At 44.1% G+C, this 57,671-nt stretch carries 55 protein-coding genes (2 of these 55 cut by a window edge); 23 read left to right on the top strand and 32 right to left on the bottom strand.

The genetic code is table 11. The features are described from left to right. From KN811_RS19935 to KN811_RS19925, 3 genes are all read left to right on the top strand, one after another. Nucleotides 1-139, top strand: partial view of a FeoA family protein gene (locus KN811_RS19935; protein WP_187964074.1) — the 3' portion only. 107 nt of this gene lie to the left of the window's left edge; the window shows 139 of its 246 coding nt (coding positions 108-246); its start codon lies off the left edge, out of view; its stop codon occupies nucleotides 137-139. Further along, entirely contained in the window at nucleotides 136-2,235 is a 2,100-nt protein-coding gene (gene feoB, locus KN811_RS19930; RefSeq protein ID WP_187964073.1) for a ferrous iron transport protein B, read from the top strand. Before KN811_RS19935 ends, feoB begins: the two co-directional genes overlap by 4 nt. A 93-nt stretch (nucleotides 2,236-2,328) precedes the next feature. Next, nucleotides 2,329-2,460: a FeoB-associated Cys-rich membrane protein gene (locus tag KN811_RS19925; RefSeq protein WP_187964072.1), complete on the top strand. Its 132-nt coding sequence runs from the start codon at nucleotides 2,329-2,331 to the stop codon at nucleotides 2,458-2,460. A gap of 40 nt (nucleotides 2,461-2,500) precedes the next feature. On the opposite strand, the gene KN811_RS19920 is transcribed toward KN811_RS19925, so the two are convergent. Both KN811_RS19920 and KN811_RS19915 read right to left on the bottom strand, forming a co-directional pair. Then, the gene (locus KN811_RS19920; protein WP_187964071.1) at nucleotides 2,501-3,325 is read right to left on the bottom strand and encodes a ZIP family metal transporter; all 825 of its coding nucleotides are present in this window, start codon (nucleotides 3,323-3,325) and stop codon (nucleotides 2,501-2,503) included. A gap of 4 nt (nucleotides 3,326-3,329) precedes the next feature. Continuing rightward, nucleotides 3,330-3,983: a metal-dependent transcriptional regulator gene (locus KN811_RS19915; RefSeq protein ID WP_187964070.1), complete on the bottom strand. Its 654-nt coding sequence runs from the start codon at nucleotides 3,981-3,983 to the stop codon at nucleotides 3,330-3,332. A 174-nt stretch (nucleotides 3,984-4,157) separates the two neighbouring features. Here KN811_RS19915 and KN811_RS19910 point away from each other — a divergent pair, with 174 nt between their 5' ends. The 3 genes from KN811_RS19910 (at nucleotide 4,158) to KN811_RS19900 (ending at nucleotide 8,107) form a co-directional block, all read left to right on the top strand. Beyond that, nucleotides 4,158-6,494, top strand: coding sequence for a TonB-dependent receptor (locus KN811_RS19910; protein ID WP_187964069.1), 2,337 nt, complete (start codon nucleotides 4,158-4,160; stop codon nucleotides 6,492-6,494). A gap of 89 nt (nucleotides 6,495-6,583) precedes the next feature. Next, on the top strand, nucleotides 6,584-6,952 hold the full coding sequence (locus KN811_RS19905) for a DUF805 domain-containing protein (protein WP_187964068.1): 369 nt from the start codon (nucleotides 6,584-6,586) through the stop codon (nucleotides 6,950-6,952). A gap of 87 nt (nucleotides 6,953-7,039) precedes the next feature. Beyond that, nucleotides 7,040-8,107, top strand: coding sequence for a winged helix DNA-binding domain-containing protein (locus tag KN811_RS19900; protein ID WP_187964067.1), 1,068 nt, complete (start codon nucleotides 7,040-7,042; stop codon nucleotides 8,105-8,107). A gap of 62 nt (nucleotides 8,108-8,169) precedes the next feature. Here KN811_RS19900 and KN811_RS19895 read toward each other — a convergent pair whose 3' ends face one another. Then, complete coding sequence (locus tag KN811_RS19895; protein ID WP_187964066.1) at nucleotides 8,170-9,144, bottom strand: polyprenyl synthetase family protein; 975 nt, start codon at nucleotides 9,142-9,144, stop codon at nucleotides 8,170-8,172. Nucleotides 9,145-9,430: 286 nt separating this feature from the next. On the opposite strand from KN811_RS19895, the gene KN811_RS19890 reads away from it, so the two are divergent. The 4 genes from KN811_RS19890 (at nucleotide 9,431) to KN811_RS19875 (ending at nucleotide 16,266) form a co-directional block, all read left to right on the top strand. Then, the gene (locus tag KN811_RS19890) at nucleotides 9,431-10,090 is read left to right on the top strand and encodes a TetR/AcrR family transcriptional regulator (RefSeq protein ID WP_187964065.1); all 660 of its coding nucleotides are present in this window, start codon (nucleotides 9,431-9,433) and stop codon (nucleotides 10,088-10,090) included. 39 nt (nucleotides 10,091-10,129) lie between these two features. Continuing rightward, nucleotides 10,130-11,467, top strand: a complete 1,338-nt coding sequence (locus tag KN811_RS19885; protein WP_187964064.1) for a TolC family protein — start codon at nucleotides 10,130-10,132, stop codon at nucleotides 11,465-11,467. A gap of 36 nt (nucleotides 11,468-11,503) precedes the next feature. Further along, nucleotides 11,504-12,670, top strand: coding sequence for an efflux RND transporter periplasmic adaptor subunit (locus KN811_RS19880; RefSeq protein WP_187964063.1), 1,167 nt, complete (start codon nucleotides 11,504-11,506; stop codon nucleotides 12,668-12,670). A gap of 92 nt (nucleotides 12,671-12,762) precedes the next feature. Continuing rightward, complete coding sequence (locus KN811_RS19875; RefSeq protein WP_187964062.1) at nucleotides 12,763-16,266, top strand: efflux RND transporter permease subunit; 3,504 nt, start codon at nucleotides 12,763-12,765, stop codon at nucleotides 16,264-16,266. Between the two features lie 280 nt (nucleotides 16,267-16,546). On the opposite strand, the gene KN811_RS19870 is transcribed toward KN811_RS19875, so the two are convergent. From KN811_RS19870 to KN811_RS19860, 3 genes are all read right to left on the bottom strand, one after another. Next, nucleotides 16,547-16,903 (bottom strand): toxin-antitoxin system YwqK family antitoxin, encoded by a 357-nt coding sequence (locus KN811_RS19870; protein ID WP_187964061.1) that lies wholly within the window; start codon nucleotides 16,901-16,903, stop codon nucleotides 16,547-16,549. 210 nt (nucleotides 16,904-17,113) lie between these two features. Continuing rightward, a complete protein-coding gene (locus KN811_RS19865; RefSeq protein WP_187964060.1) occupies nucleotides 17,114-18,451 on the bottom strand; it encodes a RagB/SusD family nutrient uptake outer membrane protein in 1,338 nt (445 codons plus the stop codon). Between the two features lie 17 nt (nucleotides 18,452-18,468). Further along, on the bottom strand, nucleotides 18,469-21,447 hold the full coding sequence (locus tag KN811_RS19860) for a SusC/RagA family TonB-linked outer membrane protein (RefSeq protein WP_187964059.1): 2,979 nt from the start codon (nucleotides 21,445-21,447) through the stop codon (nucleotides 18,469-18,471). Between the two features lie 284 nt (nucleotides 21,448-21,731). Between KN811_RS19860 and aspS the strand changes: the two genes are divergently transcribed. Together aspS and KN811_RS19850 are read left to right on the top strand one after the other, a co-directional pair. Beyond that, complete coding sequence (gene aspS / locus KN811_RS19855; protein WP_187964058.1) at nucleotides 21,732-23,480, top strand: aspartate--tRNA ligase; 1,749 nt, start codon at nucleotides 21,732-21,734, stop codon at nucleotides 23,478-23,480. A gap of 462 nt (nucleotides 23,481-23,942) precedes the next feature. Next, entirely contained in the window at nucleotides 23,943-25,739 is a 1,797-nt protein-coding gene (locus tag KN811_RS19850) for a chloride channel protein (RefSeq protein ID WP_187964057.1), read from the top strand. Nucleotides 25,740-25,901: 162 nt separating this feature from the next. Here KN811_RS19850 and KN811_RS19845 read toward each other — a convergent pair whose 3' ends face one another. Continuing rightward, entirely contained in the window at nucleotides 25,902-26,255 is a 354-nt protein-coding gene (locus tag KN811_RS19845) for a TfoX/Sxy family protein (RefSeq protein WP_187964056.1), read from the bottom strand. Nucleotides 26,256-26,384: 129 nt separating this feature from the next. Here KN811_RS19845 and KN811_RS19840 point away from each other — a divergent pair, with 129 nt between their 5' ends. From KN811_RS19840 to KN811_RS19830, 3 genes are all read left to right on the top strand, one after another. Then, the gene (locus tag KN811_RS19840) at nucleotides 26,385-26,621 is read left to right on the top strand and encodes a hypothetical protein (RefSeq protein WP_187964055.1); all 237 of its coding nucleotides are present in this window, start codon (nucleotides 26,385-26,387) and stop codon (nucleotides 26,619-26,621) included. Between the two features lie 84 nt (nucleotides 26,622-26,705). Next, nucleotides 26,706-26,900 (top strand): cold-shock protein, encoded by a 195-nt coding sequence (locus KN811_RS19835; protein WP_187964054.1) that lies wholly within the window; start codon nucleotides 26,706-26,708, stop codon nucleotides 26,898-26,900. Nucleotides 26,901-27,243: 343 nt separating this feature from the next. Continuing rightward, nucleotides 27,244-30,564, top strand: a complete 3,321-nt coding sequence (locus KN811_RS19830) for a PAS domain-containing protein (RefSeq protein ID WP_187964053.1) — start codon at nucleotides 27,244-27,246, stop codon at nucleotides 30,562-30,564. Between the two features lie 230 nt (nucleotides 30,565-30,794). On the opposite strand, the gene KN811_RS19825 is transcribed toward KN811_RS19830, so the two are convergent. Further along, nucleotides 30,795-31,238, bottom strand: a complete 444-nt coding sequence (locus tag KN811_RS19825) for a nucleoside deaminase (protein WP_187964052.1) — start codon at nucleotides 31,236-31,238, stop codon at nucleotides 30,795-30,797. A 41-nt stretch (nucleotides 31,239-31,279) separates the two neighbouring features. On the opposite strand from KN811_RS19825, the gene KN811_RS19820 reads away from it, so the two are divergent. From KN811_RS19820 to KN811_RS19810, 3 genes are all read left to right on the top strand, one after another. After that, nucleotides 31,280-33,061, top strand: a complete 1,782-nt coding sequence (locus KN811_RS19820) for a 1-deoxy-D-xylulose-5-phosphate synthase (RefSeq protein ID WP_187964051.1) — start codon at nucleotides 31,280-31,282, stop codon at nucleotides 33,059-33,061. Between the two features lie 308 nt (nucleotides 33,062-33,369). Continuing rightward, nucleotides 33,370-34,416, top strand: coding sequence for a DUF3078 domain-containing protein (locus tag KN811_RS19815; protein ID WP_187964050.1), 1,047 nt, complete (start codon nucleotides 33,370-33,372; stop codon nucleotides 34,414-34,416). A 184-nt stretch (nucleotides 34,417-34,600) separates the two neighbouring features. Beyond that, a complete protein-coding gene (locus KN811_RS19810) occupies nucleotides 34,601-35,032 on the top strand; it encodes a GNAT family N-acetyltransferase (RefSeq protein ID WP_187964049.1) in 432 nt (143 codons plus the stop codon). Between the two features lie 131 nt (nucleotides 35,033-35,163). Here KN811_RS19810 and KN811_RS19805 read toward each other — a convergent pair whose 3' ends face one another. Together KN811_RS19805 and KN811_RS19800 are read right to left on the bottom strand one after the other, a co-directional pair. Then, nucleotides 35,164-35,742 (bottom strand): helix-turn-helix domain-containing protein, encoded by a 579-nt coding sequence (locus tag KN811_RS19805; RefSeq protein WP_187964048.1) that lies wholly within the window; start codon nucleotides 35,740-35,742, stop codon nucleotides 35,164-35,166. 612 nt (nucleotides 35,743-36,354) lie between these two features. Then, complete coding sequence (locus KN811_RS19800; protein WP_187964047.1) at nucleotides 36,355-36,840, bottom strand: DUF3237 domain-containing protein; 486 nt, start codon at nucleotides 36,838-36,840, stop codon at nucleotides 36,355-36,357. Nucleotides 36,841-37,343: 503 nt separating this feature from the next. Between KN811_RS19800 and KN811_RS19795 the strand changes: the two genes are divergently transcribed. Further along, nucleotides 37,344-38,150 (top strand): penicillin-binding transpeptidase domain-containing protein, encoded by an 807-nt coding sequence (locus tag KN811_RS19795; RefSeq protein WP_187964046.1) that lies wholly within the window; start codon nucleotides 37,344-37,346, stop codon nucleotides 38,148-38,150. Between the two features lie 225 nt (nucleotides 38,151-38,375). Here the strand turns inward: KN811_RS19795 and KN811_RS19790 are convergent, their stop codons facing one another. Continuing rightward, nucleotides 38,376-38,645 (bottom strand): transcriptional regulator, encoded by a 270-nt coding sequence (locus tag KN811_RS19790; protein WP_187964045.1) that lies wholly within the window; start codon nucleotides 38,643-38,645, stop codon nucleotides 38,376-38,378. Nucleotides 38,646-38,708: 63 nt separating this feature from the next. Further along, complete coding sequence (locus KN811_RS19785) at nucleotides 38,709-38,963, bottom strand: helix-turn-helix domain-containing protein (protein WP_187964044.1); 255 nt, start codon at nucleotides 38,961-38,963, stop codon at nucleotides 38,709-38,711. Between the two features lie 481 nt (nucleotides 38,964-39,444). Here KN811_RS19785 and KN811_RS19780 point away from each other — a divergent pair, with 481 nt between their 5' ends. Both KN811_RS19780 and KN811_RS19775 read left to right on the top strand, forming a co-directional pair. Beyond that, nucleotides 39,445-39,756, top strand: a complete 312-nt coding sequence (locus KN811_RS19780) for a hypothetical protein (protein WP_187964043.1) — start codon at nucleotides 39,445-39,447, stop codon at nucleotides 39,754-39,756. 5 nt (nucleotides 39,757-39,761) lie between these two features. Next, nucleotides 39,762-40,898 carry a HEPN domain-containing protein gene (locus KN811_RS19775; protein ID WP_187964042.1) on the top strand — a complete coding sequence of 379 codons (1,137 nt, stop codon included), beginning with the start codon at nucleotides 39,762-39,764 and terminating at the stop codon, nucleotides 40,896-40,898. Nucleotides 40,899-41,339: 441 nt separating this feature from the next. Here KN811_RS19775 and KN811_RS19770 read toward each other — a convergent pair whose 3' ends face one another. The 17 genes from KN811_RS19770 to KN811_RS19690 all read right to left on the bottom strand — a co-directional run bounded on the left by KN811_RS19770 (nucleotide 41,340) and on the right by KN811_RS19690 (nucleotide 54,404). Continuing rightward, nucleotides 41,340-42,050, bottom strand: a complete 711-nt coding sequence (locus KN811_RS19770) for a hypothetical protein (protein WP_187964041.1) — start codon at nucleotides 42,048-42,050, stop codon at nucleotides 41,340-41,342. Between the two features lie 209 nt (nucleotides 42,051-42,259). Beyond that, complete coding sequence (locus KN811_RS19765) at nucleotides 42,260-42,760, bottom strand: DUF4440 domain-containing protein (RefSeq protein ID WP_187964040.1); 501 nt, start codon at nucleotides 42,758-42,760, stop codon at nucleotides 42,260-42,262. Nucleotides 42,761-42,790: 30 nt separating this feature from the next. Continuing rightward, the gene (locus KN811_RS19760; protein WP_187964039.1) at nucleotides 42,791-44,308 is read right to left on the bottom strand and encodes a dienelactone hydrolase family protein; all 1,518 of its coding nucleotides are present in this window, start codon (nucleotides 44,306-44,308) and stop codon (nucleotides 42,791-42,793) included. 680 nt (nucleotides 44,309-44,988) lie between these two features. After that, nucleotides 44,989-45,408 (bottom strand): NAD(+)--rifampin ADP-ribosyltransferase, encoded by a 420-nt coding sequence (gene arr, locus KN811_RS19755; RefSeq protein ID WP_187964038.1) that lies wholly within the window; start codon nucleotides 45,406-45,408, stop codon nucleotides 44,989-44,991. A gap of 59 nt (nucleotides 45,409-45,467) precedes the next feature. Next, nucleotides 45,468-45,833 carry a DUF2200 domain-containing protein gene (locus KN811_RS19750; RefSeq protein WP_187964037.1) on the bottom strand — a complete coding sequence of 122 codons (366 nt, stop codon included), beginning with the start codon at nucleotides 45,831-45,833 and terminating at the stop codon, nucleotides 45,468-45,470. Nucleotides 45,834-45,879: 46 nt separating this feature from the next. Then, nucleotides 45,880-46,509 (bottom strand): dioxygenase family protein, encoded by a 630-nt coding sequence (locus KN811_RS19745; RefSeq protein WP_187964036.1) that lies wholly within the window; start codon nucleotides 46,507-46,509, stop codon nucleotides 45,880-45,882. 237 nt (nucleotides 46,510-46,746) lie between these two features. Then, a complete protein-coding gene (locus KN811_RS19740; protein WP_345725264.1) occupies nucleotides 46,747-47,244 on the bottom strand; it encodes a MepB family protein in 498 nt (165 codons plus the stop codon). 111 nt (nucleotides 47,245-47,355) lie between these two features. After that, nucleotides 47,356-48,090 (bottom strand): class I SAM-dependent methyltransferase, encoded by a 735-nt coding sequence (locus KN811_RS19735; RefSeq protein WP_187964035.1) that lies wholly within the window; start codon nucleotides 48,088-48,090, stop codon nucleotides 47,356-47,358. Between the two features lie 89 nt (nucleotides 48,091-48,179). Further along, complete coding sequence (locus tag KN811_RS19730) at nucleotides 48,180-48,776, bottom strand: GrpB family protein (protein WP_187964034.1); 597 nt, start codon at nucleotides 48,774-48,776, stop codon at nucleotides 48,180-48,182. 119 nt (nucleotides 48,777-48,895) lie between these two features. Next, nucleotides 48,896-49,450 carry an outer membrane beta-barrel protein gene (locus KN811_RS19725; RefSeq protein ID WP_187964033.1) on the bottom strand — a complete coding sequence of 185 codons (555 nt, stop codon included), beginning with the start codon at nucleotides 49,448-49,450 and terminating at the stop codon, nucleotides 48,896-48,898. A 92-nt stretch (nucleotides 49,451-49,542) separates the two neighbouring features. Beyond that, entirely contained in the window at nucleotides 49,543-50,106 is a 564-nt protein-coding gene (locus KN811_RS19720) for a hypothetical protein (RefSeq protein ID WP_187964032.1), read from the bottom strand. Between the two features lie 182 nt (nucleotides 50,107-50,288). Further along, a complete protein-coding gene (locus KN811_RS19715; protein ID WP_187964031.1) occupies nucleotides 50,289-51,245 on the bottom strand; it encodes an alpha/beta fold hydrolase in 957 nt (318 codons plus the stop codon). Nucleotides 51,246-51,333: 88 nt separating this feature from the next. After that, a complete protein-coding gene (locus KN811_RS19710) occupies nucleotides 51,334-52,179 on the bottom strand; it encodes a dienelactone hydrolase family protein (protein WP_187964030.1) in 846 nt (281 codons plus the stop codon). Nucleotides 52,180-52,372: 193 nt separating this feature from the next. Beyond that, entirely contained in the window at nucleotides 52,373-52,774 is a 402-nt protein-coding gene (locus tag KN811_RS19705; RefSeq protein ID WP_187964029.1) for a TonB-dependent receptor plug domain-containing protein, read from the bottom strand. 89 nt (nucleotides 52,775-52,863) lie between these two features. Next, nucleotides 52,864-53,388, bottom strand: a complete 525-nt coding sequence (locus KN811_RS19700) for a GNAT family N-acetyltransferase (protein WP_187964028.1) — start codon at nucleotides 53,386-53,388, stop codon at nucleotides 52,864-52,866. Between the two features lie 123 nt (nucleotides 53,389-53,511). Beyond that, nucleotides 53,512-54,177 carry a DUF2461 domain-containing protein gene (locus tag KN811_RS19695; protein ID WP_187964027.1) on the bottom strand — a complete coding sequence of 222 codons (666 nt, stop codon included), beginning with the start codon at nucleotides 54,175-54,177 and terminating at the stop codon, nucleotides 53,512-53,514. Nucleotides 54,178-54,233: 56 nt separating this feature from the next. Continuing rightward, the gene (locus KN811_RS19690) at nucleotides 54,234-54,404 is read right to left on the bottom strand and encodes a hypothetical protein (RefSeq protein ID WP_216334970.1); all 171 of its coding nucleotides are present in this window, start codon (nucleotides 54,402-54,404) and stop codon (nucleotides 54,234-54,236) included. Nucleotides 54,405-54,645: 241 nt separating this feature from the next. Here KN811_RS19690 and KN811_RS19685 point away from each other — a divergent pair, with 241 nt between their 5' ends. Next, nucleotides 54,646-55,203 (top strand): GNAT family N-acetyltransferase, encoded by a 558-nt coding sequence (locus KN811_RS19685; protein WP_187964026.1) that lies wholly within the window; start codon nucleotides 54,646-54,648, stop codon nucleotides 55,201-55,203. Nucleotides 55,204-55,322: 119 nt separating this feature from the next. On the opposite strand, the gene KN811_RS19680 is transcribed toward KN811_RS19685, so the two are convergent. The 3 genes from KN811_RS19680 to KN811_RS19670 form a co-directional block, all read right to left on the bottom strand. Continuing rightward, complete coding sequence (locus tag KN811_RS19680) at nucleotides 55,323-56,075, bottom strand: DJ-1/PfpI family protein (RefSeq protein ID WP_187964025.1); 753 nt, start codon at nucleotides 56,073-56,075, stop codon at nucleotides 55,323-55,325. A 12-nt stretch (nucleotides 56,076-56,087) separates the two neighbouring features. After that, a complete protein-coding gene (locus KN811_RS19675) occupies nucleotides 56,088-56,528 on the bottom strand; it encodes a carboxymuconolactone decarboxylase family protein (protein ID WP_187964024.1) in 441 nt (146 codons plus the stop codon). A gap of 66 nt (nucleotides 56,529-56,594) precedes the next feature. After that, nucleotides 56,595-57,170 carry a Crp/Fnr family transcriptional regulator gene (locus KN811_RS19670; RefSeq protein ID WP_187964023.1) on the bottom strand — a complete coding sequence of 192 codons (576 nt, stop codon included), beginning with the start codon at nucleotides 57,168-57,170 and terminating at the stop codon, nucleotides 56,595-56,597. A 234-nt stretch (nucleotides 57,171-57,404) separates the two neighbouring features. Between KN811_RS19670 and KN811_RS19665 the strand changes: the two genes are divergently transcribed. Further along, on the top strand, nucleotides 57,405-57,671 hold the 5' portion of the coding sequence (locus KN811_RS19665; protein WP_187964022.1) for a hypothetical protein. Its footprint extends 201 nt past the window's final position; 267 of the gene's 468 nt are visible here — the first part of the coding sequence; it begins with the start codon at nucleotides 57,405-57,407; its stop codon lies off the right edge, out of view.

Raw genomic sequence — 57,671 nt, 5'->3', positions numbered from 1 at the left:
CAATGAAGTAGAACTGTTACAGGTGGCACCGTTCAGGGACCCCTTATATCTCAATATCAACGGTTCTTTCTTTTCCATACGACGGGAAACCGCCCTGCTTATCGAAATCGAAAAACTAAACGAAACCCGGGCGTTATGAGCAAACAGATCAAAGTAGCACTCATAGGAAACCCAAATACCGGTAAGACTTCGGTTTTTAACCAGCTTACCGGCCTCAACCAGAAAGTAGGGAATTACCCGGGGATCACTGTGGAGAAAAAAGAAGGGGTTTGCAAACTTCCAAGAGGAATCAAGGCACATATCCTGGACCTTCCCGGTACTTACAGCCTCAATGCCACTTCACTTGATGAAAATGTTGTTATAGAGTTACTGCTCAACAAAAGCCACAAGGATTTTCCCGATGTGGCCGTTGTTATCAGCGATGTGGAAAACCTGAAGCGCAACCTGCTGCTCTTTACCCAGATCAAAGACCTGAAGATCCCTGCCATCCTGGCCATAAACATGGCTGACCGCATGGACCGGAAAGGCATTTCGCTCGACATTGAACTGCTCGAAAAAAAACTGAACACCAAGATAGCCCTGGTAAGCTCGCGCAAGGGTACCGGGATCGACACGATCAAGGAACTGATACTCGAATACCGGAAACTACCTACCGAGCCCTGCGTCAATGCTTCGGTTATAGACAAGGATTATTTTGAAAACCTCCAGAATGCCTTTCCCGATCAGGAACTGTACAAATTATGGCTGGTCATTACACAGGATGTGAATTTCGTACAGCTCAACCGGCATACGATCCCTGATACGTCGTCCTTTAATACAAAGTCCCGGTCCGAACTCAAACGCTTACAGCAAAAAGAAGCGATCTGCCGCTACCAGTTCATAAACGGCACGCTCAAAGAAGGATATAAAGTAGATGCCGGGGCCGCCAAGGGCTTAAGGGCTTCCCTGGACAGGGTACTCACTCACAAAGTTTGGGGCTATGTCATCTTTTTTGCCATATTGCTGCTCATCTTCCAGACCATATTTAACTGGAGCCAATACCCCATGGATTATATTGACGAATTATTTGCTTCTTTCAGCGAATGGGCCAAAGCCACACTACCTGCCGGGGTATTTACAAACCTTATCTCAGAAGGCCTTATACCCGGTATAGGGGGGATCGTTATCTTTATTCCACAGATCGCCTTCCTGTTCCTCTTTATTTCGCTCCTGGAAGAATCCGGGTACATGAGCCGGGTGGTCTTTCTTATGGACAAGGGGATGCGCCGCTTCGGGCTTAGCGGTAAGAGCGTGGTTCCCCTGATCTCCGGGACGGCCTGCGCCATACCTGCCGTTATGGCCACACGTAATATCGAAAACTGGAAGGAACGCCTTATTACCATACTGGTAACCCCTTTTATGACCTGTTCCGCAAGGTTGCCCGTTTACCTTATTATCATTGCCCTGGTGATCCCGGACAAGCGTTTCATGGGATTGAATTACCAGGGACTGATGCTCATGGCGCTTTACCTGATCGGCTTTATCACCGCCGTAGGATCGGCTTACCTATTGCACAAGGTCATGAAAACCCGGACCAAGTCGTTTTTTATGGTGGAGATGCCCAATTATAAGGTCCCGCTCCTGAAAAACGTAGCCCTGACCGTACTGGAAAAGACCAAGAGCTTTGTTTTCGGTGCCGGGAAGATCATCCTGGCCATATCGATAATCCTCTGGTTCCTGGCTTCCAACGGACCTTCCGACAAATATGCCAACGCCGAAGAGATCGTAACAGAAAAACACCGGGGCCAGGACATCAGCGAAGAAGACCTGAACACCGAGATCGCTTCCTATCAGCTGGAAAATTCGTATATTGGTATTATCGGAAAAGCCATAGAGCCGGCTATTCAACCCCTGGGCTATGATTGGAAAATAGGCATTGCCCTGGTAAGTTCCTTTGCCGCCCGTGAAGTATTCGTAGGTACACTGGCCACGATATACAGCGTGGGAAGCGAAGAAGAGAGCACCATAAAGAATCGTATGGCAGCGGAGATCAACCCCGTAACCGGGGGCAAACTGTTTAACCTGGCCTCCGGAGTATCCCTCTTGTTGTTCTATGCCTTTGCCATGCAGTGTATGAGTACCCTGGCCATTGTAAAAAGAGAGACCAATAGTTGGAAATGGCCCATGGCACAACTGATCCTTATGAGCGGTTTCGCCTATATTGTAGCCCTTATAGCCTACCAGGTTTTAAAATAAAATTGGTATAGGCACCATGCATGGTACCCCCTATTGTAGAGACGCACGGCCGTGCGTCTCAAACGAGACAGCAGACCTAACATTATAACAGATATGCCGGATATTCAGACCATATTAGTTTACGCAGCCCTGGCCATAGCCGTCGGTTTCCTGGTAAAGAAATTTTTCCTGCCGAAGAAGAAAACCAAAAAGGCCTGTAGTAACCAGGACTGCGGTTGCCACTGAACCTACACGATCAATAAGGCAGGGGTGCAATGCTGTGTCCCTATCCCAGGGCCACGTCCAGTGACATCATAATAATAAACCCGCCTATAAAGCCCAGGGTGGCAATATCTGTATACTTGTCCAGCTGGGTCTCCGGGATCACTTCTTCCACCACCACATATATCATGGCCCCGGCCGCAAAAGACAAGGCATAAGGCAGGGCAGGAGTAAAAAAAGTAACGGCAAGCGCTCCCACTACCCCTGCTATGGGCTCTACGATGGCAGAAAGCTGTCCGTACCAGAAACTCCGTCTACGGCTCATCCCCTGCCGGCGCAGCGGCATGGCCACTGCAATACCCTCAGGAAAATTCTGTATCCCTATCCCCAGGGCCAGGATCACGGCCCCGGCAATGGAGGCTTCCGGGATCCCTGCGGCAACACCGCCGAAGAGCACACCTACGGCCAGCCCTTCAGGAATATTGTGCAGGGTAATGGCCAGGACGAGCAGGGTGGTCCGGTGCCATCCGGTATGCACCCCTTCGGCCCTGCTCTCCTTGAAATTGATATGCAGGTGCGGAAGCAACCTGTCCAGGCCGAAAAGAAATACCGCTCCGAGTGCGAAACCAACCGCAGATGGCATAACCTTGGCAAAACCTTCTCCATCGCTCATGGCAATGGCCGGGGCCAGCAGACTCCAGAAACTGGCAGCTACCATAACCCCGCCGGTAAAACCCAGCATACCGTCCAGCACACTTCGTTTCATCCCTTTAAAAAGAAATACCAGCGCTGCTCCCGCGGCAGTGAGCAACCAGGTGAATGTAGTAGCCAATAAAGCCCCTACAACAGGGTCTATTGACTCAAAATAAGCAATGATCTTGTCAAACATATATTCAGGTCTTTGTTACATAGAGATTAGTAGCTGTGAGCGACGACACATTGAGCTCGGAATCGTTGATGCGAATCAGCACGGAGTTATCGAAAGGCTCCCTGGAAAGAACAGTTAATTCGTCCCCCAGTGAAATCCGGAGCTTGTCCAGGTATTGAAGAAATTCCTTGGAAGAATTCTTGACCCCGACACATACCCCTTTCTCCCCCTTTTTCAGGGAGGACAGCAAGACTTTGGACGAAGGCTGTATCTTCCCGTGCTTGTCCGGAATAGGGTCGCCATGCGGGTCTACGGTAGGATAATCCAGGAAAGTATCGAGTTCCTCGACCAGCTTGTCCGACTTTATGTGTTCGAGCTGTTCGGCAACGTCGTGCACCTCGTCCCATGAAAAATTGAGTTTTTCCACCAGGAAAACCTCCCACAGGCGATGCTTACGAATAACATTCACGGCATACAGCCTTCCTTCTTCCGTGAGCTTTACTCCCTGGTACTTTTTATATTTCACCAGTTTCTTTTCCGACAGCTTCTTTACCATATCCGTAACCGAAGAGGCCTTGGTCTCCATGGCATCGGCAATGGCATTTGTAGACACCTCATCCCTGGCATCCTTACTCAGGTGATATATGGCTTTCAGATAGTTCTCTTCCGACAGTGTCATAAAATTTTATTTACGCAAAAATACATTTTTATTTCGAAAAATAAATTTTTAGCTTTGCCTAAATTTTAATTTAAACAAAAGTAAAAAATAGCTATATTAAAAAATGCGACGTAGTTGCATATAAAATATTACCATTTATATTTGCAACAATATTGCATTTAAAAATCCATCACTATGAAAATCAACTACATTTTTATTCTTCTGTTAGGTATACATTTGTGTCCGGCAGCCGTGCACAACGAAGTCATCCGCGGAAAAGTCACCTATCAGGGAACTCCGGTAGATTATGTCGGCGTTTTTATCGAAGGCACTCAAAAGGGAACCACCACGGACAACAACGGGCACTATGAATTACGGGCCGACCCCGGAAAGCACACTCTTGTGATCCGGGCCCTTGGCTATAAGACCATCCGGAAAGAAATTGTTTTAAACGAGCACCAATCACTCACCGTAAATTTTCAACTTCAGGAAGATGTACTGGGATTGGACCAGGTGGTCGTATCGGCATCCCGTAACCGTCAGAACCGGAAGGAAGCCCCCGTGATCGTAAGTGTCACCAACGATAAGGTATTACAGGCCACCCAGTCTGTCTCCCTCTCGGAAGGGCTCAATTTCCAGCCCGGGCTGCGTATGGAGACCAATTGCCAGAACTGCGGTTATTCCCAGGTGCGGATCAACGGGCTCAACGGGGCTTATTCGCAGATACTCATCAACAGTAAACCCACTTTCAGCGCCCTGAACGGGGTATACGGCCTCGACCAGATCCCGGCCAATATCATAGACCGGATAGAGGTAGTCCGGGGAGGCGGATCGGCCCTGTACGGTTCCAATGCCATTGCAGGCACCATAAATATCATTACCAGGGAACCTCTGGAAAACAGTTTCCAGATAGGCAGTAACCTGGCTTTCATTGAGGGGAAGTCTCCCGACAGGGCTGTGACCATCAACGGCACCCTGCTTTCAGACAGCAACAAAGCCGGTATCACCCTGTACGGCCTGTATCGCGACCGCGACCCTCACGATCATGATGGTGATGGTTTTACCGAGATCACCACCATGCAAAACAAGACCTTTGGTTTCAACAGCTTTTACAAAACCTCGGAAAGGAGTAAATTATCCTTCGATTTTTATACCATACACGAATTCAGGCGCGGGGGCAATAACCTTTCCCTTCAGCCTTTTGAATCCGATATTACGGAACAGATCGAATCTGACGTGATCAGTGGCGGGCTTACCTACGAGGCCTTTTCCGCAAACCTCAAAGACAAATTTTCGGTATACGCCACCACCCAACAGTCCAAAAACAACAACTTTTATGGTGGCCGGGGAGAAACGCATGAAGAAAGTATCAGGGGTTTTGGGCATTCCAAAGACGTCACCTGGGTATTCGGCTCCCAATACAGCCGGCATATGGAGGCCTTCCTTGGCGGAGAGGGCACTTTTACCGGGGGACTGGAATACAAGTACGACATGGCCCGGGATGCCAAACCGGGATTCAATGCTTTTATAGACCAGACCGTCAGGGTGTATGGCCTGTATGCCCAGCAGGAATGGCAGATCAGTCCCAAACTGAAACTCCTGGGCGGATTGCGGGCCGATTTTCACAACCTTACGGAAGAGGACGTCCATCTCAATCCCCGTGCCAACATCCTTTACAGCATTTCGGACAACCTGCAATTAAGGGCCAGCTATGCCAAAGGATTCCGCGCCCAACAGTATTTTACGGAAGACCTGCATTCCACCCTGGCCGCAGGTGAAGTGTCTTTTGTGCGTTTTTCACCGGACCTCAAACCCGAGACCTCCCATAGTTTCCTCGTCTCCGCAGACTGGAGCAGATCTACCCTCACCAGTGACGCCGGGGTCACCATCGAAGGGTTTTATACCCGCCTTAACGATCCCTTTATCCTGGAGCAGGCCACACCGGAAGAACTGGAACAGCTCGACATCGACACCTCTGACGGACAGTTTATCTATATAAAAAAGAACAGTAGCGGAGCCGATGTTTACGGGGTCAATCTCGAAGTCAAATACGCGCCGGATGAAAAATGGGTCATGCAAATGGGCGGAACCGCCCAGTATTCGGTCTACGACGACCCCGTACGCTGGACGGAAGACGAAAGCGCCATGACCAGCAAGGCCAGGCGTTTCTTTAAGTCGCCCAACCTCTACGGTAATTTTATACTGACCTATGCCCCGGCAAAAAAATGGCAGAACAACATTTCCGGGGTGTATACAGGTTCCATGTATGTACCACACATAGCCGGGTATGTCGAAAATGACAGGCTGGAAAAGACCGGAAACTTTTTTGAGCTCAACTTCAAAACAGGCTACACCTTTGACCTCGACAATGATTTTCAGCTTCAGCTCAACGCCGGGATACAAAACCTGTTTAACAGCTACCAGGACGATTTTGACCGAGGCCCGGACCGGGATGCCAACTATATTTACGGCCCTTCCCGGCCCAGGACCTTTTTCGTAGGATTAAAAATAGGTACAGGATTGCTGCCGTAATAAGCGGAATTTATTTTCGGGGGAAAAACAATTAATAAATGAAAAGTTTTATATTTAATCCCTGACAGCAGCAATTTATAATTTATATCATGTTTAAAAATCCTTTTTCATTTGATGGCAGGATTCGTCGTACAGAATACGGAATCAGCTATATTATTTATTTTGCGGGAGCCGTGATCATTAACGTTATTTCGGCTCTCCTTGCTACTAATATAGATCCTGGCCTGGCAGGTATAATGCCATTGGCCCTGTCACTTCCGTTACTTTATTTTTTTATAGCACAAACAGCCAAAAGATGTCACGACAGAGGGCATAGCGGATGGTATCAGCTAATCCCCTTTTACAACTTATATCTATTATTTGCAGAAAGTAAATACGGCCCAAATGAATATGGCCCGAATCCGAAAGAGGAAGGTAACCACCAGGAAATTGAAAAAATAGGAGTAGAAGAAGAATAGAAATACGACATCTTTTAAATCTGTTTTTGATTTTCACCCCGTCTATGATATAAAAATCCTGCTTATAAAAACAAACAAATATCCCCGATGGACATCCCTGCTTCACGATTGTTCAGCCAGCACATCACCCAAAACAGCCGCAACAGTGTAAAAGACCTGGTAAGCTATATGGGAGCCATGCAGGCCCAGGACCCCAATATGATAAAATGGGCCGTCGGCGTGCGGCTTCCCGGGATAACGGAAAAAACAGTGGAAGAAGCCATAAACCGGGGAGACGTTGTCCGTACCCACCTGCTCCGCCCCACATGGCACCTGGTGGCAGCGGACGACCTGCGGTGGATACTGAGGCTTACCACCCCGCACATCAAAAGTTCCATGAGATCCCGGCTCAAGCAGTTAGGGCTTACAGAAGATATTCTGGCCAGGAGCAACCGTATCATCAGGAAGGCACTGGGCGACGGAAACCACCTCACCCGGCCGGAATTGACCGCGGAACTTCAGCAGGCCGGTATCCCAACCGACGAAAACCGCTCCTCCCACCTGCTCATGCGTGCCGAACTGGACGAACTCATATGCAGCGGCCCTTTAAAGGGAAAACAAACCACCTACGCCCTGCTGGACGAACGCGTCCCCTCTACAACTGTTCCGGACCGGGAAGAATCTCTCGCCATGCTGGCCTCCCGGTACTTTACCAGTCATGCCCCTGCCACCCTTCAGGATTTTATCTGGTGGTCCGGCCTCCCCGTTACCGATGCCAAACGGGCTGTGGAAATAATAAAACCCGATTTTGTCGTTGAAAAATCAGGGGAACAGGAATACTTGCTTCCGGACGCATTTTCTTTTAAGAAGAACCATTCCGAACCTGTCCATGCCTTACCTGCTTTTGACGAATTTCTCATCAGCTATAAAGACAGAACAGCCTCGCTTCCTTCTGAACACCACCACAAGGCCGTATCCAACAATGGTATCTTCTGGCCGGTCATTGCGGTAGAGGGTAAAATTGTTGGCAACTGGAAACGCACGGTAAAAAAGGACCGGGTGCATATAGAAACCCATTATTTCGAAAGCGTAAAAAAAGATGTCCGGTCAGAGGTAAAGAAAGCCTTTATCCGCTTCGCCCGGTTTCTGGACAAAGAGCCCGGAGGGGAATTTTGAAGGGAGGAGGAGATGTTGCAGATTGCAGGTTACAGGTTGCAAGTTGAAGGTTGCAGGTTTTGTCAGACTTCGCGGTCTATGAGTTTTTTTCCGAATTCCAGCAGCAGTTGTTTTTTCTCAGGGTCTACGGACAGCGATTCAATACCCGCAAAGGCCTTTTCGGTATACCGCGTGATCTCCTCGCGGATAAGCCCGGCAGCACCGCTGGATACGAAAAGGGCTTTTACTGTCTCTATCTTTTTCTCCGTATCGGCGGGTGTGGTGTTGTACAGATCGCGTAATAGCCCGGCTTCACCCCCGTTCAGGTTTTCCAGGGCTTTGAGATACAGAAAGGTCTTTTTATTTTCAATAATGTCCCCCCCTATCTTTTTCCCGAAGGTTTCCGCATCACCAAAACTATCGAGGTAATCGTCCTGTAACTGGAAAGCGATCCCGAGGTTTAGCCCGAAGTCGTAAATGGCTGCGGCCTCTTCGTCCCCGGCACCGGCTATAAATGCCCCCATTTTCATTGCCGATCCTACCAGCACGGCAGTCTTATATGCTATCATTTTGAGGTATTCCGGAAGGGTGACGTCATTTCTCGTCTCGAAATCCATGTCGTACTGCTGTCCTTCGCATACTTCCCTGGCCGTTTTATTAAAAAGCCGGATCAATTTTGCCTGAAGCTCTGCATCATAGCTTTCAAAAAAAGTATAACTCAGGACCAGCATCACATCGCCGGACAATATTCCGGTATTCACATCCCATTTCTCGTGTACAGAAGGCATTCCCCTGCGCAAAGGGGCATCGTCCATAATATCGTCGTGAAGCAGGGTAAAATTGTGAAAGACCTCCACAGCCATGGCCGCACCGAGGGCCTTCCTGTAATCCCCGCCAAAAATATCGGTGGTCAGCAGGGTAAGCACCGGCCTCAGGCGTTTCCCCCCAAGGTGCAGGATATATTGTACCGGGGCGTAGAGCCTTTCCGGTTCTTTTTTAAAGGAATGGGCCTTCAGGTATTCCAGGAACTCCTCCTGATATCGGGATATGGTAAGCATACATACAATTTTGGGCTAAAATACACCAGCCTTTGCAAAGAACAAAGCACAAAGTATAAAGTATTAAGTACAAAGTATTAAGTATCGGATGTTAAATCAGAAGTTGACCGTGTGGCGACATTTTTAATTTTACTTAGTGGATAAAAAATGGTTCCCTGCTGACACAGGGTTGTCACTCACCCCCTGTTTCTTTGTCAAAACCCGGGCCTGGGAAGGATTAAATCTTTGTAAACTTTGGAAACTTTTATTGTTTTTAAAGTTTCTTTGGCTATATTTGTCCCTAATTATGAAGGAACAAATCATAGAAAAAGCCACTGAAATGTTCTTAAACATAGGCTTTAAGAGCGTTACCATGGACGACATTTCTGCGGAAATGGGCATATCCAAAAAGACCGTATATCAATTTTTCAAGAATAAATCCGACCTGGTTGAACATTGTTGCAACCATATCCTGAACATCATATCCACGGATATCGAAGAAGTAGAAAGCTGGAACCTCAACCCTATCGAGGAAATGTACGAAGCGCGGAAGATCGTTCTGAGAAGGCTGAAAAACGAAAAAACGTCACCCGCTTACCAGCTCGAAAAGTATTATCCGAAAATATTCGAATCCCTGCGGAAAGAAAGGTTCAAAAAAATGGACGGCTGTGTGATAAGCAATCTGAAAAAAGGTATGGACCAGGGCTATTACAGGAAGGGCCTGGATATAAACATCATATCCAAGATATACCACAACGGGCTTACGGGCCTTAAAGAAAAAGAGATGTACTGGCCCCAGCAATATACCGTGCCCTATCTTATGAATGTTTTTCTCGAATATCACATCCGGGCCATCGCTACTCCCAAAGGGATAGAGACCCTGGATGAAATACTGGTGAAAGACCGCAATAAAAGTTCCGTTCAACCTTCGCATTCCATAAAGGCAAAAGAAGAAAACAACCATTAACAGTATTTTTTCAACACACTAAACCAGATATTAGTTCTTATGAAAAATGTCCTCCCTATTATAATCCTCCTGTTTTCCGTCGGATTGGCGGCGCAGGAAAAACTCAACCTTTCGCTGGATGAAGCCATTGAGTTTGCCCTGGAAAACAACAGAACTGTCCGCAATGCAGAAAACGACATCGAGATCGCCAAAAAGCAGAAATGGGAAACCACGGCCACAGGCCTTCCCCAGATCGATGTAGCAGTAGACTATACGAATAACCTGAAACAACAGGTCTCCCTGATCCCCGCGGAAATTTTCGGGGGTGAACCGGGGACCTTCGAAGAGGTGGTTTTCGGCACCAAGCACAATGTCACTGCCATGGCCACGTTGAAGCAGAAAATATTTGATGGTTCTTACCTGGTTGGCCTGCAATCGGCCAAGGTATACCTGGAAATATCAAAAAACGACAAGAAGAAAACCAATCTCGATGTAAAAAAGGCAGTTATTGATGCATATGGCAACGTTCTCCTCGCGGAAGAAAACATCCGCATCCTGGAAAAGAACAAGGAGATCCTGGAGAAAAACGTATATGAAACCCAGAAAACCTACGAAAACGGGCTTGCCGAGGAAGAGAGTGTAGAACAACTGCAGATCACCCTTGCCGGTGTGGAAAGCGACCTCAGCAACAACATGAGGCTCCGGGACATCGCTTATAAGATGCTCAATATCACCATAGGCGCTGACATCGATACCGAGATCACCCTCACCGATCATCTGGATGACCTGGCTATCGAAAACACCATACCCGGCCTGGCAGAACAACCGCTCCTTATAGAGAACAATATCAATTATAAGATCGCAAGCAATAACCAGAGAGCCCAGGAGCTGTTGCTCAAAAACGAAAAGAGCAAGGCCCTGCCCACACTGGAAGGGTATATAAACGGGGGGTACCTCGCTTTCGGCGACAATTTCAACTTCCTGAAGCGCGAGCAGGAATGGTTTGGCAACTCTGCCATAGGCCTCTCTCTCAATGTCCCTATATTCAGTTCACTCGGGAGAAGCGCAGCCACGCAACGAATGAAAATAGAGCTCGAAAAGGCCAAGAACGACCTCAAAGAGACCGAACAGCAACTGCAACTGGAACTGCAACGGGCCCGAAGCGATTACCAGTTTGTCCTGGAGCAATACCAGAACAAGAAAAAGAGCCTGGAACTGGCCGAGCGTATTGAACGAAAAAACCAGGTGAAATTCTCCGAAGGAATGGTCACCAGTTTTGACCTGAGACAGGCCCAGGAACAATTGTACACGGCCCAACAGGAATATTTACAATCCATGTTAGATATTATAAATACAAAAACCGACCTGGAAATTGTATTACACAACGCCAACGAATAACAAATGCACAGACAAAAACACTATAAAAATACGGTCATGAAAAAATTATATATCACTGTTTTCGGTATCGCCCTTTTGACATCCTGCGGAGGCGGAGGCGGCAAAAAGTCAGTAGAGAACATTATAGAAAGCGGCTCCCTGGAAGCAATGAAAACCAAAAGAGGGGAACTGGTTATGCAACGGGACGAACTTTCGGGCAAGTTGACACAACTGGACGAAGCCATAGCAAAACTCGACACCCTGCACAAGCTGGCCCTGGTTTCCGCGACAGAGGCCAAGGACACGCTTTTCAATCACTATATCGAATTGCAGGGTAATGTCAGCACAAAGCAAAACATCCTCATCAATGCCGAATATAACGGTATACTTACCCAGGTTTACGTAAAAGAAGGACAGGCCGTAAGAAAAGGGCAGTTACTGGCCAAAATAGACGACGGAGGCCTTTCGCAGCAACTGGCCCAACTGGAGATCCAGGCCAACCTGGCCAAGACCACCTATGAACGTCAAAAGCGCTTATGGGACCAGAATATCGGTTCTGAAATGCAATTCCTGGACGCCAGGACATCTTATGAATCCCAGGAAAAAGCTATTGCCCAGTTAAAAGACCAGATTGCAAAAACCACGGTCACCGCACCTTTTTCCGGAACCATAGACGACGTTATTACCGACCAGGGTACTGCGGTGACCCCTGGAAATCCGCTGATGCGTATTGTAAGCCTCAATAATATGTATATAGAAGCCGAAGTACCCGAGAAATACCTGGCAAGTATTAAAAAAGGAACAGACGTAGAGATAGATTTTCCGGTGCTGGGAAAAACCGTAGATGCCAAAGTAAGGCAGGTGGGCAATTATATAAATCCGAACAACCGCTCTTTTAAAATCGAAGTTGACGTTCCCAATGATTCCGGAAATATAAAGCCCAACCTCACCGCCAAGCTCAGGGTAAACGATTATACCAGCGAACATGCCATACTCATTCCGCAAAGCATTATTTCCGAAAATGCCAACGGGGAACAATATGTCTATATTGCCGAAAAAAACGGTAAAAAAGACCAGGCCATAGCCAAAAGGGTAATCATACAAACCGGTAAACCCCAGGGAGATATCATGGAGGTTCTGGAAGGTATATCGGCCGGAGACCATCTCATCAACGAAGGGGCCAGAAGTGTGGAAGAAGGACAGGTGGTAAAGATCATAAAGTAAAGCACAACACCGGAGCATAAACCTCACTTCGTGAGTACAAATATCCAAACAGTAATCCTGCCTGTACATACAGGTATAAATTTCTAAACCAAATGGATAATAAAAAAATAGACAAAGAATTTGCTCCCTCCTCATGGGCGATCAACAACAGGACCATTATATATGTTGTTATTGCCATTCTATTCTTCATGGGGCTTTCGGCATATTACACCATGCCCAGGGAGAGTTTTCCGGAGATCAAGGAGACCAAGATATACATCAGTTCCGTGTATCCCGGAAATACCGCGGAAGATATAGAAAAACTGATCACCGACCCTCTGGAAAAAGAACTCAGGAATGTAAGTAATGTAGTGGAGGTCACTTCTACATCACAGGAAGACTACTCCATAATTACGGTAGAATTTGACGAGGATATCACCGTAGATGCCGCCAAACAGAAAGTAAAAGATGAAGTAGATTCAGAAAAAGCCAATGAAGACTGGCCTACCTTTAACGGTGCAAAAGTAGAACCAAACGTCTTTGACCTGAACTTCTCGGAAGAGGTCCCCATACTGAACGTAAACATAAAAGGAGATTACCGGGTAGAAAAATTAAAAGACTTTGCCGAGTACCTGGAAGATGAAATAGAAACACTTCCCGAGATCAAGCAGGTCGATATCCGGGGAGCACAGGACAAGGAAGTAGAAGTAGCTGTTGACATATACAAGATGACAGCAGCAAAAGTGAGCTTTGACGATGTTATAAATGCCATTAACGGCGGAAATGCCACCATATCCGGAGGAAACCTCATAGCCAGCGGACAACGCAGAACAATACGGGTACTCGGGGAAATAGAAGACCCCCGGGAATTACTGAATTTCGTGGTAAAATCCGAAGACGGAGCAATCTATTTAAAAGATATCGCCGAAGTCTCTTTCAAGGAAGAGGATAAAACCACCTATGCCAGGGAATTCGGGGAAAACGTGGTGATGCTCGACGTCAAAAAACGCGCAGGAAAAAATCTGATCGACGCCACCAAAGGCCTTTATAAAATCGTGGAAGATACCCAGGAAAATTACCTACCGAAAAATGTGACCCTGTCCATTACCAACGACCAGTCTACCCAAACCCTTAACCAGGTGGACGACCTGGTGAACAATATTATTTTCGGGGTAATCCTGGTGGTCGGTGTTTTGATGTTCTTTCTCGGTTTCAGGAATGCATTGTTTGTAGGTTTTGCCATTCCCATGTCCATGCTCATCTCCTTTTTAATAGCACAAACCGTAGGCTTTACCATGAACACCATGGTGCTCTTTGCCCTCGTTATGGGACTGGGGATGCTGGTAGACAACGGAATTGTACTGGTAGAGAACGTATACCGCCTCATGGAAGAAGAGGGCTTGAACAGAATAGAAGCAGCCAAAAAAGGTATCGGTGAGATCGCCCTCCCGATTATCGTCTCTACGGCAACCACCGTAGCGGCTTTTATCCCGCTGGGGATGTGGCCGGGGGTCATGGGTGAATTTATGATCTATTTCCCCATGACACTGTCTATCGTACTTGGTTCTTCCCTGTTCGTGGCCATCTTTATGAACTCCATGCTGGTTTCCAATTTTATGGAGATCAAAAACCGGGTACTTTCCAGGAAAGAGCTCATTCGCCTGTCCATTGTACTGGGTGGTCTGGGAATACTGTTGATCTTTGTAAAAGGCCCAATGAGAGGTATAGGCACCCTGATGATCGTCGCAGCCGCCATGTTCTGGATATACAAGTATTTTATCAAAAAACTGGCCAATCGTTTTCAACGGATATTTCTGACCTGGCTGGAAGATAAATACAAGACATTTTTATCTTTTGCCCTGAGAAGATGGCATCCGTATGCCTTTGTGGGTGGTACCATTCTTATGCTGTTCTTTTCCTTTGTCCTCGTAGGCATAGCGGGGCCCAAAGTGGAGTTTTTCCCGGACAACAAGCCCAACCAGATCATTGTATACATAGAGTATCCGCAGGGGACCGACATTGACAAGACCAATGCCATGACCAAAAAGATAGAACAGGACGTATACAGTGTGCTGAACGCTCCCAAGTTTATAGACAACGGGTACAATTACATGGTAGAATCTGCAGTGTCCCAGGTCGGCGAAGGGGCCGGGAACCCGGAAACCGACGGAGGTTCTTCGGCAGAAATGCCACACAAGGGGAAGATCACTGTGACCCTGAGAGAATTTAAATACCGCCGGGGACAGGACAGTGAAGAATTGCGGAAGGATGTCCAGGCGAAACTCGCAGGGAAATATCCCGGGGTCAGTATTTCTGTGGAAAAAGACGCCGTGGGCCCGCCTGCAGGATATCCTATCAATATTGAAATAAAAGGTGAAGATTATGCCGAGCTTGTCCATACGGCTGAACGTATGCGCGATTTTATCAATGAAAAAAGTATCAGTGGAATAGAAGAACTAAAGATCGATGTAAACCGTAACAAACCGACAATGGAAGTTACAGTCGACAGGGAAAAGGCAGGAGAACTCGGGGTTTCCGCCGGACAGGTAGGTACCCAGATGCGAAGGGCATTGTTTGGTGAAAAAGCCGGCGTTTACAAAAAAGCCGGGGAAGACTATGATATCAATGTGCGTTTCAACGAAGAGAACAGGTATAATACCAGCGCCCTATTCAACCAAAAAGTGACTTTCAGGGATGCAGCCTCAGGACAGTTGAAAGAAATTCCCATAGCTGCTGTGGTCACCCAGAGGAATACGGCTTCCTTTAGCGCCATCAAGCACAGGAATTTAAAACGGTTGGTAACAGTTTACTCGGCAGTACTGCCGGGATATAATGCCAATGAGATCGTAACCCAGTTAAAATCGGAACTGAAAAATTTTAAGATCACTGACAGGGATACCTCTTTCGTATTTACCGGGGAGATGGAAGAACAGGAAAAGAACATGACATTCCTCATGGGAGCACTGTTCTCCGGGCTCGGGCTCATTATGCTATTGCTTATATTCCAGTTCGGTTCCATCTCCAAACCGACCATTATTATGCTGGCCATTTTCCTGAGCTTTATCGGAGTATTGTTCGGCCTGGTGATCTTTAACATGACCTTTGTAATCATCATGACCATGATGGGTATCATTTCCCTGGCGGGGATCGTGGTAAACAATGGGGTTGTACTGCTGGATTATAACCAGATCCTCATTGACAGGAAAAAACACGAACTGAACTTGCCCGAAAACAGCATGCTTCAGAAAAAAGACCTGGTAGAAACTATCGTCAACGCCGGGAAAGCGCGTTTACGACCGGTAATACTAACTGCTATTACCACCGTATTAGGGCTTATCCCCCTGGCCATAGGGCTGAACATAGACTTCTTTTCCCTGTTTGCCAACTGGGACCCGAAAATATACCTGGGCGGGGATAACGTGATCTTCTGGGGGCCACTGGCATGGACCGTGATCTTCGGGCTGACCTTCGCTACCTTCCTCACCCTGATCATTGTTCCGGTAACCTTTTACCTCGTTAGCCTGCTGAAAATGCGATTGCTTGGTAAAAACAAGAACAAGGATCAAAAAGGAGACAACGATATTGCAGAGAGCGATCCGGATCCTGTACTATCGTAATCTAACATGAATAATGGATAAGAAAAAAGGCTCCCCTCTTCAGACGAAGAGGGGTGTCCCGCAAGCGGGACGGGGAGTTTGACCAAGCCCAAATCATAGGTATATCCCCAACTTTTGTATTTTCCCCATGGCTTGGGTCTTCAAACCCTCCGATCCCGATTGAAATCGGGACCACCTCCCTTTGTCTCAAGGGAGGAGCCTGTTAGAAATCTCAAATAAAGAGCAACAAAAAACCGGGACTCTGAGTGAATCCCGGTTTTTTTATTTCTTTGCTCTGGAATTACTTATTCACCACAATAGACCTGCCGTTACTCCATTTCGTAACACTTGCTATTCTACTGTTTTCAAAGTTGACTTCACTTAAGCCTTCCTGGTTCCAGAAAAACCACTTCCCTACTTTTTTTCCTTCTTCATATTTTCCGGAAGCGATCTTTTTTCCCTCAACATCATAGCCTTTCCATTCGCCATGCGGCTTTCCGTTTTTGTAGAAGCCGGTTTGCGCAATCTCCCCGTTATCGTGGAAATACGTGGCTTTTACAAGGTCTCCGTCCTTTTCCAGTACGGGTTTTACATTCGGCTCCTGGGCAAACAGGAATCCGGAGAACAAAAGCGCTGCTATTAATGTTATATTTCTCATATCAATGTTTTTTTATGTGGATTTTTTGCTTTTCTCTTATAACAAAGATAGCGAAAAATTTTACATTAAAAAAACATTTACATAACATTAAATTAACATTAAACCCAAAACAAACTCATTACCAGTAATTTACAAACAATAGATTCGCCAGAACAGTGGATAACAGTTCGATAATTCTCCGGGGGTAATTCCCTGGGTTACATACCTACATTATTCCACATTCTCGTTCAAAGGTATCGGAAACTGCTCCCACACATCATCTTCTGCCCGGTCTGTGGGCAATTCGCCCAGCCTGTTATACCTTCTCATATCAATCCAGCGATGTCCTTCTCCGTAAAGGGAATAGCGGCGTTGCATCAAAATTTCGTCGAGCAGTTCTGCGGCCCCCATACCTCCCGAATAATCGGGCAGGCCTGCTGCATTTCTAACTACATTAATAGCATTTATCGCTTCTGCCGGATTGGCTTCATAATTAGCCTCTGCATAGAGCAAAACCAGTTCTTCATTTCTGATTATGGGGATTGAAGAGACATTGGAAGTATATACAAAAAAGTCATAATCGCCTGTAAGGTTGTCGAGTGTTAAAGACTCCTCTCTTTCCGTTACTTTGGAAAGCCTTTCATCTCCTGCTTCCGCATCTTCCAGAAAAGTAGGATGGGCAATTCTCGCATTGGAAGCCGGTGAATTTTGTGCAAAGAACATGGGATTGAACACATCATTCCCATCTGCGGAAAACACGTAATAGGCTCCCGCCTGCAAGTCCCCGTTCACATCGAGAAAAGAATCCCCTAACAAGGCAGAAACAGCGGGCATGTCCCCCCTGTATGCGGCTACTCTTGCGGCTATTGCCTTATTAAATTTTATAAAATCAGCGGGAGACAAATGATCCCCGCCTTCTGGTATTAAGCCTTCAAAGCCAGTAGAAGGTACAAAAGCAAAATCATCTCCGGCTGCGTCCAATTCAGTAGCAGCCGATGCCAGAATTTCCTGGATCGTATTCAGGCTTTCTTCATAGCCCACAACAGGCCCGAGGTTATCCGGGTCGCTCGTTTCTATTCGAATACCGTTCTGGTAGGTCAGATTGAGATTGAGCAAAAGCTCATAGGCCCGAATGGTATTGGCAAATCCCCTTATGCCATTTTTTTCTTCCTCCGTAATATCCGATTTTGTAATATCCACGGCTTCAAGTACGATCAGGGCATTTTTAACCACTCTGTATCTCGCAGCCCACGGGTTTGTAATATAAAAAGTATTATTATCCAATACCGCGGTTCCTTTACCCAACAGATCGGAAGTAAAACGGGGATCTGATGTGGCAAATCGATAATATTCTCTCCCTATAACACCGCAATTATCCAGGTAACCGCCTATGTTATTACGCATTCCTGCCTGCATTCCTCCAACGAGGTCCTGTATATCTCCCAGGGTTGGATCTTCCAGAAGGTTATCCAGGTCAGGACTGTTCAAATTCGGGTATTCTTCCACATCGCAGCCCGTAAGGCTAACTGCGGCAAGGATCAGAACAAATAATTTATATATGGATTTCATGATCTCGGATTTTTAGGTTAAAAGTCAACAGACAGATTAAACATATAGCGCTTGGAAGACGGGAATGGGGTAACATCTACCCCGGCAGACAGACCATTTCCCCCGAAGTTAGACACTTCCGGGTCATAACTGTTATAATCGAAAAAGGTCAACAGGTTGGTGCCTGTAAAGCCCAGCCTGATATTAGCTATATAGCCGTCGAACCATCGCTCCACGAGTTCCCCGGGAAAGTTATAGTACAATCCTACCTCCCTCAACTTTAAATAAGAGGCATCTTCCACAAAAACATCGGCAGATGTCCCTACCTGACCGGCCCGGTATTCCCCGTTGGGCAATGTCCCCGTAGGGTCCAGTCCGAAATCGTCATAATCATGGCTGGTTTTGCTCAGGTCGGTAAGCAGGCTGGTGAGGTTAATATTGTCTCCTCCTTTTTTCCAGTGGAACAAAAAGGAAAGTTCCAGGTCTTTATACTGAAGGTTGTTATTGAAGGTCATCTGGAAATCCGGTTCTCCATCCCCGAATTTAACCAGGCCGTCCGGGCTGATCCCTACGATCTGGGTTGCGCTTTTGCCTTCTTCTATCCTGTAAGTTCCCAAGGAAGCACCAAATGCTCCCAGGTTGAATGCAGGTACATTGAGCTCCGTGATCTCGGACTTGTTCTTAAAAAAGGTTACATTGCTGTTCCACGTAAAATCTTCGCCGTCAAAAGGCAGGGCATTCAGGGTGATCTCCACCCCTGTATTTTTAAGGTTTCCGGCATTCTTCCATTCCGTCGTAAATCCGGAAGAAGGCTCCCTGTTGGTCTGTACCAGCAGGTCATCTACCTTTTTATTGTACCATGTAAATTCAAAGTTTAAGCGGTTGTCGAACAATCCGAGGTCCAGCCCCAGCTCCAGTTCTTTCTGTCTTTCGGGTTCTATATCCGGGTTTCCGAGCACCCCGTCGAGGAGTATCCCCACAACACTCTGGTCTGCAACCCCACGTATAAAGGTACTGTTAAAGGAAGTAAAAGGAGAACCGAACGCCGGAAAGTTCCCGGCCTCGCCATAAGCGGCCCTTAATTTAAACTGGTTTACTTTTCCCAGGTTCCAGAAGTCGAACTCATGCAGGTTGGCTGCGAGCGATGCCTTGGGGTAATAATACAATTTGTTGGCATCCCCGTTATTGGAAGATTTATCTCCCCGGAGTCCGATGGTCCCGATCAGTTTATCCTGAAAATTAACCTCTTCCTGAACAAAAAACCCGGAATCTTCCTGTTTTAGCCTGAATTGGTCTATCCGTTGTCCGCCCGCCTGGTCCACATTGGTTTCCGAAGCGATCATATTAAAAGCGGAGATCAGGTAGGAATTCCTGTCAAACACTTCCCGGGTGATCCCGGCCTGGGTTCTGAAATTAATATTGCTATCGGTATTAAAATTATGTACCAGGAATGCCGAATAGTTGATGTTCTTGTTTTCTGTCGATCCCTGTATGGATTGTCCGTTAAGCCCCCCGTTACTCCTTTTTTCAAATTGCAGCTCTTTCGGAAATATGGCCCTGGTATTGAGGTTATAACCATCCAGTCCCCCACGAAGTATCAACTGTAAATCGGATTTCAGGCTTTTATAAATATCTATGGTCGCGGATCCTCCGATAATAAAACGGTTAACCTTTTCATTATTGGTCATCAGGGCAATGGTCTGCAAGGGGTTAGAACCTCCATAGATGTTGTCGGGATAGTTCCCTTCGGCATCCGGTTGCAGTTTGGCCCAGGGAGGCAGTGAAGTAAGCGTTACCCCGATCGTTGACCCGGTATTATCGTTATTGAAAAAACCGCGATCGGCAGAAGAATATATATAATTTGAGTTCAGGCTTAATTTTATCCGGTCAGACACCCGGTGGTCCAGGTTAAGACGTAACGACACTCTTTCATAACCGGTGTTTTTTACGATCCCTTTTTCATTCTTATGGCTCATACCGGCATAGAACGTGGTCTTCTCTCCCCCTCCGCTGGCACTAAAACCAGTGCTGCTTATAAAACCTTTGTTGTCAAATATTTCCTTTTCGTAATCTACCAGCGTCCCGGCGTCGCGCGCTTCTGCATAAGCCACGTCAGCGCCCTCCCCGAATGCATCGAGCGCACGTTCTTCATTCCAGTCCCGTAACCCGAGCAAATTAATTACACTGTTAAAACCAAAGGATTGCGATAAGTTGAATTGGGTTTTTCCCTGCTTACCTCTTTTGGTGCTTATGATCACAACACCAGCAGCAGCCCTCGATCCATATATGGCGGCGGCAGAGGCTCCTTTTAATATTTCTATATTCTTAATGTCGTTCGGATCCAGATCGGCAATACGGTTGGACGGGTTATCCTGATTGGATGAAGATCCTTGTCCGGCAGCTCCTGAAACATCATTTAATCCGCCGGAAATAGAAGAATTATCTACATAAACACCGTCCACAATATACAAGGGTTGGGAATTTCCGAAAATAGAGGTCACCCCTCTCAGTTTAACGGACAATCCTCCGCCGGGGGCACCGGAGTTGGCACTGACCAGAGCACCGGTAAACTTACCTGCAAGAGCACCGTCCAGGGTTTGGGGCTGTGCCACACCTACAAGTTCTTCGGCAGAAATGGAAGAGACCGCATTTGCCGAGTTACTCCTCTTAATGGTGGTTGCCAATCCTGTTACCACCACTTCTTCCAGACCGGTGACATCCTGTTCCATCACAACATTCACAGCACCTCCGCCGGAAATACTCTGCTCTATGGTCTTATACCCTAAACTGGAAAAAACCAGGGTAGCAGGAAATTCACTGACACTGATCTGAAAGTTCCCGTCAAAATCAGTTACCGTTCCGGTAGTTGTTCCTTTGATCACCACGTTTACACCGGGCAGGGGCAGGTCGGTGCTGGCTTCTTTTACTGTTCCGTTTACTTCTTCCTGGGCCATGACTCCAATTGGGGCGGATAACATGAACCAGAGGAAAAATAATTTCCTTAATGTTGGTTTCATAATATGTTTTTTAAAGTTTTGTCATAACCAAATTAGGAAAAATTTAACACCAAAATATCAAATAGATAAATTTTATGATAATTAATTAAATTAATCGTATTTAAGACATCTATTCTTAGTTCTTCAAAAATCACAGGGTCCTGCCTGCCCGAAACCATATATCTTCTTACATTTGCATCCCGGATTCCGGATATCGGGAAAACCGACAGTAAAATTGTCATGAAGTGATGTTTCACCCGTTTGTCCGGAAACAGCATACAGAGCTATTAATTAACTAACAGACAATGTACAGAAGTCATACTTGCGGAGAACTGAGGATTTCTCATGTAAACAGTGAAGTGACCCTGGCCGGCTGGGTACAAAAGACACGCGACAAGGGATTTATGATATGGATCGACCTGCGCGACCGTTACGGCATTACCCAGCTTATCTTTGACGAGGAAAGAACGCCGAAAGACGTTTTTGAAAAAGCAAAGACCCTCGGCAGGGAATTTGTGATCCAGGTGAGCGGAACGGTGATCGAAAGAGAATCCAGGAACAAAAATATCCCTACCGGCGATATCGAAATACTGGTTAGCGGCCTCAAGGTGCTGAACTCAGCTGCACTTCCCCCGTTTACCATAGAAGACAATACCGATGGCGGCGAGGATATCCGGATGAAATACCGTTACCTGGACATCCGGAGAAATCCGGTGAAGGACAAGCTCATTTTCCGTCACCAGGTGGCCATGCAGGTGAGGAATTACCTTTCGCAACAGGGCTTTATCGAGGTGGAAACTCCTTACCTGATCAAATCCACCCCCGAAGGTGCCCGCGACTTTGTGGTCCCGTCCCGTATGAACGAAGGGCAGTTCTACGCCCTTCCGCAATCGCCGCAAACGTTTAAGCAATTGCTTATGGTAGGTGGTATGGACCGGTATTTCCAGATCGTCAAATGTTTCCGGGACGAAGACCTCAGGACCGACAGGCAGCCCGAATTTACCCAGATCGACTGTGAAATGACCTTTGTGGAACAGGAAGACATCCTGCAGGTCTTTGAAAACCTGACCAAACACCTGCTCAAGGAGATCAAGGGCGTGGATACTGACCGTTTTCCCAGAATATCCTATGCCGAGGCCATGCAAAAGTATGGTAATGATAAACCAGATATCCGCTTCGGTATGGAATTTGGCGAACTTAACGACCTGGCCAAAGGAAAAGGCTTTAATGTCTTTGATGCCCAGGAACTGATTGTCGGTATCGCCGTTCCCGGTGCTGCCGAATACACCCGTAAACAGATCGATGCCCTTATCGACTGGGTTAAACGCCCGCAGATCGGGGCCAACGGACTGGTCTGGGCCAAGTACAATGCAGACGGGTCCTTTAAATCGTCCGTAGGCAAATTCTATTCAGAGGAAGATCTGGCACAATGGGCGGAAGCCACCGGAGCCAAACCGGGCGACCTTATCCTCGTGATGGCCGGGGACACCGGCAAGACCAGGACACAGTTGAGCGCACTTCGTATGGAAATGGCCGAACGACTTGGCCTGAGAAAAGCCGATGAATTTGCCCCGCTTTGGGTCGTGGATTTCCCCCTGCTCGAATGGGACGAGGAAACCGAACGCTACCACGCCATGCACCACCCGTTCACTTCGCCCAAACCGGAAGATATTGCCCTGCTCGATACTGAGCCCGGTAAAGTGAGGGCCAATGCCTATGACCTGGTGCTCAACGGAAACGAAATAGGCGGTGGTTCTGTCCGTATCCATGATTCCGGCTTACAAAGCAGGATGTTTGAATTGCTCGGCTTTACCCGGGAACAGGCCGAAGCCCAGTTTGGCTTCCTGATGAATGCTTTCCGGTACGGCGCGCCTCCCCATGCAGGCATAGCCTTCGGATTTGACCGCCTGGTAGCCATTCTCGGCGGACAGGAGATCATTCGCGATTTCATCGCTTTCCCGAAAAACAATGCCGGCCGCGATGTGATGATCAACGCTCCTGCTCCCATAGACAAAGAGCAACTGGAAGAGCTGAAGTTAGAAGTACGAAGTTAGAGGTATGAAGTTAGAAGGCTGGTAATCGGTAAACTACCCCGGGAATTCATCGTCATGTATTTGAAGTTTAATATTTTATATTATATTTGCACTTATTTAGAATAAATTTAAAGTAGTAAATGCAGCGATATACGGGAGATGCAGCCGGGACGCACTTGAGCAATACACATTGTGCCTTACTATGCGACATGATGTGCAAAAAGAAAAAGAAGTGTTGCAAAAAATATAAAAAGAAGGGCAAGACACATTGCAAAAAATGCCCTAAGTTATAGTCCTAAAAGCAAATCCCGTTCGGAGTCATATCCAACGGGATTTTTCATTGGTTTTAAAAAACATAAAAAACTTGGGATAACCATATTAATGTTTTTAATTTTGCGCTTTATTATACCACTATTGAACTCAATGATCAGAAAATGAGCAGAATATTAATCCAGAAGTTCTATCTTGGTGAAAAAAGGTAATATGCCAAAACAGGAAAGATCATTACTCACCAGGTTTCTAATATGGCGTGCCAAGCATATTTCCCAGCGCCAGTTTATATTTATACTCAGTGTACTCGTGGGTTTTACTTCAGGTATGGGCGCTGTGATCCTGAAAAACTTTACCCACTTTATCCAGCACCTCCTGGAAGGTAATCTGGTGCAATACTATCATCAGGCCTTTTATTTTATTTTTCCGATCATCGGCCTTACGATCACTTACCTCATTATGAAATATGTGATCCGGCACCGGGTAAGCCACGGCATCCCTTCCACACTCTACGCCATTTCCAAAAGAAAGGGGATCATCCGGCAGTTTCAGATGGTGGGGTCTATTTTCACTGCTCCCATCACTGTCGGTTTCGGAGGGTCTGTCGGACTGGAGGGCCCTACGGTAGCTACGGGGGCTGCCATAAGTTCCAATATTGCGAGGCTGTTTCACATGAACCAGGCCAACCGTACACTGCTCATCGGGTGTGCGGCGGCAGGAGCCCTGTCGTCTATTTTCAAAGCACCTATTGCCGCTATTATTTTTGCCATCGAGGTATTTAGCCTGGACCTTACCCTGGCTTCCATGCTTCCGCTTCTGCTGGCTTCCATATCGGCCATTATCACCTCTTATTTTTTCTTCGGGTCGGACAGCCTGCTGCCCTTCCAGATCGTAGACAGCTTTTCTATTAACGACGTTCCTTTCTTTATTATCCTCGGAGCCGTATCGGGATTGGTCTCTATCTATTTTGCCACGGTCTACCACCGTACACACCGCTTTTTTGACAACATTAAATCTCCCATACACCGGTTATTGATCGGTGGCCTGGGCATCGGGGTACTGCTGTTTTTTATCCCGCCATTATACGGTGAGGGTTTTGATGTGATCAACAACCTTATCAAGGGCAATCCTGAAAAAGCCCTGGTCAACAATTTTTTCAACCTGGATGTAGACAATGTCTGGATAGTCATTCTTCTCCTTGCCGGACTGGTGTTCTTTAAGGTCATTGCCAGCTGTCTTACCTTTGGAGCCGGAGGTGTGGGAGGTATCTTTGCCCCTACCCTTTTTATGGGCAGTATTATGGGGAACTGCCTGGCCAAGATCATCAATGTGCTCGGACTGGGCAACACAGCGGTTTCTGAAAGTAATTTTACCCTTGTAGGTATGGCAGGCCTTATGGCCGGGGTGCTTCACGCCCCGCTCACGGCGATCTTCCTCATTGCGGAACTCACCGGGGGATATGAACTCTTTATCCCGCTGATGGTCACAGCAGCCATCTCCTTTGCCATTACCAAGTATTTTATATCACATTCCGTTTATACTATGGAACTGGCCAGGAAAGGCCAACTCATCACCCATAATAAAGACCAGGCTATCCTGACCCTCATGGACATGAACAGGGTTATTGAGAAGAATTTTATCCCTGTGTATCCCGACATGACCCTCGGTGACATTGTGCACAATGCCGTGGTGAAGTCGAGCCGGAACATTTTCCCGGTGCTGAATAAAAAGGACAATTCCCTCGCCGGAGTGATCTTACTCGATGATATCCGGCCCATTATGTTCGACCAGTCGTTATATAAAGAGATCTCCGCTTCTGACGTTATGCACGATCCTCCCGCATTGATCGACCTGGAAAAAGACCAGATGACCAAGGTTATGCAGAAATTCCAGGACAGCGGGGCATGGAATCTTCCCGTTGTTCAAAACAACGCATATGTAGGTTTTATATCCAAGTCCAAACTCCTCACGGCATACCGCCGCAAGCTGATATCCTTTACTGCCCGGTGAGGTACAAGGTTCAAAGTTCAAGGTTTGGTCCCTGAGCAGAGCTGAAGGGAAGGTTCAAGGTTTAAAGTTCAAAGTTTAAGGTTTTGAGTTGATTAGTCCGGGTGTTGAGATTATTTATCAGGTCCAAACTTCTCATGGCATACCGCTGCAAGCTGATATCCTTTACTTTTTCTTTCGTTTCTTCGAAGATCTTGCCCTGTCGTTAAAATCAAGGCAAAGGTTTATCCAGAACTCAAAATCCTTTTTGTGCTCAAATCCAATGGGTTCGACATAGCAATACCCCTTATATTCTTTTCCTTTCATGATCATCGGTAAAAAACCTGTTTTCCCGGCTATGTCCTGCGTAATACCGGGATCAAAACGGCACATTAAATTGTCGTCACTTACGTTGACACACATTTTGCCGTTGATCATAAATGCCAGGCCTCCGAACATTTTCTTTTCCTCGACCTCCATTTCCGGGAACCGGGCTAAATACTCCCTTACATTGTCTGCAAGTTGTTTGTTATAAGCCATAATAAGTAGTTTTATAAATTGTTGACAATTACATTCTCCCGGTTTGTCTTCTTAGTAAATTCTCTATAATAAATTTCAGGTATTCCTAATACTTGCATTAAGGCCATATTAAATTGTAACTTTGCTATCATGAAAATCCTTATCCGCATATTGTTTTTTGCCATTCTTGCAGCCCTTGGCACCGGTTATTATTTTATATGGGCCGAACAGCCGCAAACGGGTCATCTCATCATTGGGGCTACCGTTGTTGTTATGGCATTTGTGCTTATGCCGCTGTTTTTAATACATCGTTATAAGGGTAAGAATTTACGCAACTTTACGCTGTTTAAAGAGCAAAAAGAAGATAAAAATGCCGAAAATCAATAATTTTTTTGAGAAAAAACAATTATTTAACCTTTCGTGTTTATATAAATCCTACATTTGTTACTCAAATTTTATTTCTTATTTATAATGACAGGAACAGTTAAATTTTTTAATGAATCAAAGGGTTACGGATTCATTACCAACGACGAAACAGGCAAAGACATCTTCGTACACGTAACCGAATTAAGAGGTGTTGAGCTGAAAGACGGCGACAAAGTAGAATATGTTGAACAAGAAGGAAGAAAAGGCATGGTTGCTGCCGAAGTGCAGGTAATCGGATAATATATATTTTATTTTGATTGACTTTAGGGCGTTTACTCCGGGAGTAGACGCCTTTTTTTTCTCCCCCCTACCTGTCTTTATTCCAAGATCCTAAAATAACATAATTTCCCCAGGTATCAAATTCGTAATATTATTTAAAATATACTTATATTACCAGTATATATCAATACAGTATTACCGGTGAATATGAATTGCATTTCATTACCCCCTCAATACTACCCCTCCTGAAATATTCACCTTAAACCGAGGTCTACTTTATATTTTTTTAATACCAGGCAATACCTTTGCGCGCATTTTTCTTTCTGGGTGGCAAAGTGTTTTGACAGAAAAGGAGCGGGAGTCTATGAATACAGAAAACACACTACACAATTACAAACAGGTACAGGAAGTATTACAGGTGGCCCCTGTAGGTGCGGTTCAATGCGATATGAACGGGGATTGCTTTTTCGTAAACAAGGCCTGGGAAAAAATATCCGGCCTCAGCTTTGAGGAATCCCTGGGCAAAAAATGGCTGAGAATTGTCCTGGAAGAAGATATCCCGGCCATAAGCCAGGTAATACAACAGGCTGTTAACGAAGTAAAAGAAGTGACCTTTTTTTACCGGATACGGCATCCCAAAGGAGGCATCCGCTACTTAAAGACCACCGCCAAACCTGTTTTTGACGATACCGGAAAAGGACAATATTTTACCGGGTATATCCAGGATGTCACCGAAAAAACGCTCTCTACCGCACAGATCAGGAGTCAGAACAGGCTGTTCGGTATTCTGAAAGATATACAGGATCGTTTTTACCTCAGTGAAAGCCCTTATGAACTGTTTAACACCCTCCTCCAGAATATCATAGAGATCACAGAAAGCGAATTCGGATTTATAGGAGAAATACTCCCGGACAAACAAACCGGGCAACCTTACCTGAAAACCCTGGCCATATCCAATATTGCGTGGGATGAAAAAAGCAGAAAAATATATGAGGACACGAAAACAGACGGTGTGGTCTTTACCAATCTCAATACGCTTTTCGGACAGGTTATGCAGACCGGAGAAACCTATATTTCCAATACCCCTGCTACCGATAAAAAAAGAGGGGGCACCCCGAAGGGCCATCCAAAACTGCGGTCGTTCATAGGGCTCCCGGCCAAAACCAATAGTGAACTTGTAGGCATGATCGGCATTGCCAACCGCAAAAACGGGTATGATACCTCCTTTGCCGAGTTCCTGAGCCCCCTGCTGTCTACTTTTGCCAGCCTGGTGGCATTTCACCGGCTCACCGGGGCCAAGCAACTGGCAGATACCCGCAAAGAAGAACTCAATAACCACCTGCAATCGCTCATCACTTCTTTAGAAGACATTGTCCTGGAGATAGACGGCAATATGGTATTCCGCAACGTCTGGGTCAAGGACGAAAAAATGCTCTTTATGCCCCGGGAAAAATTTCTTGGAAAGCCCCTGCCCGAAGTCTTCGGTTCGCAAGCCCCCTTTTTTGTAAAACACATCGGGAAAGTCATTAAAACAGGAAAGCCCTCGGCATTTGAATACAAACATATAAACCCGGCCATAGATAAATGGTATAAAGCCAAGGTAACCCCGGTAAACAAGGCCAAACAGCCCGGGGCATACAAAATGGCCATCATTATACAGGATATCACGCAACGAACCAAGTATATCGAAGCCCTGAAAACCGAAAAGGAAAAGCTCGAACGCACCAACCTGCTGTTCGATTTCAGCCAGGAACTGAGCAAAATAGGCGGCTGGGAGATCAATATCAAAACCGGGAAAATGTTCTGGACCAAGCAAACCCATATTATCCTGGAAATTTCCCCGGAAGAACTGGAAAAAATCTCCCACAAACAACTCCTTGACCTCTTTGAAAAAAGAGGGGCAGGCCTCCTTAAAAAGAAGAGCCGTGAGGCTGTGGCCAAAAAAAATCCTTACGATGTTGTTAGCCCGATAAGTACTCCGGAAGGACATACCAAATGGATACGGTCTATCGGTATTCCCATTGTCCGCAACAACAAGGTAGTTACCTTGAGGGGCGCCATACTGGACATTACCCAGCAAAAGGAAACAGAACTGGCCCTGCAACAGACCAAGGAAAAACTGGAAAGGAGCAACCTGCTCCTGGATGCCAGTCAGGAACTGAGCAAAACGGGAGGCTGGGAAAACAATATCAAAACCGGGGAAATTTTCTGGACCAAACAACATTACAACATTATGGGCTTCTCTCCCGAAGCGATAAAGCAGATGTCGTACAAAGACCTCTTTGACTCCGTATTGAAAGAAGACCGGCATATCATAGAAGGTGCTTTTAAAAATTCGATCCGGAAAAAGACCACTTACGATGCTACTTTCCGTATCGTCACTCCTTCGGGGGAAGAAAAGTGGGTCCGTTCTATTGGGTTTCCCGTACTCAAAGACGGGCAGACCTATATGCTCCGGGGTTCTATCATGGACATTACTCAGAAGAAAGAGGACGAAATGGCCCTCATACAGGCCAGGGACGCCGCAGAAAACGCCGCCAGGGCCAAGACCGATTTTCTTTCCGTGATGAGCCATGAGATACGAACACCACTCAACGGCATTATAGGCATTACCAACCTGTTAAAGCTCAACCACACCCCCGGGCAGAAAGAATATATAGACAACCTCATGTTCTCCGCAGACCACCTTTTGCAGCTTATCAATGACATTCTCGACCTCAACAAGATCGAAAGCGATAAACTGGAGCTGGTATATACCGAAGTGGACCTGCCGGAGCTTATTCTTCACATCAGGAACCAGTTCAAGTCCCTCGCAGATGCCAAGGACCTTACACTCAGGTGCCATATCGATAAGAACATCCCTCAAAAGATCATCGGGGATACCGTGAGACTGAGCCAGATCCTGAACAACCTGGTGAGCAATGCCATAAAATTTACCGAAAAAGGAGGAGTCACCATCTCCCTGAAGCAATTGTCGGCAACACCTATGCAGTCTGTCATTCATTTTTCGGTTAAGGATACCGGACTGGGCATTCCCCAAAAACTGCAACAGGCCATCTTCGAAAGTTTTAAACAAATACAACAGGCGGCATACCGCAAACACTCGGGAACAGGATTGGGACTTACCATCACCAAGAAGCTGATAGAACTGCACGACAGCCAGATCCACGTAAAGAGCAGACCCGGCAAAGGCACAGAATTCTATTTTGACCTTACCCTGAATCTCCCCACAGACAAAAACCGCAAAAAACTATCTTCTAAAACACTGTCTGCCTATGAGAACAAACTCTCCGGCATACACCTGCTGTTTGTCGAAGACAACCATGTAAACGCCCTGGTAGCCCGGAAACAACTGGAATACTTTGGCATAACCCCGGATTATGCCCGGAACGGGGACGAAGCCATAGAGCTCCTGCGCAAAAATTATTACCATATGGCGCTCATAGACCTGCATATGCCCAAAATGGACGGTTACGGCCTCTCGGAGATCATACACCGGGAATATCCGGACATAAATATCGTGATCTTCACGGCAGATATTATGACCGATGTACGGCAACGCCTGGCCCGGATGGGAATCTATGATATTCTGAACAAACCCTTTGTTCCGGCAGAAATGTTATCGGTATTGTTAAAAGTAGCCCATGAAAAGAATATCCTGCTCAATGAAGGGATCGAAGGATGATGTGTGGTTTATGATGTTTTTCAGGCTTTGTGTAACCTCCACCTAAAGAACAAAAGCAATCATCACTGCGAGAATTAACGTTTAGGCAACCGCATAAATTGATAATGACGCTCGCTGTCACCCCGAGCCTTCGGCACTTCGACTTTAGTTTATCCTGAGTTTATCGAAGGGCTCAGTGCGGGCAAGCTCAGGATAAACTAAAGTCGAGGGGTTTCGGGCCAGGAGTAATTTCAATCCCGTTTTTGTTTAAAAAATCTTTTTAACAGGGCGGAGGCTTCGGCTTCCATAACGCCTTCTTTTAATTCTGTTTTGGGATGGATGGATGTTCCCATGGTGCGAAAGCCGCGGTGCGGGTCGGGAGCGGCAAAGACCACGCGCGATATCTGGCTCCAGTACAGGGCCCCGGCACACATCTGGCAGGGTTCGAGGGTTACATATAGCGTACAGCCTTTCAGGTATTTCCCGCCCAGGAAATTAGCCGCAGAAGTGATGGCCTGCATCTCGGCATGGGCAGTGACATCGGTCAGGGTTTCCGTAAGGTTATGGGCCTTGGCTATGATACGGTTGTCAATAACGATCACCGCGCCTACGGGCACTTCTCCTCTTTCGTAAGCGGCTTCGGCTTCCTGAAGCGCTTTTTTCATAAAATAATCATCATCAAAAGTAGCTGTCATACCCGCAAAAATACAAACGCATCTCGTACTTTTGTGTCGTTATGTCAAAAAAACTGTTAGACCATATCACCTCTCCGGCCGACCTTCGCCGGCTCTCTGCGGAACAACTGCCGCAACTGGCCGGGGAACTGCGCGACTTTATCATCGATATCGTCTCTGTCAAAGAAGGCCACCTGGGAGCCAGCCTGGGGGTGGTAGAACTCACCATTGCACTGCATTATGTCTTTAACACACCCGAAGATCAACTGGTCTGGGATGTGGGCCATCAGGCTTACGGACACAAGATCCTGACAGGCCGGAAGGAGGTTTTCCATACCAACCGCCGGCTGGGTGGGCTCAGTGGCTTTCCCAAACGGAAGGAAAGCATTTACGATACCTTTGGCACGGGACATTCGTCCACTTCCATATCGGCAGCGCTGGGCATGGCCATGGCTTCCCGTTTAAAAGGGGAAACAGAAAAACAACACGTTGCCGTTATCGGCGATGCTTCCATAGCCAGCGGTATGGCCTTCGAAGGGCTCAACCACGCCGGGGTTACAGATGCCAACCTACTCATCGTACTCAACGACAATGCCATTGGTATAGACCCGAGCGTCGGTGCAGTAAAGGAATACCTCACCCAGGTAAAGACCAACCGCAAACTGGCCCGGAACAACATTATCAAAGCACTGAACTTTGATTATACCGGCCCCATAGACGGGCACGACCTCCCTGCCCTGCTCGGGGAACTCTCGCGCTTAAAGAAAATACAGGGGCCTAAATTCCTCCATATCATCACCACCAAGGGAAAAGGGCTGAAAAAGGCCGAAGAGGACCAGGTACGGTATCATGCCCCGGGGAAATTCAACAAAACTACGGGAGAAATCATCCCGAAGCCGGTTTCGGAAAAAGACCCGCCAAAATACCAGGATGTTTTTGGGCATACCATCGTGGAACTGGCCGAAAAAAACGAAAGAATCGTAGGCATTACCCCGGCCATGCCAACGGGAAGTTCCCTGAAATTTATGATGAAGGCCATCCCCGACCGGGCTTTTGATGTTGGTATTGCCGAACAGCACGCCGTAACACTGGCTGCCGGAATGGCCACACAGGGACTCATTTCCTTTTGTAACATATATTCTACTTTTTTACAGCGGGCCTATGACCAGGTGATCCACGATGTGGCCCTGCAAGACCTCCCGGTGATCTTCTGCCTGGACCGTGCAGGGATCGTAGGCCAGGACGGGGCTACACATCACGGGGTTTTTGACCTGGCCTACCTGAGATGCATCCCCAATATGATCGTCTATGCCCCGGCTGATGAAACAGACCTGAGAAACATAATGTATACGGCCCAGCTCGGGCTTTCCCACCCTATTGCTATCCGTTATCCCAGGGGAAAAGGAATAACGCCCCACTGGCGGCAGCCATTTACTAAAATGACCATCGGCAGGGGAAAAATGGTAAAACCCGGTTCGGATATTGCTATATTGAGCATTGGCAGCATCGCAAAAAACGTTACTCTTGCCATTGATAATCTCACTAATAACCAGAAAGTTAAAACCGCTCATTACGATATGCAATTCGTAAAACCGCTGGACGAATCCCTGCTGCATAAAATATTTGGGCAATACAGGGCGTTAATTACCCTGGAAGATGGGTGCGTCTCCGGGGGCTTCGGAAGTGCGGTTGTGGAATTTGCAGCCCGCAACGGATACAAAAAAGATATTTTAACCCTGGGAATACCAGACACATTTATAGAACAGGGCACCGTAAATGAGCTGCACGACGTAGCAGAAATAAGCCCTGAACGTATTGCAGCACGTATTTTGGAATTTTTATAGCGCGTACATTTTTATATATTAGCCCCACAATAAACATATAGGATTCAACATTCTAAGACCAAAACGCAACCCGTACAAACGATGTTGCAAAACATTTAAATGAATAATATTAACCAGCCTGGCGTTATGCTAACAATAAAAAGGCGTCCGGTTCCTGCTTTTATAACGGGCAGGTATACTCGGGGCAAGGTAAAAAATCCTGTTGGGGCGAGCATAGTCGAAACCCTTTATCGGTATACCTGCCTGTTTTTTGTAACCGGCACAGCACAGGGTAACCCTAAACCACATATAAAACGACCATTTATATCATGAGAAAGATCATCTCCTTCATTGCAGCTGTTTTTTGTATATATGGCCTGAAAGCACAGGAACTTTTAACCCCTATAAACACTTCGTCATACGGAACGCATTCGCTTCCGGTGTTTATCCCCAAGGATACTTCGCAATCCAGGCTTATCAGCCTGCAGAATATTGTTCCGCCACCGCCGACGCCCATTTCATACTGGGAAAAGAAGAACGAATTGGGCATTGTAATGAGCCAGGTGGCTTTTTCGAACTGGAATGCCGGGGGTAACAATGCCATTTCGGGGATCTCTTCGGGAAACTTCGTCAGGAAATACAAACGGGGCAATGTAAGCTGGAACAATGAACTGCTCTTTCGATACGGACTCAACGCACAGGAAGACCAGAAGCTGCGAAAGTCGGACGATGCGGTACAGTTAAACAGTACGTTCGGTTACCGTACGCACCCTAAATCGGACTGGTATTATTCGGCAAAATTCACCTTTCAGACACAGTTTACCAACGGTTATAAATACCCGGACCGGGACAATCCCATATCGAAGTTCATGGCACCTGGTTACCTCTTCTTCGGTTTGGGTACGGAATATTCACCTACGACAGAGAAATTCACAGCCTATTTTTCTCCCGCAACCATGAAGGCTACCTATGTACTGGACCAGGACCTGGCCAACCAGGGGGCTTTTGGTGTGGATAAAGCCTTATACGATGCTGAAGGCAACCTTATCAAAGAAGGGAAACAGACCCGTACCGAGGTGGGTATACTCGTCACCAGCTTATGGGAAAAAGACGTTTATAAAAACATGAGTTTCACCAACCGGGTATCGCTATACACCGATTACCTCAACGACTTTGGCAATGTGGATGTAGACTGGGAACTGAACTTTAACCTCGTGGTCAATGAATATGTAAAAGCCAATGTAGGGGCCCATATAAAGTATGATAATGATGTAAAGACCAGGGAAGTTCAGATCAGTGAAAACGAAACCATCGGCCTCGAGCCTAAATTACAGCTCAAACAGATTCTGGGCGTAGGGGTTAGTTATGTATTTTAGCCATGCTACAAGTCCGGAAACCCGGGGTAACGGCAAGTCTTGGAAGAAGGATGCTATAAGTCCGGAGACTTGCCGCGGGAGTGACGGGGAGTGTGTGATGGGGCTGTAAGGGTAGCACTCGTTGCAAACGAGCGCCAGGGCACTTTGGGTTATATTTTGACATTGTTAACACTGAATTTTTTATATGAAAGCCACAGGTTTTTATATCAGGGAAATACCGGGCCATTTTACCTGGCCGTTACGCCAAAAGGTGATGTACCCGGGGCAGTCTGTGGAAAGCGTTATCCTGGAAGATGATGCCAGGGGTACACATTTCGGATTGTATTCGGCAGATGATGAATTGCGATCGGTGATCTCGCTTTTCTACCGGGAAGACGGACGCTACCAGTTTCGGAAGTTTGCCACAGACACCACACAACAAGGCAAAGGCTACGGTTCGGCCCTCCTCTCCTACACTATTGATTTCTGCCGGAAAGAAAAAGGCCGGACGCTTTGGTGCAATGCCCGCAAGAGTGCTTCTTCTTTTTATAAACGATATCACTTTACGGAAACGAATACTACCTTCTTTAAAAAAGGACATGATTATGTGATCATGGAATTGCCGTTGTATCTATAATTATGTCTTCCCTTCGGGATGTATAAAAGCCCGAAAGGGTGATATATAGCCCCCAATGCTCCACAACCCCGAAACTCTGCTGAAACCAGCATGCACTATACCAGGTGTTGTATGACGTGATTTTTTAATCTTCAACTTAGAAATCTAATTGCTGGTATATATTTTACGCTTTTAATTTTATTAACCAGGATAGTATTTCTAATTATCATAATAAGATTGTATAGATATAATCCACCAATTATTAAAAGAACAGAAAGCATTGACAACGGAATAATTTGCAAATGAAAAATCATGTTCGCTATAAAAAACACATATAAAGCAAATAACACAATTGTCCATGTTATCTGAAAATTAAGAATCGATTTACCAACTGAATCAACATATTTCGTTTTGTCCTTTTTTAAGATCCATATGGCTAATGGTATTATAATCCCTAATAACGGAAAAGCTAAAAACCCTAATTGAGATAAACTTAATATTTTCACTACATTTTTATCTTCTTGAACCTGCCAGTCTATTAAATCATCGGGCGTTGCTTGTAGTGCAATAGAAAGTCTTTTTAAAGTATCGCCTCGTGGAACAGATTCTCCATGTTCAATTCGTTGAATGGTCCTAAGACTTAATCCCGTTTTATCTGCAAGTTCCTCTTGAGATAATCCTTTTTTAATTCTTAAATCTTTTACTCTTTTCTGTAATCCTGAATCTTCCATTTTTTATAAATTTTAAATTATTGAGTAAAAGTATGTTGTCTCAAACGTCGGTGTAACGTCAATCTTATGACTTTTATATGTCAACTTTGTCTTAGTAATTAAAAATATGTATTTAGTGTCAAAATTTTGCAGTCTTTCGTTATGCAACACCACTTGTTTGTATACTGAACCCTTATCTTTATATACTTCCAACCTGGATGGTTATACTAAATTTTTAATCATTTTTCTGTCTTTTAGCTTTTAGCAAAAACACAAAATTCTTAATGATACCAATTTACCGCCATTTTATTAATTTTTAAATAAATAGTTTTACGAAAGCAGATAAAAGCTCCCCTCTTCAGACGAAGGACTGTGCTGAGCTTGTCGAAGTAGGGGTGTCTCGCCATGTGGGACGGGGAATTTGACCAGGCCCGGGTCTTAGGTTAGTCCCTAAACTTTAATGCTTTCCCGTGGCTTGGGCTTTCAAACCCTCCGACCAAACTGAAGTTTGCCCACCTCCCTTCATCTGAAGGGAGGAGGTGTCACAAGTCCGGAGACTTGCCACGGGGGTGGCGGGGAGTGTGTGATGGGGCTGAAAGGGCGGCACTCGTTACAAACGAGCGCCAGGGGGGCTTATTTTATTGCAAATACATCATAAGATACTCCATTACTAAAATTCCCAACTCCAACGGTAATCAGGTAATTTAACCACTCATATTTTTTCGAACTTGTTTCAAAAACCGGAGTAGTTCTCCAGTAAGTTGTACCATTAGGGTTGTTGTAAAGGATTCCGGAATAGGTGTTATAGATTAATTGCCCGTCTTCCGTTTCAAGAAGCAGCCTAACATCTAATTTGGTGGTAGTAGAGTCTAAACGTACCATCCAATCGGCTCCGGAAGCTCGAACCTTACCTTTGAGTTTCGGTCCTTCAAAAGTTCCCCCGGTTATAGGATGGATAATTCGTTCACCTATCGGAACTTTACCAATATCAATAGAAGGGTCTAATGTCAGATTAAGTTTGAAAAGAAATTCAGATTCCAACTTTTGAGCATTTGCAGTGTTAGCAGTCAACAACACTATCGCTATTGCAATCAGGGAAGTAATTCTTCTTGTTTTCATACTATTTTTTTGATTTGAGGTTTGTGTTTAAAGCCTTGCAACCAACACACAAATATACACAATTGACCATCTCTATTAATAAAACACCTCAATCGCAAAAAGCAGTAGTGTTTACTTAGGATTAGAAAGTTCTGGCCAATTCATTATTTTGTATATCAAAACTTGTGCATGGCTAACGCTTTTACCTCAGGTATTTGTTTCGGCTGCGCTCTAACGAGGGCCAGGCCAGGAGGTGTATATTTTGGCAGTGTTCTGAATGTTTGGATTGGAGGGCAATGAGGAAGGGTTTTCTCGTGGGGGTGCATAAGTCCGGAGACTTGTCACGGGGGTGGCTGGAAGGGTGTCATGGGGCTGAAGGGGTGGCGCTCGTTTGCAACGAGCGCCAGGGGCAAATCATAAAGAAGGCGCAAACGTATCCAGGTTTCCAATAAAGTATTTAGTATGTAGAAAACTTTATGAAGGGTTTATACCCCGATTTACTATCTTTGGGTTATTTCAAAAAAATGAAAAAGGCGACATTCATATCGGCTATTCTTATTTTTAGTTTTATAAAACTATTTGGCCAACAAGATATAACAAAACCATTCAAAGATTGTGGAATAAAAGGCAGCATTACACTCTACGACTACAATGCTAAAAAATGGATAACAAGTGATATTGACGACAGCCAATTTCCGACATTACCTGCTTCGACATTTAAAGTAATCAATACCTTAATTGCCCTTGAGTCGGGCGTTATTTCTGATGAGAATGAAATCATTGACTGGCCGGGCACGACCGACACTATTAAATATGGTTATCGCCCGGAAATCTATCACGATATAAGCATAAAAGAAGCCTTTAAGGTTTCGGCAGGGTGGGCCTATATAGAACTTGCAAAAAAGATTGGGAAAGAAAAATACAAAGAATATTTGACCCAATGTAATTACGGTAATGTAGACCTATCTATAAACGATGATGATTTCTGGAATTTTGGAAATTTTGCTATTTCGCCTGCAAACCAAATAAAAATATTGATAGGTGTCTATGAAGAAACCCTGCCATTTGAGAAGAAATACTTCAGGATTTTAAAAAACATAATGATAGAGGAGCAAACGGAAAATTATACCCTAAGAGCCAAGACCGGTTGGACAAGAGATGGCGGCAAGGATACGGGCTGGTGGGTTGGCTATGTGGAACGGGATGACAATGTTTATTTTTTTGCAACACGATTAATAAAAAACAGGGATGAACCCAATCCTGATTTTAATAAGTGTAGAAAGAAAATTACAAAGGATGTTTTAAGACAGTTAAATGTTCTTGGAAAATAAGAAATCTACCTTAATTATAGTCCAATAATAATTCGTTAAAAGGAATTGAAAGGGTGGTGGCGCGCCAGGGGCGTTCCATTTTTCTCACTGGTGCTCGTTTTGAGCAAAGCGGAAACGAGTACCTTACGTAAAAAGCGTTTGTAACGCGCTTAAAAAGGCATTACAAATGCCAAATAAATTGGAACTCGGTGCAACCGAGCACCAGATGGGGTCAGGGGCTAGCTTTTATTTTTTGCTTTTGTTAACCCTAATTGGAGGGTGTTTTTCTTCCAATTCTTTGAAAAACTCAGAAAGATTGATATTTCTTTCTTTACAAATCCTATATAGTGTTTCTACTGGGATACGGTATTCCTTTTCTCCTTTTAGTTTCCTCACTGTGCTTTCTTCTACATTGTGTTTGTTTCCAAATGCCACTTGGGACTTTCCTTCCTTGAGCCAAGGGGCTAACCAATTTACGGTTATATACTTACAGATAATTTTATTAATACTGTCCATCTAACAAAGAAAATAATCGGGGTTAGTAAAGTATCTCCATTAACTGTTTGATTAACTGTTTGATTATCTGTATTCCATTAAATCTCTAAGAGAAACATCCAAAACCTGGGTCAACGCCAACAAAGTATCAAAAGAAGGGTTAGTTTCTCCTCTTTCTATTTCCCCGATAGTTTTTTTGGATAAATATTCGCTTCTATCACTTAATTCTTGTTGAGAGATACTTCTGTTTTTATACTCGGTACTTTTAATTTTTTTCCTTAATTCGAGAACATGTTTACCAAATTTCTTCCTCTCTTTTATAAAATTGATAGTTTTCATAGTCTAAAGATCACGGTTAAAAGGAAAAATATTGGTAACCCATAGGGGACTATTTATAAAAAATGCTTATATTTGTTTTGCGTTACATATATTTGCGAGTCTTCAAATAGCAAAATATTAGAAGCCTTCGCTTAGAGTCTTAGATAGAAAACTGGCACTTTTCAATTACAACAAGGCAATAAGTGAAATGGCCTACGACCCGGGCGTGGGCTCACTTATCGTTGTAAGGGTATGCCAGTACCTCTATCTGATATGTTGAGTTCCACGCCTATTTTATTTCTGTGTAACTCTTCAATACTTTAAGCAACACCTTCTACACTTCTGGAGTCTTCGCCTGTTAAAGCATAACGGGGCGGTTTTGCCCTGTTATTTTGGGGTAGTCTGGAAAGGAAAAGGGACGCCTTTTCCTTTCTTTTAAATTATGCTCCCCTTCCCTTCTACTACCCCTGCACCTTTTCATTAACCTTAAAAATATTTATCTATGAAAAGAGTAGCCATTAAAAAAATACTCAACAGCCAGGAACCCATAGCCATTGTGCGGTACTTTGAATGGGCTATTTTCTCTAAAAACCACACTAATGTCAGGTATTCACTCCTGCGCTTAAACAGTGCATGTAAGGATATCGACGAAATAGACATCCCTTATGATGCGGTTTCCTTTGTAGTGTCAAAACTAAACCGTTTTGAACAGGTATTTCGCTGGGATGACGGGGGGGTTTGGGAACGTATGGCTTTCCGGGAAAAGGCAAAAAGGCTTGTACCGGGGCGGAAAATAGATCAATTAACCCGTTAATGACCATGAAATTATCCATACCGCAAATCATCGATAAGATTGTAAATCTTTTAGAAGTGCAATATATCTATCGCTCTACGGTAGAGGTAAAAGGAGAAGAAAAACCGCTTTTACTTATACTCTGGCAGGAAAGCAGTTCCGGGCTGCCGGATGACCTGGCCCCATTGGTGCACCAAGTGTTCCGGGAACATAGCGGTGTTTTGTTCCGCACTTATGCGCTGTCGTTTGCAGAACGGCAACTTCGGGAAGGCAACCTCTTTTTTATCGATGCCTGTAAACCGGAAAACCTTAAATATTGCATTCCCGGCCAACATCTTCCTACACTTACCGAAGGGATGGACATGGGTAAAGCCCTTGAAGCAGCCCAAGACCGTTTCCAAAAGGAATACAGCAAAGCCGCTGGCTTTAAGGAAGGGGCTTTGTTTTATATGGAGCAACAAAACCATGTACAAGCGGCCTTTATGCTACATCAATCGATAGAATTGGCTTACCGTCTTACGGAATTATTGGCCATCGGCAAGGAAAAGGTTTGTCACAGCATTGCCAGTCACCAAAAGTACATCAGGGCATTTATCCCGGAACTGGGTGCATTGTTCCACCCGGAAGAAGAAACAGTGCTTTTACAACTATTGGACGATGCTTATAAGGGCGTACGTTATGGAACGGATTATTACATTAGGCCGGAACAGATTGATAAGATATACGCAAAATCGGAAACACAACTGACTATGGTTAAAGAACTGTTCCGCACCAAGTGGGACGCATGTAAAAAAGAGGCCGTTGAAAAGAAAAAAGAGAACTCGTCTATTGCTCTCCAAGACAACCATAAAATCAGGAAAAAGATAGAAACGCTGGCTAAAAGCAAGTATTATAAATCACGTCCGGATTCTGATAAACTTTTTTATAAAGCAGATTTTCTGGTCAGTGGCCCAGCAAATGTGCTTTATGATATAGCGGGGATTATGAAGGTGTGTATTATTGCCCTGGGATATATAGACGGTAGCTTTTCTAGCCTTATTCCTCAACCCCATATGAATATACAGGCGGCGTTAGAGCATGCTTTACAACTAATGCCTTTTGAGGAAATGGAATGTATGGAAGCGATTTTGGAAGAATATATAGGGGCTTCCAATGATTGTTAGTTATGGATAGGGGTCTTCTTCATAAAGATTCTGCGAACACCGATTACCTTAAAGCAAGGAATTGGCTTCGGTTGCCTTCTACTTGCTTTTTGTTTGGGATGATGGCCGGGGCTGTTATCATGGCGGTTTTGGCCGTAATCTTTATTTGTTGATCTTTCCTTGTTTTTGGTTTTCTGTGAACCAGTTCCCGGCCTTCTGTTTTTGTGAGGGTCGGGATTTTTCTTGCTGGTTTTTATTCGTTTTCTATTTTAAAACTTACCCGATTCAGTATGTTAAAACTTCATATCCATAATTACAACCAGGAGTTTTGCAAATCAATGCCGTAAACTTTTTCCCTCTGTTAAGGGATTTTTGATTTTCAGTTATTAAAGTCGCTGGGTATGGGTGATGAGGGCTGTAAGGGTAAGGGTGGCACTCGTTGCAAACGAGCGCCAGGGGAGATTAATTACCAACTTCATTTTTGAAATCAATCTTTCCGGAGGGGATGGTTCCAGAACCATTTGGTGATATGCTCATGCTGTAATAAAGGTCTTGTTCTTTTAAAATAAGTGCTGCTCTTGGAGTTCCCGCTGCCTGATAAGAGAGCGTTACTACATAGAAAATATGCTCCTCGTTGGGATTAATCGTTTTTTGCAACCTGGTAGCCTTATTAAAATTAGCATCTAAAAAGGATTTTATTCCAGTTAGACCATAGTTGTACGATGATAGTTTATCATATGTCAATGTATCTGTTGGTAAAAACAGTTTTAAGTAGGAGTCAGGTGGAGTAAAAATTGCAAATGAATCAGCTGGAAAATTAATATTAAGTTCTAATGGAGTAGTTGTTTCATTGATTATCCGAGTCCAAAATACAGCAAATCCGTATCTTTTTCCTGACGAATCAAAATATTGTGTTCCATCGGGTGCAATGCTTCCACCTTTTGGAAGGCTGTTTTGTATGGTTATCCCTTTTCCGGTAGGAGATGCATATGTAGTGTCTGTATAAATATATCTTTCTAAATCCTGAATTAGCGATGGTTGCCTGTTGTTATTTTTTGTTGAGTCTATTATTTCTGTTTCAATAGCAACCTGGCCTGTTTTTGAATTACTTTTTTGACCGCAGAAACAAAGCCATGTAATTGCCAAAATCGATATTATTAAACTTTTTCTCATTTTTTTACTTGCTCACAACGGTTTAGGCCACACACTGTGGCGTGTGGCGGTTACTAAGGTAGTAAAAGAACCTGAACCATAGGAAAATCCTGCGGATTTTACGAGTAGGCATCAATACTAATAAAATGTCATGGTAAAAAGCCGGGAGTGTGTGATGGGACTGAAAGGATAGCACTCGTTGCAAATGAGCGCTAGTAGGTGTCGTTTTTTCATTTCTGTACAATTGTTGAATGCAATTGCTCTAGTTTCCAATTATTTTTGTCCTTAATAGCAATTACACTTTCCAACCAATGTACCGTTCCTAAAGTGTCTGCTTCTTTTACCCAGGTACCATAATTGTCATAGGCTATCCAAATGCTATTCTGGTTGTGTACTGCTTTTATGAAGCCAAATCGATTGCGTCTTTTTATGTTTTGGATTTCCGTTTCTTTACGCGCCTTGTTTATGTAATTCCTTATCGAATCATTATTCCACACAATACCGTTTTCAAGAAGCAAAAAATCGTCCGTGTAATATTTCTTTATTTTAGTTGAGTCCAAATCTGAAAAAATGTCTTCAAAAGAGTTTGTTATAAGATCTTTGACAGATTTAATGTCATTATTTACGGTTGAGCTGTAAATTTCAGGGTCGGTTCTATTTTCTGTTTTTGTTTTTTGGTCGCAAGAAATCATCCCAAAAAAGATCACTAATAGGATAAATATTTTCTTCATAAGTATTTGTTTAAATATTAGCGGCTGGCTTTACTTCTTTAGTTCTTCCAACCGGTTGATGGCGTTTGGATTTTGGGAATTTAACTCCAAAGACTTTTTAAAACTTTCAATAGCCTTTTCTTTGTAGCCCATGAACAGGTATCCCTCTCCTAAGCTATCGTAAAGGTTTGCAGAATTCGGATAAAGTTTTGTTGCCAATAAAAATACATGTATTCCTTGCATGGAAGTATCCGGATTGAAAACAAGTTGTAGTCCAAGGTGGTTTAAATGGCCTTCCGGAATTTCAAACGAAGGGTATATTTTTGCTATGGAGTCATAGCGTTGTAATAAGTTTTCATAGTTTCGGTTTGATGCCAGGGCGTTAAAATCCTGAAATGTGTACTCCTCTTTTTCCGGTTGTTTGGTTTTTAGAGTTACCAGGCTATTTGTAATTCCATTATCATGCGGATTGTTTTCGATGAACTTTGATGCGTTTTTATCCTTGTGTAAAGTGGCGTTCAAAAAATTCAAAGTGTACATCGCAACCCATTTGTAGGATTCCATGATTTCAGGATCGCTTTTGTCTTGTCTTTTATCCCTGTTTTCAAAGAGAACGCCCAAAGTACTGAAATAGCTATGGGTAAGGTTGTGAAACTTTAACCGATATGCCCTACTCTTGGATAAACTGTCGAATAACTGAAATTTTGTGTTGAGTTCTGCATTAATATGATCTTCTTTTAAGACTATATCGGGAATGTCTTTCTGTGCCATATGGATGTACGGGACATCTATATTTTGAGCATCGAAAAACGATGATTGGTTTAGCAGTTGATATTGGTATCTTTCTGTACCGTCAAGACTAACAATTGCCTTTACATTGTCGTTACGATTTTGCACGATGATATTTGATAAACCGCCAAAGCTAAAACCCATTATTGCAATTTTATCGTAATCGGCAACAGGAATTTTACCTGCTTCTTTCATCAAAAACTCTACATCCCTGGCCTGGGTTTCTATTTCCTTTGCACTGTTATTGCCGAACCTACGGGTTTCTGTTCCCCGACTTGGACCTGACACCACCACAAAACCGTGACTTGCCAAATATTCGCAAAGCGCAAAGTTCTCAATGGATGATGCCTGGAAACTTGGTGCATAGATAATTACCGGAAATTTTCCTTTTCCGAATGCTGCTTTGGCGTATGCTGTTGTTTGTTCTACAAGGTGTTTTTGCTTTGCAGGCGTGTTGGGATAATAAAACCAGTTCAGTATTTGTTCATTGGGCAAATGTTCCCATTCCTCTTCTTCTTTTAGGATTTCAAGGTAATCTAAAACCGCCAACGGCTCTCTGTTAACTGCATTTTGTTCGGAAGGATACCATATACTTACGGAAATAGGTCTTGCTACCGTCTCAAAGATTCGGCTGTAAGTTCTTGTGCTGTCAGAAGTTGTATAGTGCTGAAATCCTACCTTGTATTTTCCGTTTTCGAGGTCAATTTCTTTCAAAGATGTCTGCCCCAGGGTTAGATTTGCCAGAAACAATATTAAGATGATAAGTATTCGTAGTTTCATAGTTTGGTTGTAGTGTTTAACATAAAGATGCGGATTCTTGTTGATTGTTACAGCTAGTTTTTTCAGCTTCCAATAAAAAGACAAGCATTCTTAATGATGTCAATTTAGGACTATTTCGTTAATTTTCAAACAAATAGTTTTTGGTCTTATCTAAAGATAAGCACTAAAAAGCTCCCCTACTTCGGCTTTATTTATCCTGAGCGTAGTTGAAGGGCTCAGCACAGGCCTCGAGGCGAAGGGTGGGCCGCTTTAGCGGGTCGGGGAGTTTAACCCGGCCCTGGTCCTGGGTTTATTACTAAGCATTAATGCTTTCCCGTGGCCCGGGCTTTCAAACCCTCCGACCAAACTGAAGTTTGCCCACCTCCCTTCGTCTGAAGGGAGGAGTCTTTTTTGGTTTGTCCCTTTAAGTAGGTATACGTTCTAAAAACACCAAAAGCCCCGGACCGGGGCTTTTATCGCATGCCATAAATTATTTTTGATGAGGACATACAAGCTCTCAAAGATGTCCGTCCGGATCGGTGAAGTACCCAATATATCCTCCCAATACATTATCGATTTCCGCCGGCCCCGCGGAAGAGCCTCCCCCTAGCGCTCGTTTGCAACGAGTGCTTATCGCATCTGGCATTTGTAATGCTTCTTTACCCCGTATTATGCTTATACGTTGTAAGCAGTTCGTTGTTTTACGCTTCGATGGCCTCTATTCCCTGTCGCTTAAGTTCTGCAAGATGGTCTTTCATGGCTTTGAGTTGCTCGGGGGAGTGTCCCTGCCAATCGGTTACCTCTCCGATAACTTTAAACGGGTACAGGGAACGATAGGATTTTGTAGGATTGCCTGGAAATTTTTTGTCCGTTAAATTCGGGTCGTCCTCAATGGAGCCGGTTGGTTCCACGATATAGATCCTTTCACGTCCTTCGCCTTCGGCAAGTTCGGCTCCCCAAACAGCAGCGTCGAGGGTAGCTGAAAGATAGATATATTTTGCCTTTTTCTTTTTGCCGTAGTTGGAGTTAAAGCCAACTTCGATGAAGTCGCCTGTTTTCAGATTGGCTTTAGTGCCATGATAGAACGTTTGTGCATAATCTATTGTACTGTTTTTTTCCATGGTTGTTGTATTGTTTTGGTTGTCTTTTCCTGGGTGTTGGGGTACGTCTTCCCTATATCCTATGTGCTGCGTAATATCTTTTCCAGCTTTCTGCCCCTGGCCAACTCATCTACCAATTTATCCAAATACCGGACCTTCTGTGTCAAAGGGTTCTCGATGTCCTCTACACGATATCCGCAGATGACTCCGGTTATGAGGCGAACATTGGGATTTAGGGAAGCCTCCTGGAAGAAGGTTTCGAAAGTTACATTATCGTTTATCAGCTCCTGTATTTTTTTGTCATTGAAGCCTGTTAACCACGTTATGACCTGATTCAATTCCTCTTTTGTTCTGCCCTTCTTCTCCACCTTTGCAATATACATGGGATAGATCGAGGCAAAGGTCATTTTTGCAATACGCTGGTTGTGTGTGTCGGTGTTCTTCATGCCTTGTATTTTTGTGTTGATTTTTTGTGATAGTACGGTAAATACTTTATTTATAATCTGAAATGTTCTTACCTAAAATTATATCCCTTGTTCCTACCCAAATGTCTCCCTCTTTCGTCAAGGTCAAAAGTCCTGAACTTCCTCCCCTGGGAGCATCGGGATTAATTTCTTTATCCGTCAGTAAAGTATCTCCTTCAAAATGATAGCTTCCGAGCCAGTAGTATTTTCCATCAGGTTCCAGAATTGTGGGGTGTATATGGGCCGGGGCGGACCTGTCGGGGTAAACCCCGGGTTTTAGTGTATAAAAAGTATACTGTCCATTAATGCCTGTTTTCACCCAGCCTCTTATATAACCGTGTCGTTTTGCCCATCCGGTCTCGTTTCCTTTTGTGGCATATATTCCGTTCTGGTCCGTATGATAGATGTAGAGTATTACATCTTTGGCCGGTGTCTTTCCATCGCTTTGATAAATTGTTCCCGACACTTTTATTCTAAGTCCTTTAGTATTGAAGTCGGGTAAAGTGTCCACAGCGGTTAACTCTCTGTCTCCATATTCAAAAATGGCTTCACAGCCTTCACAGGGCCCACCTACAAGTCTTTGAGTGTCCTGACTTTGGGAATTTGCGCAGGAAGACAATAAAACTGTTAAAAGTATAAATGTTAATGTCCGTATCATTGTTCCTTTTTTAAATTACCGCCAACTTGTTTATATACAGAACTTTTATCCTTTTACACCTCCAATTCGGATGGTTATACAGAAGTTTTTAGCCTTTTTCCGCTTTTTTAACTCCCACTATCTTAATGACAACAATTTACCACCATTTCATTAATTTTCAAATAAATAGTTAAGGCTATAAGGTGGCACTCGTTGTAAACGAGCGCCAGGTGTAAGGGTGGTAGACTCGTTGTAATCTTATTTGTTTTTGTATAATTCTATAACTCGTTTCAAGTCTGTTGCGTTGTTGATCTCATAAAAATAGTTGAGTTGCCATTTTTGAGCTTGTTCTGCTTGTTTGTTATTTGTAACGTCCCAGGAGGGATAAACTCTAAAGGCCCTTTTTCCTTCCTTTTTGTCGGTTGAAATTATTCCTTTTTTGATGAGCACGGATTTTGGGAATACAAATTGTCCCTGCTGGTTTGTAGTTTGCACGTTTACCACATAGAAGTCAATAGGATCTGTTTCATGAAATGGTTCAATCGGGCCCTTTGCATTCCGTTTCCAAAATGTTACAAATTGCCCTGTTTTTTTAGGTGTTGTCTTTGCGTTTCTGCAAATAACAATCAGCCCGTTAAGTTCAAATTGACAGGCTTCGTACTCTTTACTTTCCGTTTCGGTTTTAAAATCTGAAATCTGAAGTGAGCATTTATCATAAATCATGTTTTTAATTTCGGCAAGTTCACTATTCATCATTTTCAGTATCGGTTTGTTATTCAATGATCACGATTTTTTCTCCTGTTGCTGTGCTCAACGAATGTATAGGGAGGTGGCACTCGTTGCAAACGAGCGCCAGACCTTGTTGTATTATTTTTTTATTGCAGCAATTATAATAAAGATCGGCCTTCTCATTTCATCTTTCATTTCGGGATAATTTTTTAAAAAATCGTCTGATGGTTTAGGTTCCGATATTTGTTGGATACAAAAATCAGAAGCAATGGTGGTATTTATAATAGTCTCCAAAGTCCGATGATATTTAATGACCTGATGTCCGAGAAACCGGGCTTGTCTTTTACCTTCATCCTGATAGTTATCAATCGGCCAGTGTAGTCGGTTTCCGTTTTTGTCGGTAAACCAATCTTGTTCGGCCCTTGAAGTAAAGACAGGGTGTTCCATGGAGAATACAAAGGTCCCTCCTTTTTTTAAAACACGATTGATCTTACGAAAAACGACTTCCAGGTCCTTTATGTAATGAAAAGCAAGTGAACTTATAACAATATCGAACTTTTCAGGCTCGAAATCCATATCTTCGATGGCCAATTGCTTATAATCGATTGTCAGACCTTTGGAATTTTCTTTTGCCCTGGCAATCATTTTTTCAGACAGGTCAACTCCAGTTACATTTTCAGCACCTTGTGCTTTGGCATAAATGCAGTGCCATCCATATCCGCAACCAAGGTCAAGCACATTCCTACCTTTAAAATCGGGCAACATTTCACGCAAAACATACCATTCTCCGGCGGCATTCAGGCCCTCAACGGAACGGGGCATTTCTCCATAACTTTTAAAAAAGTCATTATTATCGTATTTATTCTGTTTCATTTCTCTAACCTATTATTCTCATCTTATTTTTCAACCCGTCGCCAGCGGTTTGGCCACACTGCATTTCAATGCTGTTCAGGCCTGGTTCGCTATATTTTTTTATCGCGCCACCATTTAACAGCTTTTTCTTCTTCTCTTTTTATAAAACTATTCTTTCCATCGTTATATTCATTTCCGTCTTTCCAGTTATTTAAGCTCAATGCCTTCTTCAGGGCTTCATACTGTTTTCTGACTTCGGGGTGTTCGAGTAAATAATCCCTGAATGCTATATGCCGATGCCATTCAGGGCTTTTAAATTCCCAAATATGAACATGACACTGTTTATTGAGATGAATGCTCTCATGAGGAATAGGATCATCTTGTGTGTATACATTTTTAAATTTCACATGGTCCTCTTTATTTTTTAATCCTACAAAGAACCTTCTGTATGGCATCATAGCATTATAGGTTTCATAATATATATAACGATTTTGTATCATGGGTTCAACCGTTCTGTCCAGGTCATCAGCACTGTCGATCCCAACCGCAATATCAATTATTGGTTTGGCAGCCAGATTGGGAACAGAAGTGCTTCCTACATGTTCGATCTTCGGATTCAATTCGCCTAAAATCGTTTTTAAATCATTTTTTATGTGGTTGAATATAACCGGCCACTCCGGATTATATGCTACGACCTCGATTTTCATGGATTGTATTTAACTTGTTTATAGACGGAACTTTTGTCTTATTGTTCGCTGGTGGTGAGCCATACCGGATTTTTATTTGTTTTTTGTCTTCTAACTTTCAGTAAAAAACCTGTAAGCGTTTACAGCTTTAAACCGACACCTACTTTAATCATACTGAGATTTTTATTATAATATACCAGTTCCTTGTTATAAAAGATCGTGTCAAATTGCACATGGAAAAATATTTGTTTAAAGCAGGGGTAATATAATCCGGCATTTAAGTTCACTCCGTTATATGTCTTGCTTTTAAAAGCATTATCTCCGGTTGAATCAAAATCGAAAGCATATCCCAGTCCTAAAGAAAAGTCTATGTTTGGGTATGAAAATAATTTAGTTCTCCCAAACAGCTTTGGTTGAAATATATAGTGATTTCTAGTAAATTTCGTTCCTCCGTCATCTACTTTGAACTTTAAGTATGAGGTATTTAACCCAATATCGAAATTAATTTTTCGATTTTCTGTAATATTGTATTTAACTCCAAGGTCAATAATACCATTGAAATCGATAAAACTCCTGTTATTTGCTTTTTCATTAATTAAAATCGGGTAACTGGCTTCAATGCTGAATTTTGAATTCTGAGCAAACAATTTCATTGAAAATATCAGAAGAAAAGTTAAAAGGATTTTTTGTTTCATAATTTTGTTTGAATTATTTGTTTTTGGAGAGAGCTATATTTTAAAAAGGTGGTATTTATTGCAAACAGGCGAAGGGTTATAATGTTTTATGTTTAAAATCTATAACCAACTCTCAAATGCAGATTTAAAGCCGCGTCACCCTCATCTTCGGAATAACCGGCCTGCCTGGCAAAAATGTAGCTATATCCGAACCCAATCCCGGTTTCATAGGTGAAATGGTTTCCAATATTCCGTCGTATGCCCCAGGTTGGTATTATTGAAATATCGCTGATGATCCTGATATTATCATGGTTAGAGATTACAAACCAATCGGGGTGATAGCTTGTTTTTATGGATATAAAATTTCCGCTGTTCCCGTCGGTCCGCCTTGATTTGCTTTCTCTTTTGTTCAGGTTATAATACCATCTCGGTTCAAGCGTAATGACCGGGGTTAACAGGAACCCTAATTCATCGTAATAATTGTTTCTCCAGAATCCGCTGTCAAACCCGAGTTCGCTTCTCAGGGCGATCTGGTTGGATAATCTTGCTTCGTGATGCCCCCAAATGCCCAAAAGCCCGGCCTGAATGCCAAAAGTTGATTGTTCTACACTTACAGTTTGGGATTTTGCTATAAAAGTCAGTCCGCAGAAAGTTAAGGTCAGTAAAATTTTCTTCATTTAATTTTGTCTTTGTGATTTGTTGTATGGATTTTTAATGATGCCAAATTACATTATTTTATAGATTTTTAAGTAGTTTTCTTATATCCTGACAGGGAAATTTAACCAGGAGAAACTTTAATCCATACGGTATGTGATGGGGCTATAAGGATGACACTCGTTGCAAACGAGCGCCAGGCTTTTTACCTGGTCAGTGCAGCCGCCAGGTTGTTTTTAAATAATAAAGGATTGTCAATCCAGCTATTGTGCCCGGCATATGCAATGATCTTTAACTCAATCCTGTTGTATCCTTTGAGCAGGGTTTTCAATATTCTACCCTGAAAGTCAAAAAAATCGTGGTCGCCGTTAATTATGGTCGTTTTGGCCTTGTTATTGAGAACGTCCCGGTAATCGTAACTCCAGTTCACTGTTTCTGTCATTACCGATGAGGCTTGTTTGTAGTATGCCCTGCCTCCTTTTAAAAGATGATGTTTGCTAACATCGTAGATATTAATGGCTGCAAAATTTATCCGCCAGTATTCCGTAAGGTCTTTGTGGGATAGTCCGGAAGTATCAATATCCTGTACCGAACGCAGGTTATCTATTCCTTTGGCTTTGAATGGCCCGATCAAGGTTTTTACTTCTTTTCTGTTTACCAGGAAATCGACCTGTTTCTTGTGCCGTTCGGAAAAAACATTTCCCAGGCTGTCTGATCTGGGCAGAATTGTACCGGAAAGGACCAGATGCGATACCAGGTCCGGATGTTGTTCGGTAAATTCCATACCCACCAAAGTGCCCATAGAATGACAAAAAAGTTTGACTTTTTTCAGCTTCAGGGCTTTTGTCAGTGCCAGCAGGTCGTCAATGTTTTTTTGAAAGGTGAGGTTTTCTTTCTTTGTTGGTGACATTAGTGAGCCTCTCTGGTCGTATAGTACAAAGCGGAACTCCTTTTCCAGCCCCTTAATGGCATCTGTCATATAATCGTGGTTGGCGCCAAATCCGCCATGGACCACTATTACCGTGTCTTTGCCATGGCCCGTTTCCTTTACAAAGATATCCACGTCTTCACATTGTAAATACCATTCCGTATAATTTTGGTCCTGGGCCGGCAAAAAAACCGATTGTAATAAGGCCAGGACAAGCAGTAAAATTCTTTTCATGGGTCTTTTCTTTTCTGTAAAAGACGTTTGGAGCAGGGTTTTGTTACAGTGTTAATTGGTGGCACTCGTTGCAAACGAGTTCCGGGGTTTAATCGGCAAAGGTTTCGGTGAGGAGCGTTTGCAGCTCCTGCCAGGACTGTTCGTCGGCATTTTTGTTATAGGCCAGGGGCAAATCGAATTTTTTACCGAGAGAATCTGCTGTTTTGTTGGTAAAGGCATGTACTGCACCGGGATAGGAAATATATTTATAATCGGCTCCTACACTGTCCATTTTCTTTTTAAAAGCACTGACCGTTTCTTTGGAAATGTAAGGGTCATCTTCTCCGTTACACAACAATAACCTGCCTTTGATGTTCTTTGTGGGTTGCGGGGGCATCAATCCGCCGTGAAACACGGCCACGGCATCGAGGTCCATGCCCATGTTGGCCATGACCAGCACCACACTACCTCCGAAACAATAACCGATCGCAGCTATCTTCGTGGAATCGACAGTCGGGTGGTTTTTCAGTATCTTGTTGGCCGCTTCAAACCGCCCGCTGGCCACATCCATATCGCTCATTACCTTTTGTACAAACTTGCCTGCATCTTCGGGGTGGTGTGCCTGTTTGCCTTGGCCATACATATCCAAGGCCAGGGCAGTGTAGCCCAGTTTTGCAAGCATATCGGCACGCTTGCGCACAAAATCGTTATGGCCCCACCACTCGTGGACAATAAGAATGCCCGGGCGTTTTTTGTCTGTTCCTGCATCATAGGCCACGTAACCCTTGAGGTTGGTGGTATCGGCCTTATAGTTGATTTCTTCTCTCTTAATGTCAACGGTTTCAACAGCTTTCGGTTCTTCTGTTCCGGAAGGGTCTGTTTTTTTAGTGTTCTTGCAACTTCCCACGATCAGGGCAAGAAGCAGTAACGCAAGGTGTTTTATACTGGTCTTCATATGGTTTGTATTTATTTGTTTTTAATGGGTCGAATAAGGTGGCACTTGTTGCACCTGTGCTGAGTTTATCGAAGCAAACGAGCGCCAGATTTGGAGCAGCCGTCCCCATCCCGGTTGAAAAGAAAAGCATAATAAAAAGTGGATTATCGATTTTATCCTGAAAAGCTATATAAAATCCACAGTTTACATCCTTCTATTCTGTTCCGGAATATAATAATATGACCCCATTACTGGCTCTCGCCCCGTAAACAGCCGTTGCCACCTTGTTTTTTAAGATCTTTATGCTGTCGATATCTTTGGCCTCGTAGTTCTTCAATTCCTCCGGAGCTATGGGTGCGCCATTCAATACAACAAGTGGTGCAGGGTTTGCCGAAATGAGGCTCATACATGGCCCTATTCCATTACGGACGGGTTTCGGTTTTACGATTGTCGTATCTTGCCTTTGAACCTGAACCTCTTTATGGTCCGGTTCTAAGGTATAGTTTAATTCTTCCTGCATGATGTTTTTAACCTTTATATAGGCACTGGAAGGTTCCTGGGCAAAGGCATTTAGTTTAAAAAAGCACAGGAGCGCAAAGAGGCTTATCTTTTTCATTGTTTTTCCTGGTAAATTAAAATAGAGGTTTTGTAGTACGCTTAAACGAACGCAAGGGAATTTTTCGTTGTCTGTCCCATAAAATCCCTTTACTTACAAATTGCTTTCTTGTTTATCCGATAGGTCCAATCTGATGTACTGTCTTTTATCAGATAGCTCAACTGCGGTTCTGTTATTTTATATCCGCCAATTTTCTTTACTGCCTTTTGCGAACGAATATTGTTTTTGCCCACGTAGAATATAATATCATCTACAAATTCAAAAGCATAGTCCATCATCAACATCTTTATTGACCTGTTATACTTCCCGCCCCAATAATTCCTGGACAAAAACGACCAGCCAATTTCAACGGCATTCTCTACATTCTTAACAGGTTTGAACCTTGTGCTCCCGATAATTTTATCATTTGATTTGTCTATGATGATCAGTGCGCCTTTTGACTTTAATGAATCCGTGAAGAATTTGGAATACTCCTCTTTCCTGTACCGGTCCGGGCAAGGATGCTGTGCCCAGATCAAAGGGTCTTTTGCTACTTCATAGAGTGGCTCAAAATCATTTTCCCTGAGTGGTCTCAGAACTATTAAATCATTGTTCAAAGTTGGTTGTAAATGCATCTTATTTTATGGAGTTATACTCTTAATTTCCATACAACCCGTTGTATCACTTTGGGCCTGCTTTGTGGAATCTCTGTGCAACAACGCAACGGATTCATGTACACAAAGGTTACCCTTTAAAATTCAGATCATCGAAACCCCGTTCAAATCGGTGGTAAGCACCTCGCTCATATAATCGAAATAAGGGCGTATGGCCCGGAATGACTGGTCTACCAGTTCCGGAAAATCCTTGCTCAGCACTTCATTATCCGTAAGATTTTTGGTGAAGATATACTGCTTTTTCCGGATCAGGTCTATGGCCGGATGGTCCCTGTTAAAACCTTTGGGCGCTGTTTTTACCTCCTCCCCTTTGAGCTGGCCCCAAACGGATTGAAAGGTTTCATCGTTAATGATCTCCTTCATTTCGGAATCGTCCATTTCAATCTCCTTGCGAATGCGGTGCAGATCATTTTTTTCGGGCTGCCAGAACCCTGTGGCCATAAAGGAATTTTTTGGTTCTATATGCAGGTAATACCCCCCTCTGAACTCCGGTTTTTGCCTGTGGAAGCTAAGTCCGAAATGGGTTTTGTAAGGTTGCTTGTTGGCCGAAAAACGTACATCACGGTATATCCTGAAAAGTTTGACACGGTCCAGAGCATCGTGCATTTTCATCTTTTCAAAAACGATATTACCGGTATTTTTTATCTCGGCTTCTGCTGCCTTGAACCGCTTTTTGTTTTCGTTAAACCAGTCCCGATCGTTATTGGTTTTAAGTTCTTTCAGAAAGGTAAGGGTTTCTTTGGAGATCATAACAGAAGGTTTTGGCTGGGTGATGGCATTCGTTGTAAACGAACGCCAGGCCTGTATTAAGATTTAATTTTTTCCTTTTTATTTATTTGTAAGATCAGGTTTGTTAAACAGCATAAAAAACCCAGGGCTAATATAAAGTATCCCAATACTCTAATTTCAAAAAGAAAAAAAGCCATTAACCCTATTGTTGAAAATACAAGACCGATCAATAAAAGTATATTTTTCATATTCCAGAATTTATGCTACAAAAAGTACATTAAAACCATGGTTAATATACTGTAAATATAACCATTTTCGGCTACACTCCCTATTGTTCCTTGTTATGGATCAGCAAATTGCCGCTCTGATCCCGGGCACACGTTGGAGTGCATACCTGCTTCCCAAGTTAATTTATTCTAAAAACCATGATCTTCTCCAATGGCGGCGGGAAATTTGTGTAAATTTCGGATCATTTGAAATCGTGTTTTTATGATCATCCGAAAAGCGACAAGAGAAGACTCCCAAATCATAGCCCCTTATATAATGCTGGCCATGGGTGAGATAGCCCGTCAGTTTATCGGGGAGAATAATCCTGAAAAAGCAACGCTACTCCTCGAAGATCTGATAGCCCGGAAAGGCAATCAGTATTCTTATGAAAACTGCTGGGTAGCCGAAAATGAAAATAAAGTTATCGCGGCTGCCCTTGTATATGACGGAGCGCAACTCAAGGCACTCAGGAAACCAGTCAGCGAAGAAATAAAAGCACGGTTCAACCGGGAGCTCAACCTTGAAAGTGAAACCCAGGCAGGTGAGTTCTATATTGATTGTATAGGCGTAAATCCCGATCAACAGGGTAAGGGCGTCGGTTCAAAAATGCTTCGGTTCCTGATCGATAAATATGTTCAAAAAGAAAACAAAATACTGGGATTGCTGGTAGATAAAGACAATCCCCTGGCCAAAAAATTATACCTGAGATTGGGGTTTGAAATTGTAGGAGAAAAGACCCTCGCGGGGAAAAGCATGGAACATCTGCAATGCAGAAAGTGACTTTTTTTGATCCGCAACTTCAAGACTTAAGACGTAGGCCCCATCATATTTTAGTCCTACGTCTTAAGTCCTACAGTCTTACATCCTGGCAGGGGTCGCGGATGATAAAAAGGTTGCTTTTATTTCCCCCAGTTTTGGAGCCTGTCCAGATATAAATTCGCTTCTACACGCTTCCGGTGTTTTTTATCGGTGAGTTTTTCGAGTAACTCCAGCGAAGATATATAACTGGCAAGATTTCCGTTGGAGGAAATGAATTTACCGTCTTCTACATAGCTTACCGAGGCATCGTCCTGTACCTTGAGGTTCGGATAATTTTCCTGGAGTTCTTCTCCCCCGCCGATATATGTTACTATTTTCATTCCGTCCGCTATCCCCGATTCGCCGATGAGATGGGCCCCGGCACAATTGCTTACCGTGTAATCGGTATGAGTATTCTGTTGTTTTATAAAGTTGACAATGTTGTCGTTCTTTACCGTTGTACTCATATCGTAAGCACTCGGCACGAAAATAATATCGAGCTCGGGACAATTGCTAAACGTATAATCTGGGAGCATAATCAGGCCTTCTTCACTCACAACGGGGTCCATGGTCTCGGCTATGGTGATCACGTTAAACAGTTGCACCCCTTCTTCAGAAGGTTTTGTAAAGACATCTATGGGGGCGGTCACCTCTGTCATCAATACCTGGTTATACATGATCAGTCCGATCGTGGGCAACCCTTTTTTGATCTGTTTCAGAGGTGCTTTTTTCTCTGCAACTTTCTCTACGACGGGATTGTTGCCCTCGTTCTGGTTCTTGCTTTCGGCTTTATCTGCATTACAGCTCACTAAAAGGCCCATCAGGGCCAGGGTAACTATTTTAAGTGTTTTCATATAAGTCTGTTTTTATTTTGTGATGAATTTGTTGGTACTCACAGCAATCCTGTTCCAGGAGTTTATAGCGATGATCTCCATGATCATCTGGGCGAGGTATTTTTCCCCGAATACGGCCAGTGCTTTTTTATACGTTTCCTCGCTCAGTCCCTGGTGGCTTATCAAGGTCACTTCTTCGGTAACTTTGAGGAGGATCTGTTCTTCTTCGGTAAACAGGTCCGTTTCCTGCCATGCGGGCAGCAAACGTATTCTTTGTTCTGTTTCGCCCTGTTTCAAGGCTTCCAGGGTATGCAGGTCTATGCAAAATGCACATTTGTTGATCAGGGAGGCCCTCATTTTTATAAGTCCTTTATGTGTCTCGGAAAGTTCGTTTTGATTCAGGTACTTTCCCATGGCGAACATGGCTTTGTAAGCCTGCGGTTCGATAGCGTCGATTTGAATTCTCTGTTCCATTTTTATGTTTTTTTAAAAGTATAAAACAAAGGTACCCCGTGTATTACGGAAAAAACTTGAACCAGTTCAAGAAAACTTCCGGCCTCTTAATTTACTGAGGTATTCGGGTGTTAATCCCAGATAGGTAGCCAGCAAATATTGTGGTACCCGGTTTACAAATTCAGGGAACTGGTTGGCAAAATGAAAAAATATTTCTTCCTTGGAATAATTGAAGATATACTTAATCCGCATTATAGCCGCTCCATAGCCAATTTCATAGACCTGCCTGAAATACCCTTCCATTTCCGGATGGCGGGCAAACAATTCCTCTAGCTTATTACGGGTGATATAAAGTACTTCGGATACTTCTACAGCCTGAATGTAAAAATCGGTCTTGTTTTGATAACGAAAGGCCAGAAAATCGGTGATCCACCACTTTTCAATAGCAAATTGCACGGTCTTTTCTACACCATTGTCATCAATAAAATAGGCATGGAGGCAACCTTTTTCCACAAAATATGCCTTATCGCATTTTTCACCGGCCTCTATGAGGGTCTCCTTCTTGGCTAAACCCAGGCGGTCAAAACAGGTATCGATATCTTCATACGGTATTTGAGCCGTTGGTATAAATTGTTTAATATGATCATAAAGTACACTGCTCATAGGGCGAAGGAATAAGGAAAGGCCAATTTACTGAGGTTTTGGGAACTTTCAAATAAATAGTCCTGATCTTTGTTGTAAAAGGTTCCGTTCATCCATTCCACACCATAATCATACCTTACAAGGAGGCACTCGTTTCCGCTACGCTCAAACGAGCGCCAGGGGAATTCAGGGCCACCGGAACGCAACCTACCCGGTATTCTTCCATCTATATAACAGATCAAAAACATTACAATTATGAACCTTCGTGCACTGATTCTTTTACCACTTGTCGTTTTGCTCTTTTCCTGTTCTGACGACGACAATCCCACAGATGAAAACCCCGTAATTGAAAACCCTCTTTTAAACCATCCCTATCCGCAGAAATGGGAATTATTTAAAACCAAAGGCGCTTTCGAAGGGTCAGAAGCCACAGGAGAGGATATGGAATGGCAGGAGACCTATATGCTCTATTCAGACAGTACCTTTACCAAGACCAGGGTGAAGAAAAACGGAACAATGACC

The sequence above is a fragment of the Sinomicrobium weinanense genome (genome assembly GCF_018863395.1).
In the GTDB taxonomy this organism is placed as follows: Bacteria; Bacteroidota; Bacteroidia; order Flavobacteriales; family Flavobacteriaceae; genus Sinomicrobium; species Sinomicrobium weinanense.
This window is presented reverse-complemented; position numbering and strand designations above follow the sequence as displayed.

Excerpts from the sequence above, each read along its gene's own strand:
- feoB (WP_187964073.1), top strand. The coding sequence starts at position 136 with ATGAGCAAACAGATCAAAGTAGCACTCATAGGAAACCCAAATACCGGT.
- KN811_RS19925 (WP_187964072.1), top strand. The coding sequence starts at position 2,329 with ATGCCGGATATTCAGACCATATTAGTTTACGCAGCCCTGGCCATAGCC.
- KN811_RS19920 (WP_187964071.1), bottom strand. The coding sequence starts at position 3,325 with ATGTTTGACAAGATCATTGCTTATTTTGAGTCAATAGACCCTGTTGTA.
- KN811_RS19915 (WP_187964070.1), bottom strand. The coding sequence starts at position 3,983 with ATGACACTGTCGGAAGAGAACTATCTGAAAGCCATATATCACCTGAGT.
- KN811_RS19910 (WP_187964069.1), top strand. The coding sequence starts at position 4,158 with ATGAAAATCAACTACATTTTTATTCTTCTGTTAGGTATACATTTGTGT.
- KN811_RS19905 (WP_187964068.1), top strand. The coding sequence starts at position 6,584 with ATGTTTAAAAATCCTTTTTCATTTGATGGCAGGATTCGTCGTACAGAA.
- KN811_RS19900 (WP_187964067.1), top strand. The coding sequence starts at position 7,040 with ATGGACATCCCTGCTTCACGATTGTTCAGCCAGCACATCACCCAAAAC.
- KN811_RS19895 (WP_187964066.1), bottom strand. The coding sequence starts at position 9,144 with ATGCTTACCATATCCCGATATCAGGAGGAGTTCCTGGAATACCTGAAG.
- KN811_RS19890 (WP_187964065.1), top strand. The coding sequence starts at position 9,431 with ATGAAGGAACAAATCATAGAAAAAGCCACTGAAATGTTCTTAAACATA.
- KN811_RS19885 (WP_187964064.1), top strand. The coding sequence starts at position 10,130 with ATGAAAAATGTCCTCCCTATTATAATCCTCCTGTTTTCCGTCGGATTG.
- KN811_RS19880 (WP_187964063.1), top strand. The coding sequence starts at position 11,504 with ATGAAAAAATTATATATCACTGTTTTCGGTATCGCCCTTTTGACATCC.
- KN811_RS19875 (WP_187964062.1), top strand. The coding sequence starts at position 12,763 with ATGGATAATAAAAAAATAGACAAAGAATTTGCTCCCTCCTCATGGGCG.
- KN811_RS19870 (WP_187964061.1), bottom strand. The coding sequence starts at position 16,903 with ATGAGAAATATAACATTAATAGCAGCGCTTTTGTTCTCCGGATTCCTG.
- KN811_RS19865 (WP_187964060.1), bottom strand. The coding sequence starts at position 18,451 with ATGAAATCCATATATAAATTATTTGTTCTGATCCTTGCCGCAGTTAGC.
- KN811_RS19860 (WP_187964059.1), bottom strand. The coding sequence starts at position 21,447 with ATGAAACCAACATTAAGGAAATTATTTTTCCTCTGGTTCATGTTATCC.
- aspS (WP_187964058.1), top strand. The coding sequence starts at position 21,732 with ATGTACAGAAGTCATACTTGCGGAGAACTGAGGATTTCTCATGTAAAC.
- KN811_RS19850 (WP_187964057.1), top strand. The coding sequence starts at position 23,943 with ATGCCAAAACAGGAAAGATCATTACTCACCAGGTTTCTAATATGGCGT.
- KN811_RS19845 (WP_187964056.1), bottom strand. The coding sequence starts at position 26,255 with ATGGCTTATAACAAACAACTTGCAGACAATGTAAGGGAGTATTTAGCC.
- KN811_RS19840 (WP_187964055.1), top strand. The coding sequence starts at position 26,385 with ATGAAAATCCTTATCCGCATATTGTTTTTTGCCATTCTTGCAGCCCTT.
- KN811_RS19835 (WP_187964054.1), top strand. The coding sequence starts at position 26,706 with ATGACAGGAACAGTTAAATTTTTTAATGAATCAAAGGGTTACGGATTC.
- KN811_RS19830 (WP_187964053.1), top strand. The coding sequence starts at position 27,244 with ATGAATACAGAAAACACACTACACAATTACAAACAGGTACAGGAAGTA.
- KN811_RS19825 (WP_187964052.1), bottom strand. The coding sequence starts at position 31,238 with ATGACAGCTACTTTTGATGATGATTATTTTATGAAAAAAGCGCTTCAG.
- KN811_RS19820 (WP_187964051.1), top strand. The coding sequence starts at position 31,280 with ATGTCAAAAAAACTGTTAGACCATATCACCTCTCCGGCCGACCTTCGC.
- KN811_RS19815 (WP_187964050.1), top strand. The coding sequence starts at position 33,370 with ATGAGAAAGATCATCTCCTTCATTGCAGCTGTTTTTTGTATATATGGC.
- KN811_RS19810 (WP_187964049.1), top strand. The coding sequence starts at position 34,601 with ATGAAAGCCACAGGTTTTTATATCAGGGAAATACCGGGCCATTTTACC.
- KN811_RS19805 (WP_187964048.1), bottom strand. The coding sequence starts at position 35,742 with ATGGAAGATTCAGGATTACAGAAAAGAGTAAAAGATTTAAGAATTAAA.
- KN811_RS19800 (WP_187964047.1), bottom strand. The coding sequence starts at position 36,840 with ATGAAAACAAGAAGAATTACTTCCCTGATTGCAATAGCGATAGTGTTG.
- KN811_RS19795 (WP_187964046.1), top strand. The coding sequence starts at position 37,344 with ATGAAAAAGGCGACATTCATATCGGCTATTCTTATTTTTAGTTTTATA.
- KN811_RS19790 (WP_187964045.1), bottom strand. The coding sequence starts at position 38,645 with ATGGACAGTATTAATAAAATTATCTGTAAGTATATAACCGTAAATTGG.
- KN811_RS19785 (WP_187964044.1), bottom strand. The coding sequence starts at position 38,963 with ATGAAAACTATCAATTTTATAAAAGAGAGGAAGAAATTTGGTAAACAT.
- KN811_RS19780 (WP_187964043.1), top strand. The coding sequence starts at position 39,445 with ATGAAAAGAGTAGCCATTAAAAAAATACTCAACAGCCAGGAACCCATA.
- KN811_RS19775 (WP_187964042.1), top strand. The coding sequence starts at position 39,762 with ATGAAATTATCCATACCGCAAATCATCGATAAGATTGTAAATCTTTTA.
- KN811_RS19770 (WP_187964041.1), bottom strand. The coding sequence starts at position 42,050 with ATGAGAAAAAGTTTAATAATATCGATTTTGGCAATTACATGGCTTTGT.
- KN811_RS19765 (WP_187964040.1), bottom strand. The coding sequence starts at position 42,760 with ATGAAGAAAATATTTATCCTATTAGTGATCTTTTTTGGGATGATTTCT.
- KN811_RS19760 (WP_187964039.1), bottom strand. The coding sequence starts at position 44,308 with ATGAAACTACGAATACTTATCATCTTAATATTGTTTCTGGCAAATCTA.
- arr (WP_187964038.1), bottom strand. The coding sequence starts at position 45,408 with ATGGAAAAAAACAGTACAATAGATTATGCACAAACGTTCTATCATGGC.
- KN811_RS19750 (WP_187964037.1), bottom strand. The coding sequence starts at position 45,833 with ATGAAGAACACCGACACACACAACCAGCGTATTGCAAAAATGACCTTT.
- KN811_RS19745 (WP_187964036.1), bottom strand. The coding sequence starts at position 46,509 with ATGATACGGACATTAACATTTATACTTTTAACAGTTTTATTGTCTTCC.
- KN811_RS19740 (WP_345725264.1), bottom strand. The coding sequence starts at position 47,244 with ATGATGAATAGTGAACTTGCCGAAATTAAAAACATGATTTATGATAAA.
- KN811_RS19735 (WP_187964035.1), bottom strand. The coding sequence starts at position 48,090 with ATGAAACAGAATAAATACGATAATAATGACTTTTTTAAAAGTTATGGA.
- KN811_RS19730 (WP_187964034.1), bottom strand. The coding sequence starts at position 48,776 with ATGAAAATCGAGGTCGTAGCATATAATCCGGAGTGGCCGGTTATATTC.
- KN811_RS19725 (WP_187964033.1), bottom strand. The coding sequence starts at position 49,450 with ATGAAACAAAAAATCCTTTTAACTTTTCTTCTGATATTTTCAATGAAA.
- KN811_RS19720 (WP_187964032.1), bottom strand. The coding sequence starts at position 50,106 with ATGAAGAAAATTTTACTGACCTTAACTTTCTGCGGACTGACTTTTATA.
- KN811_RS19715 (WP_187964031.1), bottom strand. The coding sequence starts at position 51,245 with ATGAAAAGAATTTTACTGCTTGTCCTGGCCTTATTACAATCGGTTTTT.
- KN811_RS19710 (WP_187964030.1), bottom strand. The coding sequence starts at position 52,179 with ATGAAGACCAGTATAAAACACCTTGCGTTACTGCTTCTTGCCCTGATC.
- KN811_RS19705 (WP_187964029.1), bottom strand. The coding sequence starts at position 52,774 with ATGAAAAAGATAAGCCTCTTTGCGCTCCTGTGCTTTTTTAAACTAAAT.
- KN811_RS19700 (WP_187964028.1), bottom strand. The coding sequence starts at position 53,388 with ATGCATTTACAACCAACTTTGAACAATGATTTAATAGTTCTGAGACCA.
- KN811_RS19695 (WP_187964027.1), bottom strand. The coding sequence starts at position 54,177 with ATGATCTCCAAAGAAACCCTTACCTTTCTGAAAGAACTTAAAACCAAT.
- KN811_RS19690 (WP_216334970.1), bottom strand. The coding sequence starts at position 54,404 with ATGAAAAATATACTTTTATTGATCGGTCTTGTATTTTCAACAATAGGG.
- KN811_RS19685 (WP_187964026.1), top strand. The coding sequence starts at position 54,646 with ATGATCATCCGAAAAGCGACAAGAGAAGACTCCCAAATCATAGCCCCT.
- KN811_RS19680 (WP_187964025.1), bottom strand. The coding sequence starts at position 56,075 with ATGAAAACACTTAAAATAGTTACCCTGGCCCTGATGGGCCTTTTAGTG.
- KN811_RS19675 (WP_187964024.1), bottom strand. The coding sequence starts at position 56,528 with ATGGAACAGAGAATTCAAATCGACGCTATCGAACCGCAGGCTTACAAA.
- KN811_RS19670 (WP_187964023.1), bottom strand. The coding sequence starts at position 57,170 with ATGAGCAGTGTACTTTATGATCATATTAAACAATTTATACCAACGGCT.